Source organism: Nitrospinota bacterium (assembly GCA_016217735.1).
GTDB lineage: Bacteria > Nitrospinota_A > UBA7883 > JACRGQ01 > JACRGQ01 > JACRGQ01.
Genome location: JACRGQ010000033.1, coordinates 1 through 57671, shown reverse-complemented (window position 1 = coordinate 57671; position 57671 = coordinate 1). Strand labels below are relative to the sequence as shown.

The following is a 57671-nucleotide window of genomic DNA, read 5'->3' as shown; positions in this document are numbered from 1 at the left end:
AGCAACGACATCACGAAAAAGACCTGGGCCGCGTTCGAGCCGTCCATCGACTACTGCGTCACCAAAATCCCGCGCTTCGACTTTGAAAAATTCCCGCAGGCCGAGGCGCTGCTCAGCTCGCAGATGAAATCGGTGGGCGAGGCGATGGCGGTCGGCCGCACCTTCAAGGAGTCGCTGCAAAAGGCGCTCCGCTCCATGGAGACCGGCATCGACGGGCTGGACGAAACGGCCATCGCCCCCGATGAACTGCGCGCGAAACTGAAGACCTCCTACCCGTTCCGCATCCTGGGGGCGGCGCAGGCGTTCCGCTTCGGCTGGAGCATCGAAGAGGTGCATCGCCTCACCTTCATCGACCCGTGGTTTCTGGACAACATCAAGGAGATCGTCGAGGCCGAGGCGGCGCTGAAAGCCGGCGGCCTCCCCGCGACCGCCGATGCAATGCGGGCATGCAAGCAAATGGGCTTCGGCGACCGGCGGATCGCCAAGCTCTGCGGCGTGAAGGAATCCGCCGTGCGGGAAAAGCGGCTGGCGCTCGGCGTCCGCCCCGTCTTCAAGCGGATCGACACCTGCGCCGCCGAATTCGAGGCGCTCACCCCGTATCTCTACTCCACCTACGAGGAGGAGTGCGAGGCGGAACCAACCAACCGGAAAAAAATCATGATCCTCGGCGGCGGCCCCAACCGCATCGGCCAGGGGATCGAATTCGACTACTGCTGCGTGCATGGCGTGTTCGCGCTCAAGGAAGCCGGGTACGAAACCATCATGGTGAACTGCAACCCCGAAACCGTCTCCACCGACTTCGATACGGCCGACCGGCTCTACTTCGAGCCGCTCACGCTTGAGGACGTGATGGAGATCGTGGACAAGGAAAAGCCGGCGGGCGTCATCGTGCAATTCGGCGGTCAAACGCCGCTGAAGCTCGCCATGTCGCTGGAAAAGGCCGGCGTGCCGATCATCGGCACGTCGCCCGACGCCATCGACCGCGCCGAGGACCGCAAACGCTTCCAGGAGGTGGTGACGAAGCTGGGGCTTAAGCAGCCCGAAAACGGCACGGCCACCAACAAGCAGGAAGCGGCCGCCATATGCAACCGGATCGGCTATCCGGTGGTGGTGCGCCCCTCGTATGTGCTGGGCGGCCGCGCGATGGAGATCGTGTACGACGAGGCGTCGCTCACGCGGTACATGGAAAACGCCGTGAAAGTGTCGCACGAGCGGCCGGTGCTCATCGACAAGTTTTTGAACGACAGCACCGAGGTGGATGTGGACGCCGTGCGCGACGGCAAGCTGACCGTGGTGGGGGGCGTGATGCAGCACATCGAAGAGGCGGGCGTCCACAGCGGCGACAGCGCCTGCTCGCTGCCGCCGCGCGACCTGCCGCAACGGATCATCGATGAAATCCGCATCCAGACCAAAAAGCTGGCCGACGAACTGAACGTGATCGGCCTGCTGAACATCCAGTTCGCCGTGAAAGGGGACGATGTCTACGTCCTCGAAGTAAACCCGCGCGCCTCGCGCACCGTGCCGTTCGTCGCCAAGGCGACGGGGGTGCCGCTGGCCAAGATCGCCGCGCGCGTGATGGCCGGCGAAACGCTGGCCGATCTCGGCTTCATCAGCCAGAAAATGCCCCGGCATATCAGCGTGAAGGAAGCGGTGTTCCCGTTCATCAAGTTCCCCAAAGTCGACGTGCTTCTGGGGCCGGAAATGAAATCGACCGGCGAGGTGATGGGGATAGACCGGACCTTCGGTTCGGCGTTCGCCCGCGCCACCCTCGGCTCCGGCGCCAAAATCCCGCGCGGCGGGAAGGCGTTCCTCTCGGTCGCCGAGTACGACCGGAAGGCGGCCGTGGATGTCGCCCGCGGCCTGACCGCGCTCGGCTTCACGCTGGTGGCCACCGCGGGAACCGGCGCGGCGCTCACGGAGGCCGGTTTGGCGGCTGAAATCGTGCATAAGGTGAAGGACGGCTCGCCGCACATCGTGGATATGATGGAGGCGGCGCAAATCGCGCTGGTGGTGAATACCACCTTCGGCAAACAGGCGATCCTCGACAGCCAATCGATCCGGCGCACGGCGCTGAACCTCAACATTCCCTACACCACCACCATCGCCGGGGCGCATTCCTACATCGCCGCCATCAAGGCCATGGGCGAGGGGGAAATAGAGGTCCGCTCGCTGCAGGAGTATCATGCGCCGTAATGCGGCGTTTCCCGCGGCCGTTTTTCTTCTGCTGTTTTCCCTGTCCGCTTTCGCGGAGACCATCGCCGACGAGTGGATGGAGCTTCAGATGAACGGCAAAAAAATCGGTTTCTCCCACCAGAAAGTCACGAAAGACGGCGCCGGCTACCGCATCGAAAGCAAAGCGGTGATAAAGATGGAAATGGGGGGCGTGGAACAGGACCTCAGCACCAGCAGCGCCTATTTCCTCGACGCGGATTTCCGCCCCCTCCGGTTCACCTATATGCAGAAGATGCTCAACCACCGCCAGTTTTTCGAGGGGGTGGTGCATGGGAACGAAATGGCCGTCACCGTGGAATCGGCCGGCGCGGTCAGCCGCAAAACGGTGCCGCTGGAAGACCAGGTCTATGTGGCCGACACGATGGCGCTGCTGCTGGGGAAAAAGAAGCTGCGGGGCGGCGAAAAGTTTTCGTTCCGCGTGTTTCTGGAGCCGCTGCTCGCCTCCGAAACGATGGGCGTGGAAGTCGGCGCGCTGACGGATCTCGATATTGACGGAAAAAAGGCGAAGGTGTTTCCGGTCACGATGAAGCTCAAGGGTTTCGTCACCGTCTCCTACATCACCCCGGAGGGGCGCGTGCTGCGCGAGATATCGCCGATGGGCTTTGTTTCGCGGGCCGTGGGCGAAAAGCAGGCGCTCGATTTTCCGCTGGAGCGGGTCAGCTTCACCGGCCTTCTGGCCTACAGCCTCATCCCGGTGGCGGCGCCGGTTGAGAATGCGGGCGCCGTCACGCTGCTCCGCGCGCGCATCACCGGCATCGGCGCGCCCGATCTGCTGCCGGAGGACGACCGGCAGAAAACCGTTTCCGCTGAAAAGGCGGCGGGAAAAAACGGCGCGGCATGGGCCGTCACGCTGGAGGTGCGCAAAAACCGCGCGAAGAACATCGCCCGGGTGAACCGCCCCGCCCCGGCCGCGCGGTTTGGCGAATTCATGAAGCCGACGTTTGAGGCGCAATCGGACGACCCCGCCATCATCGCGAAGGCGGCGGAGATCACGGGGGCGGAAACCGACATGTACCGCGCCGCCGTCAAGATCAACCGGTGGGTCTTTACCAATGTGAAGAAAAAATACATCGACACGTTCTCGGGCGTGGCGACGCTGAAATCGCTTGAGGGGGAATGCCAGTCGCACACCAACCTTTTCGCGGCGCTGGCGAAAGCGGCGGGCATACCGGTGAAAACCGTTTCCGGCATCGTGTACGCCCCGGACTACAAAGGGTTTCTCTACCATGCGTGGCCCGAGGTGTGGGCCGGCGAGTGGGTGGCGATGGACCCGACCTTCGGACAGGATATCGCCGATGCCACGCACATCAAGCTGACGGACGGCGATTTGAGCGTGCAGCTCCAGCTCTTTGAATTTATCGGCAAGATCGGCCTGGAGCCGTTGGAGACCGGGCGTTGACGAAAAAAAGCTATGTTATGAGGGTGTATGCGTCAGCAACCGCTTGTCATCCTGAGCCATAGGCGAAGGATCTCTTTCCGGAAAGGAGGCGCGGAATGGTAAAGAAGCCGCATGCCATGCAGAGCATGGCGTCGGCGGCGTACTATCCGCGCCGGGAGTCCCCTTCAAGGGGAAAGGGATTCTTCGCTGCGCTCAGAATGACATGCATAAATGGTTATTCAACACCCCGTTAGAGGTAAGATAAGATGCGGTTGGACCAAATAAAACCATGAAATCAAAAATCATCTCCAACCGGGAAGTGACGCGGGGATATTTCCAAATGGAGTTTGAATTTCCCGCCGCCGCCTCGCCGGGGCAGTTCATCATGCTGAAGGTGGCCGAGCATAATGACCCGCTGCTGCGCCGCCCCATGAGCATCGCGGGCCTCGACGGCGGCGTGATGAGCGTGATCTTCAAGGTGGTGGGGCGCGGCACCGCGTTGCTGGCGGAAAAACAGGCCGGGGAGCATATCGACGCCATCGGGCCGTTCGGCTCGGTCTTCGCCCCGCCGCAAGCGGATACCGTGCTTTTGGTTGGCGGCGGCATCGGCATCGCGCCGTTGCTGTTCTGGGCGAAGCGCAACCCCGCGCGCACGGCGGCCGCATTCATCGGCGGCGCCACTGAAAGCGATATTTTGTGCGCCGAAGAGTTTTCAGAAGTACACATCGCCACGGAAAACGGATCGCGCGGCCGCAAAGGGCTTGTCACCGCGCCGCTCGTGGAACACGCCGCATACAAAAACAAAACCGGCTACATCCTCGCCTGCGGCCCCACGGGGATGCTGAAAGCGGTGGACGCGCTATGCGCCCAACACGGCATGAAAGGCGAGCTTTCGCTGGAGGAGCGGATGGGCTGCGGCTTCGGGGTCTGCCTCGGCTGCGTGTGCGATACAACCGCCGGGCGGAAACGGATGTGCGTCGAGGGACCCGTCTTCAAAACCGGGGAGGTGCTATGGCGGACCTGAGAGTGCGCATCGGCGCGCTGGAGCTGAAAAACCCGGTCATCTCCGCCAGCGGCACGTTCGGCTACGGCCTGGAATTCGCCGATATGATGGATATAAAGAAGATGGGGGCCTTTTGCACAAAAGGGCTTTCGTTGAAGCCGCGCGCGGGGAACCAGATGCCGCGCATCTGCGAAACCCCTTGCGGCATGATTAACTCCATCGGCCTCGAAAACGTGGGGATCGACGCGTTTGAGGCGGAAAAACTGCCGAAAATACGCCAGACCGGCGCGACGGTCATCGCCAACTTTTTCGGCGACACCGAGGCCGATTACGTGGAGGCGGCGCGGCGGCTGGCGGCGATGGAGGGGGTACACGCGCTTGAAATGAACGTCTCCTGCCCCAATGTGGACAAGGGGGGGATCGAGTTCGGCGGCGACCCCGCATTTTTGGAAAAGCTCACCGGCGCGGTGAAGAAGGTCTGTGATAAAAAGCCGCTCATCGTGAAGCTTTCGCCGAACGTGGCGGACATCCGCCCGTTCGCCTTGGCGGTGGAAAACGGCGGCGGCGACGCCATCAGCGCCATCAACACGCTGAAGGGGATGGGCATCGACGTGAAAACGCGGCGGCCGAAGATCAAGCGGGTGTTCGGCGGGCTTTCCGGTCCCGCCATCAAGCCGGTGGCGCTGAAGATGGTGTACGAGTGCGTGAAGACGGTGAAGATACCGGTCATCGGCATCGGCGGCATCGCATCGCTGGACGACGCGCTGGAGTTCCTCATCGCCGGCGCGTCCGCCGTGCAGGTGGGGACGATGAACTTCGTGGAGCCCGCCATATGCCAGCGGCTCGCGGAAGAGCTGAATGCTTACTGCGACAGGGAGAACATCGCGCGCGTGACCGATCTCATCGGCACGCTGCAAACGGACTGACTACCGCCGGTCAGACGACCGGCTGGCCGCCCATGAAGACTTTGTGCTTCGTGGTGTATTCGCTGTCGTGCAGGATGATCTGCTTTGCCAGCAGGCGCGGCTCGTTGATGATGAGCGGCGCCTGGAGGTTGGCGGTCATTTCGCGCGGGTCGTGCGGAATCGTCACGATCACCCGTATCTGAATCTCCTCTTTGCTGGCCACTTGCAGGTCGGCGATATCCTGATCGCCGAGGTCGAACTGGTAATCCGCCTTGAACACGAACGGATTCATCACCACGAACGCCAGGTCCGGCTGGTCCAGCGCCTGAAACAGCTCGAATGGCGATCCTTCGAGGAACGGCAGGAAGATGTAGCGCCGGTAGTTCGGAAAACCGATGATCCCGTCGTTGACGGAGATGATCCGCGCGGGATCGATCTCGATCTCGCCGTAGCGCGCGGTGCCGATCTTCATGGCTTTTTCCCCCCCATGTTCCCCATGAGCGTTTTGAGGGTATCCATGTTCACTCCCTGCCACGACGAGGCGAGGTGATTTTCCTCCTGTATCTTCGCGTACACCTCTTCGCGGTGGATGGACATGTTCTTCGGCGCCTCGATGCCGATCCGCACGGAGCGTCCCTTCACGTCCATGATCTGAATCTTGATGTTGTCGCCTATGTTGATCGATTCGCCGACTTTGCGCGTCAATACCAGCATGTTCCGTCTCCTTTGCCGTCCCTGGCCTTTGTTTCCGGTATTCTACCGCAAACCGGTCTTTCAATGTCCGAAGGTTCCCCACTTAGTCCCCCTTTACTTCAGGAAATTCAGCAGCGAGGGCTGAATGATTTGGGCCGTCGCGCGCGCCGTCGCCTGGTAGGCGGTTTGCAACAGCGAGAAATCCGATATGGCCTTCGCCATGTCGGCGTCCTGCGCGTTGGAAAGCATGATGGTGACGTCCGCCTTCGAGCTTTCAAGCTGCGAGGTGTTCACGTCCAGCCGGTTGATGCGGGCGCCGATTTCGCCGCGTATCGCGGCGGTGGTGTCTATCGAGGTGGAAAGGTTGTCCAAAAGGCCCGATATCGCCTTGACATCGTTTTTCTTCATCGCGGCCGAAAGCCGCTGGAGGTTCAGAATGAGGTTGCGCCCGCCGCCGATCCCCAGTTGATCGGCCATTTTGCCGGCGTTGATGTCTTTGGCGTACGCCACGGTGGCCGGGTTGTTCGAGGTCAGCGTCAGCGCGGTGCCGTTGGCGTTCAGCGCCGCCGTCACGTTCGCGCCGGAGGCGTTGATGGCGTTGATGACATCGCCCACCGTTGAAGCCCCGGCGAACGAAACCGTCGCGGAGGCCGAGCCGTTTATCACGGAGATGTCGGCAAGGGGAAGCCCGATGCCGCCGTACAGGTCGGCAAGCGCGGTGCCGGTGGTGACCGAGGGGCGGAGGCTGTCGCTTCTCATGGTCTGCACGGGGCGGCTCCCCGCGATGCCCAGCGTGGAAGCAACCGTGCCGGCGGTGTCGGTGATGCGCACCGGGCCGGTGACGGTCGTCGTATTGTTATCCACTATCTGGAAGGAATAAGTGCCGGAGGCCGGGAGCGACGCGGTGACGTTCGCCCCCGACGCATTGATGGCGTTGATCAGGTTGCCAACGGTCATGCCGGCGGTTACGTTTACCGTGCCAGTGCCGCCGGCGCGGTCGACAATGGTAAAGGTGCCGGCGCCGGTTCCCTGTCCGAGTTTCGTCGAGGCAAGGGGCGTGTTGAGGGTCAAGCGCGGCGACATGTCGGCCATAAGGAAATCCGACGCCTTGACCGTCATGGCGATAGAGGAGTTTTCATTGAGGGCGGCATCCAGCGCCACGGTGTCTCCCTGATATTGGCCGGTTTGTGAAACCGGGGGGACGTTGGTCGTGCGTCCGCTGAACAGGAAATCCGATCCAAATTTGCCGTTGCCGGTCTGGATGGTGTGCTGGATAAGGTTGTCTATTTCCAGCGACGTGGTGAGGCGGGTTTGGGGCGTTGAGGTGCCGCTGGCCTGCCCTATCGCCAATTCGCGGGCGCGGGTCGCCACATCGGTGGTGCCGGCGATAAGCGATTCGCTGCTGCTCAACACGCCCTTGGCCTTTTGGGTAAAGGTGGCGTACCGGTCGTTGCGGTCCAGCCGCGCCTGGAAGTTCATGATCTCGCCGATGGCCAGCGGGTCGTCCGAGGGGCGGTTTACCCGTTTGCCGGATGACAGTTGTTCCGACGACTTGTACAGCCCTTCGTTTTGCGCATACATGTTAACGAGGGAGTTGTTGTACATCATCTGGTTGGTGATTCGAAACATATGGTACCTCTTACTTTTCCGTGCCGCCGGGCGGCCATTCCGTTACTTGATGTTCAACAGCGTTTGCAGCATTTCATCAATGGTGGTGATGGTCTTGGCGGCGGCGCCGTAGGCCTGCTGGTACTTCACCAGGTTTATCATTTCTTCGTCCAGCGCCACGCCGGAAGACTGTTGGCGCAGATTGTTCAGCTGGTTCGTCACCGCCTCGGCCAGTTTCCTCCCTGAAGCCGCGGCCTGCGTGGTGGAACCGACGCCGCCCACGGTGGCGCCGTAAAAATCGGTGTAGGTATATACGCCGGAAGTGGCTCCCGCCACGCTCCACGCGCCGCCTATGGTCTTGGCATATTGCAGCGAACCAATCGCCTCCGCGGAGATGCCATCGCCCCAGCGGGTGGTGCTGCCGGCCGCCACCTTGTTCAGGTCGTTCTGCACCGTCGGGTTAACGGCCAGCGTGAAGGCGGCATTGAACGCGCCGCTGATATCAAAGCTGTCGCCCGCGTTGGGCGCGCCCGCGATGGCGATGGAAATGCCCCGCTGCTGGAAAAACGTCAGCGGCGAGCCGGCGGTGAAGGTGAACGTGCCGGAGGCGGTTCCCTTGTCGATATTGTTCACGGTGTAGGAGCCGCCCGCGCCAAAAGTTATCCGGTAATGATCCAGATTAATGTTATCCGGGTTGAGCACGGAGCCGGGCTGCAGGGTGCCGGTGCCGGTGTTCAGGTTGCTGGCGCGGCCGCCCGGAGTGAGGCCGTTAAAAAAATTGATGCCGGTGCTGCCGTCAAGGCCGAACGAAGCGGCATGAATCCGGTTAACGTCCCGGACAATCGATGCGGACAGGGAGTCGAGCTGGTTCTGCACCTTTATCAGGTCCTGGTCGCGCAGGGTGGTCCATGCCCCCATCTGCCCCGCGGAAATATCGCTGGTGATGTTCACATTGTTCCCGGCGGAGTCCGCCCAAAAGACGGAACTGGTCGCGGGATCCGAGGGGTTCTGCTTGGTGCTCAGCGTGAAGTTGTTTTCACCGGTCACCAGCGGGCGGCCCGTCTTCATGTACACGGACACTTCGCCGTTGTTGGCCTCGGCGTAGCCGATGTCCATGAAGCTGGCGACCTGCTTGATAAGCCCTTCGCGGCGGTCGCGGTAATCGTTCGCCACCGCGCCGTTCGATTCGGTCTCGTGTATCACCTTGTTGAGCGCGGCGATCTGCGAGGTGATGTTGTTGATGATCGGCACCGCGCCGGTGATTTTAAGGTCGGTATCGCGCCGGGTCTGTTGCACCTGGCCGGCGACGAACGAAACCTTGGCCGAGAGGGACTTCGCCTTTTCCACCACGTCGGTGCGCTCGGTGGCGCCGGACGGGTTGATGGCGAGGTTGTAATAACTCTGGAAGAAATTGCTCATGGCGTTGTTGATGCCGCTGCCGCTGGTTTCGTTCATGATCGTATCCACGCGGTTCATGATGGTCTCGCGGGCCTGGTAGTTGTTCTGGTTGAAATCCGCCGATAACTGCTGGTTGTAGAGGAACTGGTCGAAATTCCGCTTCACGGCGGCAACGGTCACGCCGGTGCCGATAAAGTGGTTTCCCTGGTTGACCGGGTACTGGGCTTGCAGAATCGCGGTCTGCCGGTTGAAATCCGGGTTGTTCACGTTGGCGACGTTCTGGCCGGTCACTTCGATGGCGGTCTGCGCCGACAGCAGCGCCCACTTGGCCGTGTTCATCGCGCCGTAGATGTTCATGTCAGTACGACCTCGTCACCATCACGCCGGAGCGCATTTTGCCCCCCATCGTTTTCGCGTTCGAGTAGGTGGCCGTTTCGCCCCCCGCCAGCGCATTGGCGTAACGTATGGTTTCCACGACGGTATCCAGCGCGCGGCCGATCAGGCGGCGGCTGAAATCGCTTTTTTCCCGCGCGGTGTCCATGGCTTTTTTCAGGCGCCCGCCGGCGGCCAGCAGCTTTTCTTTCAGCGCGCGCCCTTCCGGCGCGGCGGCGATTTCCGCCAAGGTGATGTCGGCGGCGTTCCGCCTCATGGCGGCGGCGATCATTTCCAGCAACGCGCCGCGGGCCTCTTCGGCCATCTTCAGCTTGAGCGCCAACTGTTCTTTTTCCTTCATCAGGGTGTCCAGGCGGGAGAGATCGCACGCCTGCACGGCCTGATACTCCAGGTCGCAGTTGCGCGCCAGCTCTTCGTACGCGTGCGCGTTGCGATCCAGCAGTTCCAGCAGCCGGGCCGGGGCTTTCATTTCACCCCTCCCGCGTTCTTTTCCGCCTTCAGCGAGGCGAGGTACGCTTTTGAGAAGGTGTTGTACAGGTTTTCGGCGATGCCGCTGCCGCCGTTTTTAGCCATCTGTTCGGAAAGCTTGTCGTCCATCATTCCTTTGTATATCTCTTCGGCATTGCCGCCGTTAAGATAACCGTCCTTCGGCACGGTTTTCCGCATGGCGTCCACCACCTGCTTCATGAAAAAACCCTCGTATTCCCGCGAGAGTCCCTTCAGCTTGTTCATATCCTTTTTTTGCTGTTCGCTAAGTCCTTCGGGCGCCGGGGCGAACTGGGGCCGCCGGACGGCGTGGAGGTTGGCCGTAATCCCGCTCATAACACTTCCATCTCCGCGTTCAACGCCCCCGACGCGTGCAGCGACCGGAAGATCGCCACGAGATCCTGCGGCGACACCCCCAAGGCGTTCAGCGCCGCGACAAGGTCGGTGATGCTGGTGTTTTTCTTGAGCATGGTGATTTTTTCCTTTGGCGCCTGCGCCGGGGCATTGGCTCCGTTCCGCACCTGCAGGGTGATATCCGCGAATGAAATGGCGACGTCATGTATCTCCACGTTGTCGCCGATAACCACCGTGCCGCTTTTTTCATCCAGCACCACGCGGGCCGGCATATCGCTGGTCACGTTCAACACCTCAACCTCGCTCATGAAGCCGAAAGGATTGGCCGCGAACTTGGCGGGAACCTGCACTTCCACGGTGCCGGCGTCGAGGCCGCGGGCGGTATCCTTGCCGTACTTGCCGTTGACCGCCGCAACCATGGAAGAGGCCGTTGCGAAATCCGGCTTGCTCAGCAGGATATTGAACTGCGATTTTTGCGCGAAGTCGTTCGGCACTTCCTTTTCCACGATCGCGCCGTCCGGGATGGTGCCGGTTGTCGGCACCACTTCCACGTTGCTCCCTTTTTTGCCGTTTTTGCGGGTGACGGCCAGCGCCCCCTGCGCCACGGCGTATACTTCGCCGTTGGGGGCTTTCAGCGGGGTCATGAGCAGCGTGCCTCCTTCGAGGCTTTTGGCGTCTCCCAGCGAGGAGACGGACACGTCCAGCTTGGTGCCCGGCTTCGAGAAGGGGGAAAGCGTGGCGGTCACCATGACGGCGGCCACGTTCTCCACTTTCACGTCGCGCAGGAAGCGCGTCTGCGAAACGCCGATCTGCGGGCCGGTCAGCTGGCGGATGTCGACGGTTGTCCCCAGCCGCTTGAGCATCGCGACGAGCGTCTGCGCGGTGAAGGGGGTTTTCGACGTGCGGTCGCCGCTGTTTTTCAGGCCGACCATCAGGCCGTAGCCGATGAGCTGGTTCTGGCGCATTCCCTGGATGTTGGAAATGTCCTTGATCCGCGAGGCACCGGCCGCCGCGGGGAAGGCCAGCAGGACTACCGCCATCACGCCGATGAATTTCATGATGTTCATGTCAGCCTTCCTTTAAAAGGGCCAGATTTTCTTGAACAGCCGGGTTGCCCAGCCGCCGGTGTTGCTGTCGTTGAGATCCCCCACGCCGTCATACTGGATTTCCGCGTTGGCGATCTTGGTGGACATGATCGAGTTGTCGAAGTTGATGTCTTCCTGCCGCACGATGCCGGTAACGTGGATGAATTGATCCTCGTTGTTAATCTTCATTTTGCGGCGCCCTTCGATCTTCATGTTGCCGTTGATGGATACCTCCATCACCATCGCCGAGACGGTGGCGGTGAGCGCGTCGTTGCGGCCGCTGCTTCCCGTTCCGCGGTAATCTTCGCCGCCGCCCATGCTGATATTGGTTCCGGGCTTGGTGTTGTCGGTGGAAATGCCGATGGTGTTCTGCGTCTGGCTGCTGGTGCGGTTGGTGGTGGTGTTAAGCGCTTTCACGTTTTCCACCAGATACACGGTGACGATGTCCCCCACGCGCAGCGCCTTGTTGTCGGCGAAGAGCATGTTCGGGCCGTTCTGGCCGGGCCAGAGCGAGCCTTCGGTGGAAGTAGCCTTCACCGGTTCCGGGTCGGGCACGATCATGGCGGGGGGTATCTGCTTGCCCGCGCAGGCGGCGGAACCAAAGAGCAGCGCGGCCGCCACCAGCGCCGTTTTCAAATTTCCGTTCATTGCCATCTCCTTGTTCCGTTAAAAATTCACCTGTACCGTGCCCGCGTCCACCACCCTGCCGAACAGCCTTTTGTTCGACCGGAGGTTAAGCACCGGTATCAGTTCGCCTATACTGCCGTCCTTTTTCGCGACCCCGCGGGTGGTCAGCTTCACCTCGCTGTTTTCCGCCACCAGCAGAATCAGGTCGCCGGCCTTTACGTCCACCGCTTTCGCCAGGTTTGCTTTCGCCACCGGGCGGTTCGGCTGGATGTTGCGGTCAGCCACTTGACCCACTACTTGTGCAAAATCCGTGCAAAAATCGTTTACCGGGCCGTGGACTTTAATTTTTTCCATACGGAGCATTCCCTCCGTGATGGTGGTTCCTTTGGGTATCCGCTCGGCGGCCACCGCCACTTCGGCCTGTATCTCAACTTTGGCGGATAGACTTATCCGTTTGATTTCATTTCCGTTACTGTAGAATTCCACCTCGCCGATCACTGTTTCCATCCCCTTGGAAGTGCGTTGCACGTTCAGCCGGTAGTCATCGAAGGCGGCGGGGATTTTTTCGTTGCCGGAAACGCTAATGTCCAAAACCCGGTACTCCGATACGGTATCTGAAAGGGCCGAAGCGAGGTATTCGCCGACGGCCTTTTGGAAAAATGCGGAAGTTTTTGCATCCGGGGCGGCAGAAATTGCCCCCCGCTCAACCGCTCTCCCCGGCCCCGCCGCCAGCATCGCCAGCAGCAGTGTCAGGCAAACCATACGCGGACCGGAGTTTTTAACCATGTCCGTTACCGTTTCGTGTTGTTGGCGGTCTGGAGCATTTCGTCAGAGGTGGTTATCGCCTTCGAGTTGAGCTCGTAGGCGCGCTGGGCGAGGATCATGTTGGTAAGCTCTTCCACCACGTTGACGTTGGAGGATTCGATAAAACCCTGCTGCACCTGTCCCAATTCGTTGGTGCCGGGAGCGGCGGGCGTCGGCGCGCCGGAGGCGGCGGTTTCCTTGTACAGCCCGCGGCCGACGGAAATAAGCCCCGCCGGGTTGATGAAGCTGGCCAGTTCCATTTGTCCAACCACGGTCGCCACGGTCTGGCCCGGCTGTATCACCGATACCTGGCCGGTGGCGGAGATGCTCACATTCAGCGCGTCCTGCGGGATGGTGATCGGCGGCTCTAACGGTTCGCCGTCGCCGGTCACCATCTGGCCGGTGCTATCGAGCCGGAATGCCCCCATGCGGGTGTAACCCACCGTGCCGTCCGGCTGGAGCACCTGGAAAAACCCTTTTCCCTGTATGGCCATGTCCAGCTCGTTGCTGGTCTGCTGAAAATCCCCCTGCGAGAAGAGCTTCGACACGGCGGAAAGTTTTGAGCCCATGCCGACCTGAATGCCGGTCGGCACCTGGTTGCCGGTGGGGGTTTCGGTGCCGGGCATCCGCATTGTCTGGTACAAAAGGTCCTGGAACTCGGCGCGGCTCCGCTTGAAGCCCATCGTGCCGACGTTGGCCAGGTTGTTCGATATCACGTTGATGTTTTCCTGCATCGCGCCCATGCCGGTAGCGGCGGTGTAAAGCGAACGAATCATGGCATTTCTCCTTTAAATAGCCGGTTACGGTCTGGCGACATCGGCGATAAGGCGCGATGTCATGTCGTCATTCGAGTGAATTGTTTTCTGGAATGCTTCGTAGGTGCGCAACGCGGTGATCATCCGGGTCATTTCCGCCACCGGGTTGATGTTGGAGGCCTCCAGATACCCTTGCCTCACGTTCGCCGTTGGCGCCGCCGTGTCCATTTTTTCGTCGGCCACGAAAAGCCCTTGTCCCGCCTTCTTCAGTTGTGACCGGTCGGCGAAATTCACGATTTTAAGCTGCTCGATCCCGCCGCCGGAAACAGTCACGCGGCCGTCTTCCCGCACGGAAAATTCCTCGTTTCCCACATGGATGGGATTGCCGTTTTGGTTCGAAACCTGATAGCCGTCCGCCGTCACCAAGTCGCCCCCGGAGTCGATCTTGAAAGCGCCGCCGCGGATGTAGCGTTCCCCCATCGGCGTCTGCACGGCCATGAAACCGTCGCCGTCGAGCGCGATATCGAAGCTGTTGCCGGTTTTCTGCAACGCCCCCTGTTCGTAATTGGTGTAGCTTTGCGAGCCGACCATATAGGTGATGTCATCCGTCTTGTCCGCTAAAACCCCGGCTTTGATCTCATTAGCGGCAGGTGCGGCCGCGCCGGGCGCGCCGGCTTTCTGGAGGTAGCTTTGGAAAAGCATGCGGTCCGCCTTGTAGCCGGCCGTGTTCATGTTCGCCATGTTGTTGGCGATAATATCCATTGCCCGCTCCTGGGCAAGGCTGCCGCTGGTGGCTACGTATATTCCCTTATTCAATGTATCCTCCTGTCAAAATTTCCAACTCCACTGCTTGATAGTTCAAGAGCTGTGCCATAACGCCCCCCAACAGGGTCATTCGGACGCGCCGATTGTAAACAGGCTGTTTTACAATGCACTAGGCGATTACTGACGGGGCATGGCAAGGATGTATCGGTGTCATCGGACTTCTTGCCAGAAAAAAGGGGGGCGTCAGGCAAGGCATTATTTTCCCCAAAGCGTCAAAGCCCCCCGCAGGGTCATATATAATTGTCACTATCCTATGAATTATTGGCGGAGACTTGGCTTCGAGCGGAGGGCGGCGGCCCTGTTCATCCTTTTCTTCTCCATTGCCGCGCTTTTCCCCGCCGCGGAGAGACGCAATATTTACCAGGTATACGATGTCGGCACACGGGCCGTCATAATTGGAATGAATCCCTACCCCGCCGCCGATTGGCAGGCGGGCGAATCTCCCCCGCCGGCGGAGTTCCCCGGCAGCCCCACCTTCGCCTATTTCTTCTCGCCGTTTTCCACCCACCACGGGCTGGGGCCGGATGCCGGCTCTTATGCCTGGGTGCTGCTGAATTTTGCGGCGTTCATGGCGGGGGTGTGGTCTTTGTTCAGCCTTATCGATGGCGAGCGGAAACTGCTGCGGAAAAAATGGTTCCTCATCGCGCTATTCCTGCTGGCCGGCGAAATGCCGGATTCGATCATGAATGCGCATAACAACGGCCTTGTCACCGGCATGATGCTGCTGGGGACGGGACTCTATTTGCGGGGGCGCAAGGGGTGGGCCGCATTGCTGCTGGCTATGGGGACAAATTTCAAGCTGTTCCCGCTGGCGATGGCGCTGCTCCTCGGCCTCGATCTCGGCTTTGGTTTTATCATCGGCTTCGCCGCGATTACCGGCGCCCTTTTCCTCCTGCCCGCGCCCATCATGGGGTGGGCCGCCTACGGCTCGATGCTGGCAAGCTGGTTCGATATCATCGTCACCGTGCCGCTGCACGCCGTCCACCTCGGTCTGGAGCCGACCCTGCTGCATTACGGTTTCCATATCGCTCCCGCCGAGTTCGTCTTTTTCACCTTGGCCAACGCCGGCGCGCTGGCGCTGGCGTCGTTTCACCTTCTTAAGAGGGATCGCGGCGAGTTTATACGGCTCATCGTGCCGGCGTTGCTCGGCTTCGCCGTTCTATTCAACCGGCGGGCGGAAAGCCAGAGCTTTATCATCATCGCGCCGGTGTTTGTTTTCATGTTGCACACCGCGTTGCGCTTACGCGCAGAGGGGGACGACAGCGGGTTCCGCGCCAATGCCCTGTTCATCGTCATCGGATGGATGCTCATCTGGTGGGGCTATAGCGTTTTCGCCTCCCCCATATTCCGCATAACGGCGGAGGCGTGGCATTTCAAAACGCTGGGGGCCGTCCTCCTGTATCTGTGGGCATGGGCGCAGATTGTCATGCACTTCGCCAATAAGATGCAGGCCGAGGGAACGGCAGTCCCGGTGGCCGGCGCGGCGCAATAATTTGCCGCGTTCCCCGCGGTTATTTGGTATAAAATCATCCCCACTATATATGGACTATTGGTTGAAACTCAGCTTCGAAAAGAAAACGGCGGCTCTATTCATCTTTTTTTTCGCGCTATTGGCCATTTCCCCGGCTATGGGGATACACAACAACTACCTGGGGTACAACGGCGGCGTTATCTCCATCATTCAAAACCATAGCAATCCCTATCCGGCGGACTGGAAGACGGCGGAGCCGCCGTTCGGCAACTGGTTTTTGTGGCCGCCGCTGTTCGCGCTGTTTTTTTACCCGTTTTCCACGCTTGCCCTGGGGCCGCACGCCGGTTCCTACGTATGGTGCGTGCTGAACATGCTTGTGCTTATGGCCGGCATCCACGCCGTATGGCGCGAGATCGACGGGAAACGGAAACTTTTCAGCGGGTGGTGGTATTTTTTCGCCCTGCTTTTGATGGCCAACGAGATGATGGGCAGCCTTACCAACCTTCAGATTAACAGCCTTATCACCGGCGTTATCCTGTTGGGAACGGCCATGTATTTCCGGGGACGGTACGCGATTTCCGGTTTTTTTCTCGCGCTGGGGGTGGGGCTGAAAATCGTACCGCTTCCGATGGCCATGCTGCTGATGCTGGAGTTCAACGCGGTATTCATCGCCTCATTCGTCCTTTTTCTGGCGGGACTCTCCTTGCTGCCGCTTTTGGTTATGCCGCCGTCCCTGCTGATGGAATGTTTCCGCACGCTCGTGGAACTGCATTCCATGGAACGGGTGCATACCATTTATTTGGGCCTGCATCCCACCCTGCGGCATTACGGGATTATCATAAGCAATCCGGCGTTTTCCGGTTTCCTGCTTGCAAACGCGGCGCTTATCGCGGCCGCGGCGTTCATGGTTTTCCGCAAGGATAGGGGGCAATTCGTCCGGCTGCTTGTGCCGCTGGCGCTGGCGTTCATGATTCTTTTCAACAAGCGGGCGGAAAGCCCCACCTACGTCATGCTGGTTCCCATATTCACGTTCATGCTCCACGCGGCCCTTTCCGCCCGGAGCGGGGGGGACGAAGCGGGATTCAAAACCCGGATGGCATTCCTGCTTATAGGGTGGTTCCTTGTCTCCATCGTATTTTCGGATTTGGTGCCGCGCCCGGTGCGCCAGTTCGCCAATCTATGGCACTTAAAAACCATAGGCGCGGTATGGCTGTATATCTGGTCGTGGATGGAGGCGGTCCGGTTTTTTTGGGCGGGCGGCCGGGGCGGTGGCGCGGGCAACGTTCCACCTTCTCAAGCGGGAAATAAAATTTAGCGGCGGGCATTCTGCGCCGGGGATTCGCCCGAATGTTCAGGGTAAATATCTTTTTGCGGATGGAATTAGGAGCTATGACATTTCGACAGGGAATATCGTGTGTGGCGCTTGCATTGCTTCTTTTCCCTGTTTCCGCCGGTGCCGCTGATATTTTGAACATCAACCCGGAAAACAGGGCCTTTTACGACCGTTTAGGCCTTGCCTCGGACAAGATGGCCCCTGGCCGCAACGTGTCCCCCGCCAGTTGTTACCGCCTGGAAAAAGCGGGACTCGATAATGCCGATTCCGGCTGCGCCGCTGGCGAAGCCGGGACGTGGAACTTCAAGCCGCTTTCCGGCATCACCGCGAAATTTCTTGTCGGCAATGAGGAAAAAGCGGTCATCCCGGGTTCGTCCGGGCTTGTCTATTACAAAGGGGCGAACCTTTTCCTGTTCGAGGATGGCTATGCAACCTATGGCGATACATTCGCTTTCTATTACCAATTTAAACAGATTGAGACGGAGCAGTTCAAGCAAAGCCAAATATTCCGCGCCTACGCGAAATACCGTTTGGGCAAATGGTCCATCGAGGCCGGAAAAGATAACGTGGCCTTGGGTCCCGGTGAATATGGCGGTCTCCTTCTCTCCACCAATGCCGAGCCGTACCCGCTGATAAAACTGGCCACTGAAGAGCCGCTCGATTTTTTCGGAAAATGGGATATCACGTTGATGAACGGCTGGCTGCTGTGGAACAAGGAACAAGACCCGTCGAATTCGAATGTCATGGCGGTGCGCGCCGCGTATTCCCCGGCCGGCTGGCTGGAATTGGCGGGCACCAGAATCATCCATTATGGCGGCGCGGGGCGTCCCGCATACGCACCGAACGAGTATCTCACGTTGTTTGGCGGGGGCAGCGAACATATGGGAGGAAGTTTTAACAACGATGGGATTGTTTCATACGACATAACTCTCCGGCTGCCGCTAAACAGGCTTTTCCCATCGGTCAAGTCGTTTACCGTTTATGATGAAGAGGCGTCGGGGGATTTTGGCACATGGTGGCAAAGTTACCCTACCGAGGCAAAAAAAGTGGAATTTATCGAGTGGGGCCAGCCTTCGAACACGACCGGGATGACGCTGGCTTTCGAAGACGACTTTTTCCGATTGGAGTATAACCGGATAGTTAACGGATTTTATCGGCACCCTTCTTATTCTTATGAGGGGTATTCGCACCATGATGTTTCCCTGGGCGCCATCACTGGAACCAACAGCCGCAGCCTGGTTTTCAGCCACTTGCACCGTTTTAGCGGCCAGACACGGCTGAAATACCAAATCGGCCGCTACGAAACTCCGAAGACTCCGCAAAGTTACGAGCCGCAATTGCAAATGTTCCGCGATTTTATCGTGGTGGAGCCGCAAAGCAGCTTCGGTTCCTATGCCGTTTCGCTGTATCTGCGTTATGACCGCACCACGAATTACGACACCAATTTCCTGCCCAACCAATACAGCATCATTGCCGAAGACAAAGATTTTTACACGCTGGGTATTTCGGTAACGATGGAATTATAAGCGTAGCCATTTTGGCATCCCCTGAAACGGAGGGTATAATGCGGTTCTGTGAAAACGCCTGACTTTTCCGCTTTCAAGGACGCGCTGAAAAAGGCGAAGTTGCGCCTTTTGAAAATGCATCACGAAAGCGGCATCGGCCACATCGGCGGGAATCTCTCCTCGCTCGATGCGATGCTTTTCCTCCACACGCAGGCGATGGAAAAGGACGACCTCTTCATCCTCTCCAAGGGACACTCGGCCGGCGCGCTCTACGTCACGCTCTGGGCTGCCGGCCAACTGGCCGACGACGACCTGGCGACATTTCACAAGGACAACACGAATCTCCCCGGCCACCCCGTGGGGGGCTGGCATCCCGGCATCCGTTTCTCCACCGGCAGTTTGGGCCACGGCCTCGGCCTGGCGGCGGGGGCGGGCATGGCGCGCCGCCTGCAAAAGAACAACGCGCCGGTCTACTGCCTCATGTCCGACGGCGAGTGGAACGAAGGCTCCAACTGGGAAGCGGCGCTTTTTATCGCGCACCACAACCTGCACCGCGTCACCATTCTGATAGACCGCAACGATTTGCAGGGGTTTGGCCGCACGGGCGACGTGGCGAACATGGAGCCGTTCGGCGGCAAGTTCAGCGCCTTCGGTTTCGACGTGCTGGAGATCGACGGCCACGACCCGCGCGAACTGCACAAGGCGCTGGCGCAACAGGACGGCCTGCCGAAAACGATCATCATGCGGACGGTGAAGGGGCACGGCGTCTCCTTCATGGAGAACAAAATGGAGTGGCACTACCTGCCGATGACAAAGGAGCAATACCGGCAGGCGGTGGACGAGGTGGAGCGCGCATGAGAAACGCCGTCTGCCAGGCGCTGGTCGCCCTCTCGCAACGCCGCCGGTTCGCCTTCCTCACCGGCGACCTCGGCTTCATGGCGCTGGAACCGCTGCGCGACGCGATGGGGGAACTCTTCATCAACGCGGGCGTGGCCGAACAGAACATGGTTTCGGTGGCGGCGGGGATGGCCAGCGAAGGGCTGCCCGCATGGGTTTACAGCATCGCGCCGTTCGCCTATGCCCGTCCGTTCGAGCAGATACGGAACGATGTCTGCTCCCACAAGCTGAATGTGAAGATCGTCGGCAACGGCGGGGGCTACGCCTACGGCTCGATGGGGGCGACGCATCACGCGCTGGAGGATTACGGCGCGATGCTCTGCCTGCCGCACATGCGGGCCTATGTGCCGGCGTTCGGCGATGATGTCGCGCCGGTGGTGGACAAAATGGCCGATACGCCGTCGCCCGGCTACCTCCGGCTCGGCCGCTGCGAAAAACCGGCGGGGTTCGGCCTGCCCCCTTACGCCGGATGGCGGAAAATAGTTTCCGGCGGCGGCCCGGTGATTGCCGCCATCGGCCCCATCGCCGGCGGCTTCATCGGCAAACTTACCGCCATGGATGAACAAAAACGCCCCGCGCTCTGGGTGGTCACCGAACTGCCGCTCGAACACAATCCGCCGCCGCCCGCATTTGCGGCCGACGTGAAAAAAAGCGGCGCGCTCCATGTGGTGGAAGAGCACGTCGCCCACGGCGGGCTGGGAGAGGCGCTGGCCCGCGTGTTGGCTTTGATGGGGAGCGCCCCCGCCGCATTCGGCCACTTCCACGCGAAGGGGTACCTGTCGGGCCGCTTCGGATCGCAGCAGTTCCACCGCAAGGAATGCGGCATTGACGCCGATACGGCGCTTGCCGTCATAATGGCGGAACGATGAACCCGGAACTGAGGGCCAAGATCGAGCGGCTGCAAGGGCCGATCCTCGTGCTGGGGGCCAGCGGCTTCGTGGGGGCTAACCTCTTCCGCATGCTGCTGGCGGCGCGATCCGACGTGTACGGCACCAAAACGCAGCAGTGGGCGTGGCGGCTGGAAGGGCTGCCGGAGCAGAATATTCTCGTCACCGACCTGCTGGTGGACACCAACATAAAAACGCTCGTCGATACCGTGCGCCCCCGCACGGTGTTCGATTGCGTGGCGTACGGCGCGTATTCATTTGAAACCGATTTCGACCTTATTTACCGCACCAACGTCAACTACACCGTGAAACTGCTGGAAGAGCTGCGGAAACAGGGCGCGGTTCGCTACATACACGCGGGGAGTTCGTCGGAATACGGCGATAACGCGTCCGGCCCCGCCGAAGACGCGCGGCTCGCGCCGAACAGCCACTACGCCGTAAGCAAGATGGCGGTGGCCGGGCTGCTGCACTACTACGGCAAAAAACTCCGCTTTCCCTGCGCCAACCTGCGGCTCTACTCCATCTACGGCCCCTACGAAGACGCCGCGCGGCTCATCCCCGCGCTGATCGCCAAGGGGCTGGCGGGAAAATATCCGCCGCTCGTCAACCCCGACATATCGCGCGATTTCGTATATGTCGACGACGCCTGCGAGGCGTTCATCGACGCGGCGCTCAACCTGCGGGAAGAGGACTGGGGCGAATCGTTCAACATCGGCGGCGGCGTGCGGACGAAAATATCCGATATGGCCGCCGTGGCGCGCGGCATATTCGGCATCGCCGAAGAACCGAAATTCGAGATGCAAAGCCGCGCGTGGGACGTTCAGGAATGGTACGCCGATCCCGCCAAGGCCAAGCGGCGGATCGGCTGGGCGGCCCGCGCCACCCTGCGCGACGGCCTGCTGAAAACCGTGGACTGGTACAAGGGTCTCAAGGATCCGGAAAAGTACCACCGCTCGTCCAAGCAGCGGGGGGTGGATACCGTCTACAGCATCTCCGCCATCGTCGCCTGTTACAAGGACGGCCAGGCGATTCCCATCATGCACGAACGGCTGGTGAAGGTTTTCGCCGCCCTCAACATCGATTACGAAATCATCTTCGTCAACGACAACAGCCCCGACAACAGCGAAGAGGTCATCCGCGCCATCAGCGCGCGCGACCGGCATGTCGTCGGCATCACCCATTCACGCAATTTCGGCTCGCAGGCGGCCTTCCGCAGCGGCATGGAGATCGCCACGAAAAACGGCTGCGTGCTGATGGACGGCGACCTGCAGGATCCGCCCGAGATCATCGAACAGTTCATGGAAAAGTGGAAAGAGGGGTACGAGGTGGTATACGGCGTGCGGGTGAAACGCGAAGCGCCGCTCCACATGCAGTTCGCCTACAAGCTTTTCTACCGCGTGTTCGACTGGTTCTCGTACCTGAACATTCCGCATGACGCGGGGGATTTTTCGCTGCTGGACAAAAAGGTGGTCAAGGCGCTTGTCCGGTTTCCCGAACGCGACGCCTTCATGCGCGGACTGCGCGCCTACGCCGGTTTCCGCCAAACCGGCATCCCGTACGTCCGCCCGGAGCGGATGTTCGGCGTATCCACCAACAGCCTGCTCAAGAACATCGACTGGGCCAAAAAGGGGATACTCTCATTCAGCAACACGCCGCTGAACATGTTGAGCTTTGCCGGCTGGGCGCTCTTCGGCGTTTCGGCCCTCCTCACCATCATCGATATAATCCTCAAACTGATTTTCCCCGACATCGCCCCGAAGGGCACCACCACCGTGCTGTTGACGGTGGTGTTCTTCGGCTCCATCAATCTCCTCGCCCTCAGCATTGTGGGGGAATACATCGCCAAAATATTCGAGGAGGTCAAGCAGCGCCCCCGCTTCATCCGGCGGAACATCGTGATGAACGGCGAGGTGCGGCAGGCCTCGGAAACCCAGGCGCGGGGCCGGGAGTAACGAGTGCCCCTGTTTGAAAATAGTTCCTCCCCTTCGCCATGGGCGATAAGGGGAGGACGCGCCGTGGTCATGCACGGCGCGGGTGGGGTTTAACCGTGCAAATGCGCGAACGGCGCTGCCCCGTCTGCGGCGCCGACCGCTCGGCGAACCTTTTCGCCGAAGCCAATTACGACTCCGCCAAGCTTGATGCCTTCGCCTATGCCTCGCGCAAAACGCCGGAACAGATGCACCTGCGGCTGGTCCGCTGCGATGCGTGCGACCTGATCTACGCCACCCCCGTCCCGGCGGCCGACGCGCTTGCCGCCGCCTATGAAGCGGCCGCATTCGACAGCGGCGAGGAATCCGCGCGGGCGGCGCGCACCTGCATCGCCCACGTTCTGCGCGCGGCGCGCAAGCTGCCGGACCGCATCGGCGCGCTTGACATCGGCGCGGGCGACGGCGCGTTTCTGGAGCGGCTCCTCGAAAACGGTTTTACCGGCGTGGCGGGGGTGGAGCCTTCGGATGCGCCGATACGGGCGGCGAAGGAAAACATCCGCCCGCTCATCCGCAAAGGAATTTTTTATGAATCGGCTTTTCAGCCGAAAAGTTTTTCGCTCATCACCTGCTTTCAGACGATGGAGCACCTGTCCGAACCCGCCGCCGTCTGCGCCGCCGCCTTCCGCCTGCTCAAGCCGGGCGGGGCGCTCGCCCTCGTCTGCCACAACCACCGCGCTTTTTCCGCGAAACTGCTCGGCATGAAATCCCCCATTTTCGATATCGAACACCTCCAGCTTTTTTCGCCGCGCGGCGTCACCCGTTTGCTGGAAGGCGCGGGGTTCAAAGAGGTGGATGTGCGGACGGTGATCAACACCTATCCGGCGCACTACTGGATAAAGCTGCTGCCACTGCCGGCCAAGGCGCAACTGATCGCGGTGTTGAAGGCGACGGGCATCGGCCATATCCCGGTGCCGCTCCCGGCGGGGAACCTCTTCGCGGTTGGATTCAAGAAGTAGCCCGATTCCCCGTTGTTGTCATCCTCGCCCCCGCCGGAGTTTATCCCCGCGAAGGCGGGGGTAAACTCCGGCGGGAATCCAGAATGGAAGGAGCGGAATGGCTTTTTTCCATCCGCTCCGGAGATGGCCTATAGGCTGCTGTCTGTCCTGCCCGCCATATTTTTTCAAACTGAGGCACTTGATTATTCGGTGGGGGAGAGGGCGGCAAGGCCCGGCAGGGTTTTTCCTTCCAGCAGTTCGAGGAACGCGCCGCCGCCGGTGCTGATAAAGCTGAACTTGTCGCTCTGGCCGGCCTTGTGGATGGCCACGTCGGTATCGCCGCCGCCGGCGATGGTCAACGCATAGCAGTCCGCCACGGCATGCACCATCGCCATCGTGCCGCGCGAGAAGATGTCCATCTCGAACACCCCCATCGGGCCGTTCCAGATGATGGTCTTGGCGTCGTGCAGCACTTCCTTGAACAGCATCACGCTGGCGGGGCCGATGTCCGGCGCGAACCAGTCGTCCGGAATTTCCTTGGCCGGGACGATCTTGGTGTTCGCCCGCGGATCGATGCGGTCGGCCACCACGAAATCGACGGGGAGATAAAATTTCACCCCTTTTTCGCGCGCCTTGTCCTTGATCTTCTGCACGGCGTCAAGCATATTCTCTTCCACCTTGCATTTGCCGACATTGTAGCCCAGCGCCTTGTAAAAGGTGAAGGCCAACCCGCCGCCGACTATGATCTTGTCCACATGGTCAATGAGGTTTATGAACACCTTGATCTTGGTGCTGGCCTTCGCGCCGCCGACGATGGCGACCACCGGCCGGGCCGGATCGGCCACCGAGCGGTTGAAGTATTCGATTTCCTTTTTCATCAGGTAGCCGGCGGCCGATTTGGCCACCAGCTTGGTGATCCCCTCGGTGCTGGCGTGGGCGCGGTGGGCGGTGCCGAACGCGTCGTTGATGTAGAGGTCGGCCAGCGCCGCCAGCTTTTTGCAAAAGCCGGGGTCGTTCGCCTCCTCTTCTTTATAGAAGCGGAGGTTTTCCAGCAACAGCACGTCGCCGTTTTTCATGGCGGCCACCATCTTTTCCACTTCGGGCCCCACGCAGTCCGGGGCAAACAGCACCTCGCGGTTCAGGAGCCGCGCCAGGCGCGCCTGCACCGGCTTGAGGCTGTATTTCGGGTTGCGCTCGCCGTCCGGCCGCCCCAGGTGCGAGGCGAGGATCACCTTCGCCCCCCGGTCGATCAGGTCGTTGATCGTTTGAAGCGTCCCGCGGATGCGGGTGTCGTCGGTGATTTTCTGGAAATCGTCCAGTGGCACGTTGAAATCGACCCGGACGAAGCAGCGCTTGCCGCCCACGTCCAGCTTGTCCATCGTCAGCTTGTTCAGCATCGGACTAAAGCCCCTTTTTCTCGAGGAACTTGACGAGATCGATCACGCGGTTGCTGTAGCCCCATTCGTTGTCGTACCATGAAAGCACCTTCAGCAGTTTCTTGTCCAGCACCTTGGTGGACATGGCGTCGACGATGCTGGAGTTGGCGTTCCCCTTGAAATCGCTGGAGACGAGCGGCAGGTCGCAGTATTCCAAGATGCCTTTCAGCTTGCCGTTGGCGGCTTCCTTCAGGGCGGCGTTCACCTCTTCGCTGGAGGTCTCTTTTTCGAGGATGCAGACGAGGTCGACCAGCGAAACGTTCGGGGTGGGAACGCGGATGGAAAGGCCGTCCAGCTTCCCTTTCAGTTGCGGCAGCACCAGGCCGACCGCCTTGGCGGCGCCGGTGGTGGTGGGAATCATGGAGAGCGCGGCGGCGCGGGCGCGGCGCAGATCGCTGTGCGGCAGGTCGAGCACCCGCTGGTCGTTGGTGTAGCTGTGGATGGTGGTCATCTGGCCGCTGACGAAGCCGAATTTTTCGATGAGCACTTTCACCACCGGCGCGAGGCAGTTGGTGGTGCAGGATGCGTTCGAGATGATGTTGTGCTTGGCCCGGTCGTACTTGTCCTCGTTGACGCCCAGCACGATGGTGATGTCTTCGTCGGTGGCCGGGGCGCTGATGATCACTTTTTTCGCGCCGGCGGTGAGATGCTTCTGCGCGCCGTCCCGCTTGGTGAAGATGCCGGTCGATTCGATGGCGATGTCGACGCCGAGCGCCTTCCACGGCAACGCGGCCGGGTCTTTCTCTTTCAGCACTTTTACCGCGCGGCCCGCCACCTTGATGGTGTCGCCTTCGACGACGACATCCTCCTCCAGGTTGCCCAGCACCGAGTCGTATTTCAGCAGGTGCCCCAGCGTCTTGGGTTCGGTGATATCGTTCACCGCCACGAATTCGATGCTCTTATCGTGCAAAGCCGCCCGCAGGATGTTGCGTCCGATGCGTCCAAAGCCGTTGATTGCGACCTTAATAGCCATTTGGTTGATTCTCCTCAAAAAGCGGTTGCCGGTGGTATGTTGACATTACATTTATACGCCCGCCCCGGCGGCCAGTCAACAATGGAAAGAGGCCGTTTTTCGCGGTGTTGCGCCATGATCGGATTTTAAAGAAATAAAAACCCGTTGGACGGACTCGAAGTAAAATACACCCATTAATGGGGACCGCTATCCGTCTCTTTCCCGCCGCCGAATTCCTCTTCGGGTTGATGGCCGGGGTGCTTGCCTATCGGTTGTGGGGGTTTTCGGCTTTCGCCCTGCTCCTGCTCACCGCGGCGTCGCTTCTCCTCATCCTCATTTCAAAAATGCCGTTGCGCGGCCGCATTCTTTTGCCGCTGTTCGCCGCCGCCGGGGTTTGGGGGATGTGGCACGCCGCCGCCGCGTTCGACGCGCCGGAACACATCGTCAACAACGTGCCGGTGAACGGCGAATTGACCGGGCGGATAACGGGCGGGTTCGAGTATTATCCCTCCGGCTGTCACTTTATCCTTGAGGCCGAAACGCTGGACGGACGCCCCGTGCGCGGAGGCGTGCAGGTGTCATTGCGGAATGTGGAGGGGGAAGCGCCGCTGCCGGGGGATGCCGTCCGGATCGCCGGCGCGCGGCTGAAGCCGGTCACCGGCATGCGCAACATCGGCGGGTTCGATTACGCGGCGCACATGCGGGACGCCGGTGTCGGCGCGCGGCTTTCGGCGCGGGGGGATGCGGTGACCGTTGTCGAGCGCGGGGCCGGTTGGCGTCCCGCCAACATCGGCGAACGCTTGCGCCGCGCGATGAACGGCTTCATCGCTCACTATTATCCGGCGGAGCGCGCCCCGGCCGCGGCCGCCATGAGCATCGGCATTACCGGCGCCCTTTCGCGGCAGGAAAAGCGCAACTACGCCATGGCCGGCATCGCCCACCTTTTCGCCGTTTCGGGGCTGCATGTCGGCTTTATCAGCGGCATCGCGTTTTTTGCCTTCAACTATTTGCTTTTTAATTTTTGCTGGCTTTTCAACCGCGCGTGGGCGGAGGAAGGTTTTCACCGGCGCGCCGCCGCGCTGGCGGCGCTGTTGGCGGTAGGGCTGTTCGTCTTCACCGCCGGGGCAAAGGTATCCGCCGTGCGCGCCGGCATCATGGCGGCCGCCTTTTTCACCGCCATTGCCGCCCGGCGGGAAAACCAAATGCTCAACGCGCTCGCCATCGCCGCCATGCTGACGCTGCTGTGCGACCCGGCGGCGCTTTTCAGCGTTTCGTTCATCCTTTCATACGGGGCGGTGCTGACTATCATCGTGATGATGGCGCGCGATGAAGGGGAAGAGCCCGATCCGCTGGAAAATCCCGCGCCGGAAAAAAGCTGGCGGCGGAGACGGGCGGACGAACTGTGGCTGACGGTGAAAATCAGCGCGGCCATCACGGTGGCGCTCGCCCCGGTGATGATGGCGGTGTTCAACGAGCTGTACGGGGCGGGGATCGTGGCGAACATTGCCGCCATTCCGCTTGGGGCCGTGGCGGTGCCGTCGGTGTTCGCCGCCGCGTTCGCCGGTTATTTCTTCCCGCCGCTTGCGCCGGCCGCGGCGTGGATTTCATCGCTTCCGTTCGCAATGCTGGACGGCATGGCCGCATTGTTCGCCGCGCATCCGCTGCTCTCGTTCTCCGGCCCCGCCCCCGCGCCGTGGCTCATCGCATTCTTTTACGCGGCGCTCGCCCTTTTGGCGTTTTACCGCGGACGCCTCGCGTATCTGCTTTCAGCCGCCTGTATCGCGGCGGCCGTCCTGTTTTATTGGCCCGCGCCGCGGAGCCACGGCGAGTTCCGCTTTATCGACGTGGGGCAGGGAGACGCAACCCTCATCCTCTTCAAGGAAGGGGCGAGCGTGCTGGTGGACGGAGGCCCGGCCTTCGGGAATTTCGACGCGGGCGATCTGGCGGTGCTCCCCGAATTGCGGCGGCTCGGCATCCGGAAGCTGGATGCGGTGATCGCCACGCACGGCGATATGGATCATGTGGGGGGCCTCTTCGCCCTGATCCGCCGCTTTCCCGTGGCGGCCTATTACGACAACGGCGGCGACGAGAAGATGCTCCCCGCGCTGCGCGCCGCGGCGGCGGAGCGCGGAACGCGCGTGGGGCGGCTCGTGGCGGGGAACCGCCTCGCCTTCGGCGGCGGAAGCATCGACGTGCTCTCCCCCACGCCGGAGTTTTTCGCGGCGGTGACGGAGCGCAAGGACAACAACCGCTCGCTGGTGCTGATGGCGGCGATGGAAGGAAAACGGCTGCTCCTTCCCGGCGACGCCGAAAAGCCGGTGGAGCGCGAGCTGCTTGCGCGCCGCGCGCCGGTGAACGCCGGTCTTTTGCATGTGGCGCACCACGGCAGCCGCAGCTCCACCACGCCGGAATTCACCGCGGCGGTGGCGCCAAAGCTGGCGGTGATCAGCGCGGGGGTGATGAACCACTACCGCTTTCCGGCGCGCGCCACGCTCGAAACGCTGGCGGCCCAAAACGCCGCGGTGTTCCGCACCGATCTTGTGGGGGAGATCGTGCTCCGTCCCGCGCCGGGCGGATTTTTCCTTACAACATGGTCCGACCCGGTGGAACGGTTTTTCCCGGCCGAGTGAGCGCCCACGCGCCCATCCCGCAATTTTCACCGTAGTTCTCCGTTTTGAAGAAACCGGTGCTATAATCCAACACCGCACGGGCGAATAGCTCAGTTGGTAGAGCGCCAGCCTTACAAGCTGGATGTCACAGGTTCGAGCCCTGTTTCGCCCACCATTTTTATTTTGGCTTGACGTAAAATGACGACATTGGCTTGGCAATGCCGCCGTGTGGCTCGAAACGCGCGCCGCGGCGCGAGCAGGGCGGAGCGCATCCGGGCATGGACGCCCGGATAGCGGCGGGCGGGGGCCGATGGAGCGGGAGCGTGATGCGGCCGCGACAGTGGCCGAGCCCTGTTTCGCCCACCATTTTTATTTTGGTTTGACATAAAATGAAGACATGGTGAAAAAGCCAAATCCTTCCCGCCACACCCCTCCCAAAAAAACGTATTCAAAAGAGTTCAATCTTTTGCGGCCCGGCACCGGCATCCGCTTCATGCCGCAAGAAGAGTGGGGGCGGCCCGGAAAGAGCATGGCCGCGCCGCTGCGGCTCGCGCTGCTCATGCTCCTGCTGGGGGGCGCCGCCATGCTGTATCTCAATCTCCCGGAACCCCCTCCCGCGCGGCGCGCCGCGCCGGTTTCCATCGCCCCTCCGCCGCGCATCTTGCGGGAAGAGGCGGTAACGGCAAATGCCGCTCCGGTTATCGATGTGCCAGTGCGGCGGGAAACGCCCGCGGCGGCGCAAACGGCGGATGCCGCCGCGCTCAAGCAGGCGGAATCCCCGCCAGCCGCGCCCCGGTGGCGCATCCGTTTCGGCATTTTTCTCCTGCGCGAAAACGCCGAACGCCATGCGCAATCGCTGGCGAAAAAAGGGGTGATCGCCGCCGCCGAGACGGCGTTGCGCCCGATGTCCGCCTTTACGGTCAAGGCTGGCCCGGCCAATGACGCCGCCGCCTGGAAAGAGCTGAAAACCGCCGGGGAAAAATTAAATGTTGCGCCAATGGCCGAAGTTGACGGAAAATATCTAATTGTAGGCCCCATTTGGTTGAAAGACCGCGCATTGGTGGCGGAAAAACATTTCAGGGCCGCCAGTGTCCGAACGGAGATTGTGGAAGAGCGCAAAGACCGGGAAGTATTTAAGGTTGTCTCCGCCCCGTTTGAAACAGCCGAAGCGGCCAAGCGGGCGATAGGGGAAATGAAAACCAACGGCATTGAGGGTGTGATCGATGAGTGAAGCCGCCGAGGGGAAAAGCCCGCAACTGGCGTTGCCCAACCTGCCCGACAAAATGTTCCACAAGATAAGCGATGTCGCCGCCATCGCCGGCATCGAAACCCATGTGCTGCGCTACTGGGAGACCGAGTTCCCCGAACTGACCCCGCGCAAAAGCCAGAGCGGCCGCCGCCTCTACAGCCGGCAGGACATCGAGCTGGTGCTGGAGATAAAATCGCTGCTGTACGACGAGGGGTTTTCCATCGCCGGGGCGAAGAAGCGGCTGCAGAAAAGAAAGAAGACCGCCAGCGAGCGGGACGCCATCATCGAAGCGGTGCGCCAGACCAAAAAAGGGCTGGCCGACATTTTAAGCATTCTCAACGGCGGCTGACGCGCCGCTCTTTTGAAAATTATCGCATTGGTTTGCATTTTTTGTGGCCGCAAACCTGATTTTTGTCATCTGAGTGCAACGAAGAATCCCTTTCCGGAAAGAGATACTTCGCCCCCGGCTCAGGATGATAGGATCGGCTGAATAAATATGCGGCGGCGAAGCTTGCGGAAGGAGGAGCGGAATTGAATTTCTCAATCCGCTCCGGAAATGGCCTATAGGCCGTTGCCCGTGCCACCGTTGGGAAGGGCAACTCCGAAAAATTCAAACTGAGACACCCCTGAATCGAGGTAAACTTCAGCTTGCGGCGAAACCGGTTCGCTCAATCGTAAGATAATCCCATCAGCAAAACCGCGTGGGCGCGTATGAAAGTACTCCCCGGTCAGGCTTCGCGTTGGGGCGGCGGCGGAAGCGGCTCGTCCCACAGCGCGGCGGAACGCGATGCGGCCAAGCCCTTCACGGCGCCCACGAAACGCTCCACCGGTATCTCGTTCACCGTTTCGCCGCTGCGCAGACGCACCGAGAGGTTTTTCGCGCCAGCTTCCTTTTCGCCGATGATGAGCATGTACGGCACCTTCACCATCTGCGCGTTGCGGATTTTCTTGTTCACCCGCTCGCCGGCGGTGTCCACTTCGGCGCGGATACCGTCGGCGGCCAGCTTTTGGCGCAGCTCTTCGCAGTAACCGTTCTGGTTGTCGGTCACCGGCAGCAGCATCACCTGCACCGGGGCGAGCCAGACGGGGAAATTCCCCGACACGTGCTCGATGTAGATGCCCAAAAACCGTTCCAGCGAGCCGAGGATGGCGCGGTGCAGCAGCACCGGGCGGTGGCGGCCGCCGTCGCTGCCGACGTATTCCAGCCCGAAGCGCTCCGGCATGGAAAAATCGACCTGTATGGTGCCAAGCTGCCAGTTGCGCTTGATGCAGTCTTTCACGTTGAACTCTATCTTGGGGCCGTAGAACGCCCCCTCGCCTTCTTTTATCTTGTACGGGATGCCCTTCTTGTCCAGCGGCACCTTAAGCGCATTGGTGGCGGTCTCCCATATCTCCTCGCTCCCCATGCTGTGCTCCGGCCGGGTGGCGATGTAGATGGTGATGTCGTCGAAGCCGAACACTTTGTAGGTGGACATCACCGCGTCGACGAAGAGCGCGATTTCCTCTTCTATCTGCTCCGGCGCGCAGAAGAGGTGTCCGTCGTCCTGCGTGAAGGCGCGGGCGCGGAAGAGGCCGTGCAACACGCCGGAAAGCTCGAAGCGGTGTACATGCCCCATCTCCATCAGCCGCAACGGCAGATCGCGGAACGAGCGGAGCGCTTCTTTGTAGATGAGTATCGCGCCGGGGCAGTTCATCGGCTTCACCGCGTATTCGCGGTCTTCCGCCGAGGTGAAGTACATGCTGTTCCGGTAGTTTTCGTAGTGGCCCGACTGGTGCCACAGCTCCACGCTGAGCACTTCGGGGGTTTTTATCTCCTGCGCCCCCTGCGTTGCGTAGAGCGAGCGGATGTGGTCGAGCAGCATATTGAAGACCTTCAGCCCCTTGGCGTGCCAGAAGACGAAGCCCGGCCCCTCGTCGTGGAACGAGAAGAGGTCGAGTTTTCTTCCGGTCTCGCGGTGGTCGCGCTTGCGCGCCTCCTCCAGCATGGTTTTGTACTCTTTCAGCTCGTCCCGCGTGGCGAAGCAGAGGCCGTACACCCGCTGGAGCGCTTCGTTCTTGCTGTCGCCCAGCCAGTAGGAACCGGCGATGCGGTCGATGCTGAACGCGCCGATCTGCCCGGTGTTTTCCACGTGCGGGCCGCGGCAGAGGTCGGTGAATCCGTCCTGCGTGTAGGTGCTGACGCTTGCTTCGTTTTTCAGCAGGTCGTTGAGCGCCTTTATCTTGTATTCCTGCGCCTTGAACAGCTCCAGCGCCTGCGCGCGCGAAACCTCGGCCCGCTCGAACGGCTTTTTCGCCTTCTGGATGCGCTGCATCGCTTTTTCGATCTTGCCCAAATCCTCCTGCTTCAGCGCGCCGTCGGGAATTTTCACGTCGTAGTAGAAGCCGTCTTCCGTCTCCGGGCCGAACGCGAACTGCGCGTTGGGGTAGAGTTCCTTTATCGCCTGCGCCATGACGTGCGCGGCGGAGTGTCTCATCGCGTGTAAATCAGTCAATTAAAACCTCGTTTGTTTCCTTGTTAAGAGCGCTCATTATAAAGTAGCACCCCGCCATTAACAAATAACCGGCGGCGATCATCCAGACCATGCGCGGCAAGTCCGCCGAAGGAAGAAAGAGCCGTCCGTCGGCGAACGGCGAGTGTATCAGCCCCACCACGGTAAAGGCGGCGGCCGCCAGCGCGGCGAGCGCGGCGTGGCGCAATTTGCGGTCGATGAGAAAGGCCAGCATCGCGGCCCAAATCATGGCGGTGCAGACGAAGCCGTTGCCCAGCACCATCACCGCGTTGTAGGTCTGCTGAAAGTCGGGCGGCATCTTATCAAGCGAAAGGCCCCCCATCCCCATCACCGTGTTGTACTGGATGAAGACGAGATCGGCCACCACCGGGATGAAGCAGATGGCGACGGCGGGCAGGTGCCGCTTATCGCTTTCGCCAAACGCCTGCGCGGTGACTTCAAGGCCGATGAAGATGAGTATCGGCACCATCACCGATTCCGGCAGCAGCGCGATAAGCCAGCCGATAAGCCCCACCATCGCGCCCAGCCCGATGAACAGCCCGGTGGCAAGCGTGTAGGCGGCGCGCCCCCCCATCCGCTTGTATGCGGGGTGGCCGATGTAGGGGGTGTTCTGTATCACCCCGCCGCAGATGCCGGCGATGAGCGTGGCGAAGCCTTCCACCAGCAGGATGTCGCGCGTGGGGTAGTGGTCGCCCGCCACGGCGGCGCTTTCGGTGTTATCGATGCCGCCGATGACGTTGGTGATGGCGATGGGAATGGCGATGGGGAGATACTTCGCGCCGAGCGCAAGGCCGTCCAGCCAGTGCATGGTGGGGATGGGGAGCGACAGCGCGAACGACGCTTCCATGTGGTTGTGCGGCCCGGCGAAGCCCGCCGCTTTGCTGATGTAGTAGACCAGCGTGCCGAGCGCCACCGCGCCGAGCGCGCCGGGGATTTTGAAGGGGAGTTTCACCCGCGCGGTGAGCGTGAGCAGGATCACGCCCAGCGCCACGAGGCCCGCCACGGGATCGGAAAATATTTTCAGCGCCGGGAGGTAGGCGATGAAGATGGCGGCGATGGCGGCCAGCGAGCCGAGCAGCGCCGCGCGGGGAACATTGCGGCGCACCGCTTCGCCGAAGAACGCGGTGATGGTCTTTACCGCCCCCATCACCACCAGCACCGCCATGCCGGCGGCCCACGCCTTGTCGGCGTCGTGCGTGACGGCGTAGGCGGGGCCGACCACGCCGAGCGTGAGGCCGAACAGCGCGATGGCGTCTATCCCCAGCGGCATGGCGCAAACGTCCTGCCGCCGCTCTTTGTTGGCGAGGCGGAACGCCATCCATGTGTAGGCGATGTCCCCCAGCATCACGCCCAGCGCCGTGCCGGGCACCATCTTTAGCAGCACCACATCGGCGGGCATCTGGAAGATGCCCATGAGGATGGAGGAAAGGACGACGAGGCCGGTCATGTTGTCAAGCATGAGGCCGAAGAAGGCGTTCACGTCGCCGGGGGCGGCCCAGCGGTACTTGAAGCGCGGATTTAGCGGCTGTTCCATCCGCGTAAGAATACCCGATTTTTATCCGGAGCCGCCACCCATACAGCCGTCATCCTGAGCGCAGCGAAGTATCCCTTTCCGGAACGAGATTCTTCGCTGCGCTCAGAATGACAAAACCGCCCCCCGTGCAAAGGCCGCGCTGAAGTTTGGTACCGCAGGATTCATCCTGCGGTTGTCCCCAAAGGGGGCAAGCCCTCTTGGCCCCTCGCGGGCCAACAACAGAATGAATTCTGTTGTACCGGCGCAATACCTTATTAGCCGGGAATTTGGGCCTCCTGCGGTTCCCTTTGCTTACAGCCGCTTTTTGAATGACGCTTGACTATCATCTTGAGCAGATAGAAGTGGAATGCAAAGCCAAAAAGATTCTGACCACCGCCTAAATAGGCTTTCTCTTATTGAATTACGTGTAATTGAAGCCGAATTCAGGGATTTATTGATTTGCGACTATTTTGGAATTTCCCAATTTACAAATTGAGATCGACGGACAGCCGGAATTTGATTCAAACAATCCTTTAGCTTTTTCCCCTTCAGATGCCAAAACTTGACGGTTCCTTTAGGGGGCACTGCCGGAACAGCATTTTTTAGCATAAATGGATTGCTTAAGACGTATCCATAACGCCCTTGGAACCATTTTTTTGTTTTTTTGGTTACTCTATTTCTTTAATCACATCAATGATGTCGATGAAGCCGATGATGTGGCCTTTTTTTACGTCGTCCCATTTTATCTCAACCCCATATTTTTCCTTGCAATACTCAAATCGTGATTCCATCCTGCTTTTTGATGCATAAATTGCAATTGTGCCGCGCTTCCGCAGGTTGGCCGATCGATTTTCAACGTTTTTGCCATGTTCAAAAATACAACTCGCCCATGGTTGGGCGACACAAAGTGCGGACATCTGTTCTGGATATTTGCTCTTCATCAGAATTCTCCCGTATTTTGCCCGGCCACGGCGAAACCGAAAATCTGAAAAATGGCGGCCACCTGCGCTCCGGATAAACGCCGGAGTTTAGGCATGTATCGGCTCAAGCTCCATGCTCACCATGAGGGGGGCATTGGGGGCCAAGCCCATCTCTTCCAGGCTTTCGCCTTCCATATGCAGAGCCAATGCCTCTTGCATGTTTTTTACCGTTTCGTCTATCGTTGCCCCCTGCGTAACCACCGGCAGGTTGACACACTCGGCCACGTAGCCGCGCTCATTGCCCGGATACACGATAATTTGTATTACGTTGCGTCTCATACTTTCACCTCTGGTTATTAGCCGGTCTCTTGTGGCTTGGCACAGGCTTTTATTCTACCACTTTCACTCCAGCGAGTAGTCTTTCACCTTCTTGGTGAGGGTGTTGCGGTTGATGCCGAGCAGGGCGGCGGTCTTTATTTTGTTGCCGCGGCATTTCGCCAGCCCCTGCCGAATCATCTCCGCCTCGATCTGGCCGACGATGCGGCCGTGTATTTCGTCCCCCCCCTGCTGGATGATGCGGCCGATCCAGTCGGCCATCTCTTCGGGGGCCTGCTCCTCCACCTTGCTGAAGTGGTGCGGCATCAGCACCTCGTCGCTCCCCATGACCAGCGCGCGCTTGATGGCGTTTTGCAGTTGCCGCACGTTGCCGGGCCAGTTGCGTTTCGCCAGCTCGGCGCACGCCTCGTCGGCTATCCGCTTGCCGCCGCCGTACCGCTTCACGAAATAGCGGGCCAGCAGCTCGATATCGCCGACCCGCTTGCGCAGCGGCGGCACCGGTATGTGCAGCACGTTGAGGCGGTGAAACAGGTCTTCGCGGAAATGCCCTTCCCGCACCATCGCCTCCAGATCGCGGTTGGTGGCGGCGGCGAAGCGCACATCCACCGGCGTTCCTTTGCGCGCGCCGACCGGGGTGATTTTCCCCTCCTCCAGCATCCGCAGCAGCTTCGCCTGCATCTTGGGGCCGATCTCGCCTATCTCGTCCATGAAGAGCGTGCCGCCGTCGGCTTCTTCCACCAGCCCTTTCTGGTCGCGGTCGGCCCCGGTGAACGCCCCCTTGATGTGGCCGAAGAGTTCGCTCTCCATCAGGTCTTTGGGGATGGCGGAACAGTTCACGGTGACGAACGGCCGTGCCGCGCGGTCGCTGAACTCGTGCAGGTTGCGCGCCACCAGTTCCTTGCCGCTGCCGCTTTCGCCGGTGATGAGCACGGTGAAGTTGGAGGCGGCGGCCTTGCCGATTTTTTTGAACAGCGACTGCATCGGCGCGCTGCGCCCGATGATCTCGTAGCGGCCCGGCGCGGCGGCCTCCGGCGCGGCCTCTTTCGCCGCTCCCGCCAGCGCGGCGCGCTGCTCGATGCGGTCGAGTATCTGCTCGATCTCGTTGAGGTCCAGCGGTTTCACCAGATACTCGAACGCGCCCCGTTTCACCGCCTTGATGGCGTTGTCCATGGTGGCGTCGGCGGTCATCACCACGCAGGGAGTGGCGATGCCGCGCTCTTTTATCCAGCCGAGCAGATCCAGCCCCTGGCCGTCCGGCAGGCGGATGTCGAGGAACGCGGCGAAGAAGCGCCCGGCGTGGAGTTTTTCCTTCGCCTCGGCGATGGTGGCGGCGGTGGCGGCGGCATAGCCTTTGCGCTGCGCCGTTCGGGAAAGCACGAGGCGGAGCGACGCTTCGTCTTCGACGATGAGAACGGTTTTTTCGTGTTTCACGGCGGTGCGGCTGCCGCGTTGCGCAGCCCCGGCATGAAGCGGATGGCGGCCACCGCCTACTTCTCCTTCACGCCGGCGTTGGGCGCCGCCGGCCGCGCTTTGCCGCCGTGCCCCAGCGCCGCATCCCGCTCGCGGTAGGAATGCGCGCGGAGCAAATCGATCTCCCGCGCCGTCCGCTCGATCTCGTCGTCAATACGCAGGAGCGAGTCGAGCTCGGCGGCGGCCCCATCATCCGGCACGTCGGCGATCCGCCCGTCTTTATATGCCTTGTAGTAGCGTTCCCCCAGCCGCCGGTAACACGCATCGCGCGCGCCGGAATAATTCGCCACGATCAGTTTGTAGATGAACAGGTCTTTCTGCTCCCTCAAGTGGCTGGCGATGACGGCCGCGAGGCGTTTGATATCTTCCCACATGGCTTTATTTCGCCGGGGGGGGTGATGGCTGTTTGGCGGCGGGCGCGGGCGGAGCAACGGCCGCTTCGGGCATGGCGGCGGCGGGCGCCTCGGCCGGGGCCGCTGCCTCCTCGGCGGGCGCGGCTTCCGGCGTCTTCTCATCCAGCATGGCGAGGATTTCATTCACCTCGCTGCGGAGCCGTTCGATTTTGGAAAGCGCTTCCGGCTCCACCTGAAATTCCACGGTCATCGCGTCCAGCGTGCGGGTGGTGCGCATCAGTTCTATCTTGAGCGCCGCCGGGGCGGGGCTGCCGGAATGTTTCAGCTCGTCCACGGCGGTGAGCGCCTGCTGCGCGTGTATTTCAGCCGACTTGATGTTCACGTTGGAACGGTAAAAGAAAACAGCGGCCAGCACCAGCGCCACGATGCCGATCACCAGCGAGGTGAGCGAAAGGGCGGTGCCGGACGGGCGCTGCTCCGGAAGTTCGTCCTCCAGCGGCTCCGGCTCCGGGAGCGGGCTGTAGAGGGGGCGTTCGGCGGGGGGGTATTTCCCCTCGGATTTTTCGGCGAGGCGTTTGCGCTCACGCTCGGCGGCGTTGCCGCCGCTGCCGGGCGGAATTTCGCTATAACCCCATGAGCTGTCTTCCATGACACTATCTTACCGGAACATTGCGAAAAGTCTCAACTAATCCGCCGTACGCCGTCCCGCCCGCGCGGGATGTAAAAAACGGCTAGAACCCGGATTCCGAAGCTGGATGCCGCTTTTCGATACGGGTGGCTTGCCGCATAGCGCAATTCACGGAAAACGCCGGAAAATCCGTCATCGGGTTCGTCCCGGATCGAAATTGGAAACACACTCTTTTGTACATCCAAGGAAATGGCATTGGCCGTGGACATATCTGAAAAGCAATGCGGTACATATACGTCTATCATTTTCAATTTCGGAAACGGGGTAGAATGGAGATGGGCAAGTTGCCCGCCGTTCCGCAAGGAGATACCGCATGACCCCGAAAAAAGGGATTTTTCGCGGCTTTGGCCGCAACGTCTATGCCGCCGGGTTCGTCAGCCTGTTCATGGACATCAGCTCGGAGATGGTCTATTCGCTCGTCCCGCTGTTCCTCGCCAACACGCTCGGCGTGAACAAATCCATTATCGGCTTCATCGAGGGGGTGGCCGAAAGCACCGCCAGCGTCCTGCGCGCGTTTTCCGGCTACATCTCCGACCGGATGGGCACCCGCAAGTGGGTGATGGCGGCGGGGTACGGCATCTCGGTGCTCTCGCGCCCGCTCATCGCGATGGGGAACAACTGGGGCGAGGTGATGGTCTACCGCTTCACCGACCGGTTCGGCAAGGGAATCCGATCCGCCCCGCGCGACGCCATCATCGCGGAATCGACGCACCGCGACTCGTTCGCGCGCGCCTTCAATTTCCACCGCGCGATGGACACGGTCGGGGCGGTGCTGGGGCCGCTTATCGCCTTCATGCTCCTCGCGGCGTATCAGGACAACTACCGCCTCGTCTTCTGGCTGTCAATTATCCCCGGCGTTGTCGCCGTGGCGCTCATCATCATATTTATCCAGGACGTGCCCGTGCCGCCCCCTCCGCGCGAGAAAAAGACCGGGCTTTCGGCAAAACACTTCGATTGGAAGTTCCGCCTCTTCCTCATCATCGCAACACTCTTCGCGCTGGGGAACGTCAGCGATTTCTTCCTGATCCTCCGCGCGCAGGATGTCGGCATCCCCGTCACCACCATCCCGGTGGTCTACCTTTTTTTCAACCTGATCTATTCGCTTTTCGCCATCCCCGCCGGCGTCATGGCCGACACCTACGGCAAGAAGCGGTTGATCCTCGTGGGAATGGCGCTCTTCGCCCTCCTCTTCCTCGGCTTTGCGCAGGCCCAAAGCCCCCGCGCCATCTGGTTTCTTTTCGCCCTCTACGGCATCTTCATGGGGCTGACCGAGGGGATACAGAAAGCGTACCTCGCCACCATCATCCCGGCGGAGTACAAGGCGACCGCCTACGGCATATTCAACGCGGCGGTCGGCGCCGCCATGCTGCCCAGCGGCATCATCGCCGGGTGGCTGTGGGACGCCTACTCCCCCGCCGCCACCTTCTATTTCGGCGCGGCCACCGCCACGCTTTCGGCGCTCGCCTTCGCCGTCTACAGCGGCTGGGTGGACCGCGAAAAGGCGCTGCGCCAACGCAGGCCCGGCGCGGTACAATAGCCGAAATATGGAACTGACATTTAGCGGTATTTGGGGGCAGGAGCACGCGCTGGGCGTGCTGGGCCAGAGTTTGCGGCGCGGCGCGGTCGCCAGCGCCTACCTCTTCGCCGGGCCGCGCGGCACCGGCAAAACCACCGCCGCGCTTGCCTTCGCCAAGGGGCTGCTCTGCTCCGGCGCCGAAACCGTGCCGTGCGGCGTCTGCCGCTCCTGCAAGATGGTCGACGCCAAATCCCACCCCGATTTCGTGCATGTGTACGTGAAAGATTCGCTGGTGCATATGCTTCCCGATTTTTCGGAAGAGCTGGAGGAATCCAAGGGGAAGGACCCCGTGAAAATTTTGCGGATGGCGGAGATGAGAAAAATCATCTCGGCCCTCTCCCTGAAATCCTACATGGGGGGACGCAAGGTCTGCATCATGGAAGATACCGACACGATACTGCGCACCACCGCCAACGCGTTCCTCAAAACGCTGGAGGAGCCGCCGGGGAATACCGTCATCATCCTCATTTCGTCCAATCCGGCCGGGCTGCTGCCGACCATCGTCTCGCGCTGCCGCCAGATACGTTTTGTGCCGATGCCCCCCGAAAAGCTCGCCCCGCTGCTGGAAGAAACGCTGGGAACCTTGCCGAACGAGGCGTTGCGCCTGGCCCGGCTTGCCGAGGGGTGCCCCGGCACGGCGCGCGGCGGGGGGATGGAAAAAATGAAGGAGATAGACGCCGCCGCGCGCGAGTTGACGGCGATGCTGCCGGAGCTGGCGCCGGAGGCGATTATCCGCTTCGCCGAAAGCTGGAAGGAACGCCGCGCGGACATCCCGGCCCTGCTGGAACGGATACTCGAAACCCTGCGGATGGCGCAGCGGAGCGCTTTGGGCGTGTCATCGGGCGCAAATGATGATATTGTAAAGACTTATAACGGCATTCCGGATGAACGGGTGATGGACGGCTTCGACGCCATATTGGCGGCGAGGCCGCAACTGGTCTTCAACCCGAATGTACAGCTGTACCTGGAAGCCTTGCTTTTTAACGTGCAATCGATAATTAAATATGGATACCCGCTTGGAAACACAACTGATTGAAAACGACTTCACCGTCGGGGTGACCTTCCGCCACAGCGCGCGCGCCGCGGAGTTCCGCTGCAATCATCTCGACCTGCGGGTGGGGGATGCCTGCGTGGTGGATACCGAACGGGGCCCCTGCATCGGCACGGTGAACCGCTCCCGCATCAGGGCCGAAGGACGCCGCTGCCACAAGCAGCTCCGCAACGTGCTGCGCAAGGCCAGCCCGCGCGACATCGAGGTGGACAAGCGCAACATCGAAAAGGAAAAAGAGATTTACCGCGGCGCCCGCCAGAAAATAAAAGAGCAAAGGATCAGGATGAAGCTCTCCCAGGTGGAGGTGACCTTCGACGAAAAGCGGGCCATCATCTACTTCACCTCCGAAGACCGGGTGGACTTCCGCGAAATGGTGAAACAGCTCGCCGCCGAATGCAACGTCCGGATAGAGATGCGGCAGGTCGGCGTGCGCGACGAGGCCAAGCAGCTTGGCGGCCACGGCATCTGCGGCGTTAAGCTCTGCTGCAGCTCGTTCCTGGCGGATTTCGCGCCGGTCTCCATCAAGATGGCAAAGGATCAGAACCTCTCGCTCAATCCGGTGAAAATCTCCGGCGTCTGCGGCAGGCTGATGTGCTGCCTCACCTACGAGCAGGATTTCTACAAGGAAATGCAGAAGATCGTTCCCCGCACCGGCAAAACGGTCATCACCCCCGAAGGGCGCGGCAAGGTGCTGGTGGCGGATTTCCTCCGCCAGCGCGTCACCGTGATTGTGGAAGGGGAAAAGGGGATCATGGTCTTTGAAGCGGCGCAGGTGCAGCTTGCCTTCCCGCCGCAGCAACAGCAGCAGAAAAGGCCGGGCGGCCCGCCACAGCAGCAGGACGGCAAACGGCGCGACCGCGACAACAGGGACAGGGACAGGGACCGCGGCCCCCGTCCGCCGCGCGAGGAACAGCCGCCGCGTGAAGGACAACCGCCGCGCCCCCCGCAAGCGGAAAAAGACCTCCCCCCCGAACAGCTTATTAAAGAACTGGAAGAGCACGGGGAAAATGGCGGCGAGAACGGTTCCAACGGGGAACCGGCGGCGGAATAGCGCCGCTCCCCACCCTTAACATCTGCGGAAAACTATGAAACGGTTTTACATAACCACCCCCATCTACTACGTCAACGACGTGCCGCACCTCGGCCACGCATACACCACCGTGGCGGCCGACGTGCTGGCCCGCTACCACCGTAAACTCCTCGGCAAAGATAATGTTTTCTTCCTCACCGGCACCGACGAGCACGGCCAAAAGGCCGAGCAGGCCGCGAAAAAAACGGGCGAGCCGATCCAAGAGTACGTGGACAGGCATGCCAAGGTCTTTGAAGACCTCTGGCCCAGGCTGGGCATCACCAACGACGATTTCATCCGCACCACCCAGCCGCGCCACACAACCAAAGTTCAGCTTGCCCTGAAAACGCTAAAGGAAAAAGAACTCATCTACGCCGCCGACTACGAGGGGTGGTACTGCGTGCCGGACGAACGCTTCTGGACGGAGAAAGACCTGAAAGACGGCAACTGCCCCGACTGTGGCCGCAAGGTGGATCAGATACGCGAGAAAAACTATTTCTTCAAGATGGGTTCGTACCAGCAGCGGCTGATTGACCACATTAAGGCCAATGCCGATTTTATCGCGCCCGACTCGCGCCGCAACGAGGTGCTTGGCTTCCTCCAAAAACCGCTGGGCGATCTCTGCATCAGCCGCCCCAAATCGCGCCTGCCGTGGGGGATAGAGCTTCCGTTCGACCGCGACTACGTCGCCTACGTTTGGTTTGACGCGCTGGTCAATTACATTTCCGCGCTGGATTATCCCGGCGGAGAACGATTCAAAAAGTTTTGGCCCGCCGCCGTACATCTAATCGGCAAGGACATCCTCACCACCCACGCCGTTTATTGGAGCACCATGCTGATGGCGCTGGAACTGGACCTGCCGAAAAAAATATTCGCGCACGGCTGGTGGACGGTGGACGGAAAAAAGATGAGCAAGTCGCTCGGCAACGTGGTCGCCCCCGGCGTGGCGGCGGATGCGGTGGGGGCGGATGCGTTCCGCTATTTCCTGATGCGCGAAGTGCCGTTCGGCCTCGACGGCGATTTTTCCGCCGCACAACTTATCGCCACTACCAACGTGGATTTAGCGAATAACCTTGGAAATCTCGTGTCCCGCACTCTTATGATGATAGAAAAATATCGGGGTAGTCTGATACCAACACCGAGTAATACTGGCCCAATCAAACGCTTTATAGGCGGCACAGTCGGTGTAAAGCGGCAAGACTATAAGCTCAACATGGAACGCGAATGTGCTTTTAACCGGGCATTATTTCATATGACCCAATTATGCGACGAGACGAACCGCTTCATCGTGAAAAACGCCCCGTGGACGTTGGCAAAAAACGAAGCGGATAAAGAATTACTTGATGATGTGCTGTACGCATCCGCAGAGGCTGTGCGTATCATAGGTGCGATGATCGAACCATTCATGCCAGAGGCTACTGAACGGCTTGCAAAGAAATTGGGCCTTGCTGATATTGGCACTCTTGAATGGGGCGGCCTGAAGCCCGGCACCAAGATAACCACCGGCGAGGCGCTTTTCCCCCGCATCGAAAAAGACAAAGCAAAGGAGATAATGGCTATGCTCACCCCCAAGAGTGGCGAAACGGCGGCGGCTCCGGCCGCGCCCGCAGTGCCGCTGGCCCCGCAGATAACCATCGACGATTTCATGAAGATAGACCTGCGCACCGCCAAGGTTTTGCACGCCGAGCCGGTGCCGAAAAGCAGCAAGCTGCTCAAGCTCAGCGTTGACCTGGGCTTCGAGCAACGGCAGGTGGTGGCCGGTATCGCGCAGAGCTACAAGCCGGAGGATATTATCGGCAAGAACGTGGTGATGGTGGCGAATCTGAAGCCCGCCACGCTGATGGGGGTGGAATCGCACGGGATGTTGCTCGCGGCCAACGATGGGGGTAGACTGGTGCTCTGTGGAACCTGGGAAACGGTACAGGGAGGTATAAAGGTAAAATGAGAATTGTTCGTTACGCGCTCGCGTTCATGGTGTTCCTCGCATCCGCCGCGCATGCGGAATCGGTGATGGTCAACAACAAGGAATCGAAAATCCGCAGCGGCCCCGCCACCGGCTACACGGTGCTCTGGCGCCCCCGGATGTACACCCCCTTCGAGGTGCTGGCGAAATACGAAACATGGTACGCCGTGCGCGACGTGGAAGGGGACGTGGGCTGGATACACGACTCCGGCATCGGCAAAGACAACGCCGCCATCGTCACCGCCGAGATCGTCAGCGTGTATGAATCGGCCGATACCAACAGCCGCGTGCTCTACCAGGCCCCGAAAAACTACACCTTCAAGATCGCGGAATCGAAGGAAGGGTGGCACAAAGTGACCGACCCGGACGGCGAGACCGGCTGGATAGCCGACAAGGGAATTTGGAAGGGCGAAAAGCAGGCCGAGAAAAAAAGCGAAACCAAGGCCGACGTGAAAGCCGATAAAAAATCGGAGAAAAAAGGCGAGGGGAAATCCAAAAAGAAATCCGCCAAACACGCCAAGTCCGACAAAAAGAAAAGCGATAAATAACAGGGTATCGAAAAATATTTAATGCATGTCATTCTGAGGGAGCGGCGGAATAAGAATGCGGCGGCGAAGCTTGCGGAGCCAGCCGCGTACAAACCGCCGTGGAAGCGCCCTTCAAGGGTGGGCGTAGCGAAGAATCCCTTTCCGGAAAGAGATCCTTCGCCTTCGGCTCAGGATGACAGGCAGAACATCCGTACGCTATCGTCCTCCATCCGGTGAATATCCGCCAAAAAGTTTTCTGGACCATCGCCAGCTTCACCGCGCTCCGCCTCGCCGCGTCCGGCTCGTTCGAACTGGCGCTGGACGAGGGCTACTACTGGGTCTGGAGCCGCCATCTTTCTTTAAGCTACTACGACCACCCGCCGATGGTGGCGGTGACGATCTGGCTCACCACGCTGTTCGGCAACGGCGAATTTTTCGTCCGGCTCGGCAGCGTGCTGGGGGCGGCGGCCAGTTCGTGGCTCCTCTTCCGCCTCACGGTAAAACTTTCCGGCGATGAAAAAGCGGGCCTTGCCGCCGTCTGGATAGCCAACCTCGCGCTCATCTTCTGCGCGGGGGGGCTCATCATCTCTCCCGACACACCGCTGGTGCCGTTCTACCTCCTTGCGCTGCTGCTTTTCCTCGACGCCACGGAGCACGAAGAGCGCGCGCCGCTCCGCTGGTGCGCGGCGGGGGCGGCGGTGGGGCTGGCCATGCTTTCCAAATACACCGCCGTATTTTTTTTCCCCGGCGCATTCCTCTATCTTTTCCTTACGCCGCGGCGGCGGCACTGGCTGCTGAGGCCGCACCCATACCTCGCCGCGCTGGCCGCCTTCATCGTCTTCAGCCCGGTCATCGTCTGGAACGCCCAAAACCATTGGGCCTCGTTCGCTTTTCAGGGGCGGCACGGGCTGGCGGCTTCCGAAGAATCCGGCCTGAAACATTTCCTCGATTTCATCGGGATGCAGGCGGCGGCCTGGTCCATCGGCCTTTTTTTCTTCCTTGTCGCCGGGGCGCTCCGCCTGCTGAAAGACGGCTTCGCCACGCACCTGCCGCCGGAGGACAAGGAGCCGCATCTGTTTCTCTTCGCCTTCGCGCTGCCGACGCTCGGCTTTTTCACCTTGAATTCGTTCCGCGCCACGGTGGAGGGAAACTGGCCGATTCTCGGTTTCCTGCCGCTGCTGGCGCAGGCCGGCATAATGGCGGAAAAATGGGACCGTTCGCGTGCGCAAATACTCTGGCGCGGCTCCATCGCGCTGGCGGCGCTGCTGGTGGCGCTCTTCCATGTGCAGATCGTCGATCCCATCATCCCGCACCCGAAGCGGTTCGAGATCAGCCGCCGCATTTACGGGTGGAAACAGCTCGCCGCCGCCATCGACGATGAGCGGAAAAACTTCGATGCCACATTCGTCATCGGCGACCGCTTTCAGACCGCCACGCTCATGACCTTTTACACCAGCCCGCACCTGACGCCGTATATGTTCGGGCCGGGGAACGCCACCCGCTTCATGTACCAGCCGCCGCCGGATACCCTGACGGGCAAAAACGCCTTTTACCTGGCCGAACTCTCGCGCGACGAGAGCGCGCGGCTGAACGGCGTGTTCGAGCGGGTGGAAAAGGCGCGGGAGATCGAAATCATCCGGCGCGGCGAGCTGATACGCCGTTTTGCCCTTTACCGGTGCTACAATTACCGGAGCGGACTGAACGGATTATGAAGAAGAAATACGACAGGATTGTGCTGGCCGGCTTCAAGGGGAGCGGCAAGAGCAGCGTGGGGAAGCGGCTGGCGAAACAGTGCGGCTTCACCTTCGTCGATGTCGACGCGGTGATAGAGGCCGCCCACGCCAAAGGGGGGCGGAAAAGCGGCGTGCGCGCCATTTTCAAGAAGCACGGGCGGGAGTATTTTCTGAAAATGGAAGGAAACGCGCTGAAAAAAACCGCGCGGATGAAGAAGGTGGTGGTCTCGCTCGGCGGCGCGTCGCCGCTGAACCCCGCGTTCAGCAAGGCGCTGTTCAAGAACGCCCGCTTCGTATACCTGAAAGCGAAGCGGAACGTGCTTTTCGCGCGGATCGTGGAGAAAGGGATACCGCCGTTTTTCGACAGGGAGAATCCGCGCCGCACGTTCAACACGCTTTATAAACAGCGGACGCCGGTGTACGGAAAAATCGCCGATATCACCGTGGAGAACAGCGGCGCGCGGACGCCCGGCGAAGTGGCCGCGCAAATCATGCACAGGATGGAGGGGGAACAATGAACAACAGTTTTGGACGGCTATTGCGCCTGACGAGCTGGGGGGAATCGCACGGCTCCGCCATCGGCGGGGTGTTGGACGGCGTGCCGGCGGGAATCGCGCTGGCCGAAGCCGACCTGCAAAAGGAGCTTGACCGCCGCAAGCCGGGGCAGAGCCGCGTCAGCACGCAGCGGAAGGAGCCGGATGCCGTGAAGATACTCTCCGGGGTCTTTGAAGGGCGCACCACCGGCGCCCCCATCGGCTTCATCATCGAAAACGTGGACAGGAACGCCGGGCACTACGACGCCATCAAAAACATCTGGCGGCCCGGCCACGCCGATTACACCCTCGACGCGAAGTACGATATCCGCGATTACCGCGGCGGCGGGCGGAGCAGCGCGCGTGAAACGGCGGTGCGCGTGGCGGCGGGGGCCATCGCCCGCAAGATCATCCCGGAGATATGGATCACCGGGTACACCGTCCAGATAGGCGGCATCAAAATAGAAAATTTCGATGAGACCGAAATCGAGAACAACATCGTCCGCGCGCCGGACGCGGCGGCCGCCGCGAAGATGATCGCGCTGATAGACGAAGTGCGGAAAGAAGGGGATTCCGTCGGCGGCATCGTGGAGATCATCGCCGAAAACGCGCCGCCGGGGCTGGGCGCGCCGGTGTACGGCAAGCTGAACGCCGATATCGCCGCCGCGATGATGGGCATCAACGCGGTGAAAGGGGTGGAGATCGGCAGCGGCTTCAAATGCGCCTCGATGCGCGGAAGCCTGCATAACGACCCGATTGAGTTGAACGGCGACGGCAAAGTTGTTTTCCGCACCAACAACGCGGGGGGCATCCTCGGCGGCATTTCCAACGGCGATACCATCGTCGTCCGCATCGCGGTCAAGCCGACCCCCTCGATACTCAAGGAGCAGGACGCCGTCGACAAAAACGGGTTCAGCCGCAAAGTGAGCGTGGAGGGGCGTCACGACCCCTGCATCTGCCCCCGCGCGGTGCCGGTGGCGGAAGCGATGATGGCGCTGGTGCTGGCCGACCACGCCCTGCTGAACCGGGCGGCGAAAATCTAATACCAATCGGATGTCATGGATATGATAATGATCCCGATTTCCATTTCCCTCCCCTCCTTCGCAAGGAGGGGATGCAGGGGAGGTTCTTCAACCCCTCCCGCGCCTCCCCTTGAAAAGGGGAGGAATCCTTTTTTCCCGGATTACTCCATGTTTGACAGCCAATCGGTATGACTCCCGCATGAAACCGGTCGCGGTGGTGCTCGGCTCTTCCTCTCCCCGCCGCAAGGAAATCCTTGGCGACATGGGGATACGCTTTACCGTGGCGCACGCCGACATCGACGAATCGGCGCTGCCGGGGGAAGCGGTGGAGCAGACCGCGCTCCGGCTGGCGCGGGAAAAGGCCCGGAAGATATCCCAACTGCATCCCGATGCGCTGGTCATCGGGGCCGATACGCTGGTGGCGCTGGACGGGGAGATGATGGGGAAGCCGGACGACGTCCCGCACGCCGCGGCGATGCTGGAAAAACTGAGCGGCAAAACGCACGACGTATTCACGGCGGTCGCGTTCGCGCTCCGCGCCGAAGGGCGGGAAGAGACCGCGCTCTGCCGCTCGCAAGTGACGTTCAAAAAACTCGGCGCCGCCGACATCGCCGCCTATGCCGCCACCGGCGAACCGATAGGCAAGGCGGGGGCATACGCCATACAGGGCAAAGGGGCGGCGCTCATCGAAAGCTACGCGGGGTCGCGCGGCAACATCGTCGGCCTGCCGGCGCGCGAAGTGCTGCGCTTTTTCATGGCGTTCGGCCTCGAACGCCTGCCGTGGGACAACTGACCATGCCGGTCATCGGCCTCACCGGCGGCATCGCGTCGGGCAAGTCGACGGCGCTCAAGGTATTCAAACGGCTCGGCGCGGTTGCCATTGACGCCGACAGCCTCGCGCGCAAGGCGGTCGCCCCCGGCACGCCGGGCTGGCGCGCCGTCAAGTCGCGCTGGGGCAACAAGGTCTTCCATAAAAACGGGCGGCTCAACCGCGCGGCGCTCGCCGCCGTCATTTTCAAAAACCCGTTTGAGCGCAAGGCGCTCAACGCCATCGTCCACCCCGAGGTCTTCCGGATGGAAAAGGAGCTGATCGCCGCCCGCCAAAAGCGGAAGAAGAAGGCCGTCATCGTGGTGGACGCGGCGGTGATGCTGGAGAGCGGCTCGCACACGTGGAAAGACGCGGTGGTGGTGGTGGCGGCAAACGAAAAAGAGCAGTTGGCCCGCCTGATGCGCGGGGGGATGAAAAAGCCCGCCGCGCTGGCCCGCATCCGCGCGCAGATGCCGCTGCGCGAAAAACTGAAGTACGCCGATTACGTGGTGGAGAACAACGGCTCGCTGGCGGCGTGCCGCAAAAACGCCGCCGCCGTCTTCGCCCAAATCCTTAGCGATTACCGCCGTTAGTCATAGCATTTGGATGTCAAATATAGAGCCATCCCCTCCTTCGCAAGGAGGGGATAAAGGGGAGGTTCCTTAACCCCTCCTGCGCCTCCCCTTGCAAAGGGGAGGATTTTTTTCTCCGGGATTATTCTATTTTTGCCGACGAATCGGCATCAACCCGGCGGTTGGCATGGTTTAGGCGGAAGAAAAGCGCGAAGCCAAGCCCGAACAATCCCGCGTCAAGCGCGATCAGCAAAAGCGTCATGCCAGGGGGGCGGTACAAAAACGGTTTCTCCATGCCGATGCGCCCCAGAATCAGCGAAGCGGTTTCCCCGGCGGAGGCGCGGCAGAGCGGCATCAGGTAAAGGTGCGCCGCCGCCGGAGCGCCGTTGACGGCCAATTTTTCCGCGCCGTCGTGGCGGTCCCCCGCGAAATCGATCCGCGGTCCGCCGTCTTTCACGGCGATGGTGAGCAGGAATTCCGTTCCGCCGCTTTCGGGAAAAAGGAACCGCCGCACGCCGGAGCCGCGCACGCCGTCAACCTCCCCCAGCGGTTCGCCCAAAGCGGTTGCGAGCCGGACGGAAAAATCGCGCCCGCCGGGATTTTGCACTCCGAGCGCCACTCCCGCAAGTTTTACGCAACCGCTGCCAAATGGCTGCGTCAGCGTAAACGGCGCCCCGTCGCCAAAAGCAATGCCCGCTCCGGCAAACGTATGCGGCCGGTCCGGCAACAGCGGCGCGAATAAACCCGCGAGCGCCAGCAGCGCGGGGAGGAGCGCGAAGAGGAGTCCGCCCCCAACGCCGCGTTTCATAAATAGTACCTCGGCAGCGCCACATGGAACGCCGCGCAGATTGAAAGCAGCGCCATGCAAAGGGCCAGCCCGATCATCGCCGGGCGCGCCAGCCGCCGGGGCAGGAGCGTGTGCAGGGCGTAAAACAGCGCCGCCGCCATCAGCGGCCACACGGCGAAGTAGTAGCGCCCCTGCCCGCCGTCCATCATGCCGCCGTAAAAAAAGAGCGCCAGCATCAGGTCAAACCCCGCCACCAGCGTGACGCAGAGAATGAACAGCCCCTTTCCGCCGCGCAATGAGCGGCGCGCGACGACGGCCGCCGCCGCGATGGCAACCGCCGCGAACGCGGCGATATGCAGATACCACAGCGCGATGGCCGTCCGGTCCGGCAACGGGGTATCGAGCGCGCCGAAATTGCCGAAGAACGAAACGAAGAGCGTGAACGGCCAGCGAAAGAAGAGCGGGGCGGCAATCGCGGCGGCGGAAGGGGCGCCCGCCGCGGCGGCTCCGCCCGATACGCCGAACAGGGAGCCGTACTGATTGAGTGAAAAGGCGAACCACGGCCCCGCTACGATCACCGCCGCGCTGAGGGAATACGCCGCGGCCCGCAACGGCATCCGCCGCGTTACCGCAAAACGCGCCAGCACGAACAGCGGCAGCGCGGCAACGGCGAAAATGCCGTGGCTCTTCGCCGCCGCCGCCGCGCCGGCGAACACGCCCCCCCACACGGCATGCCGGACGCCGCCGCGGGCGAAGTACCGCGCCATGAAGCAGAATGAACCGGCGGCGCAGGTAATCAGCATCGCGTCGTTATTCACTATCGCGAACACATGCGCCACCATCGGCTGCAACGTGACGAACGCGGCGAAGGCAAGCCCTTTCCGGTGGCCCCGCAGCAGCAGCCGCCCGAAACGGTAAACGAACCACGCAAAGGGGACGATGAGCAGGGCGGTGGCGAAGCGTACCGCGTAGGCCCGCGTTTCGACATCGGCGCCGTAACAGAGCGCGTAGGCCGCCGCGCCGTAAAGGTAGTAGAGCGGGCCGTAGGCGAGCGCGTTGTTGTGGTAATCGTCCGCCGCCACGCGGCGTCCGCCGGAAACGGGGGGCGGCGGCGCGCCGTGCAAAAAGCTTTGTATGGTTCCCGGGTGGAACGCCAGCGCGTCCGCTTCCAGCCGCGCGCGGCTTTGGCGGACGTCCTCCGGCAGGTCGGTGCGGTACAGTTCGTACGGCGGGCGGTAGACCGGCATCGCCCGTTCTTCCGCGATGAACTGGATATAGGAAAAGTGCGCCGCCTCGTCCGGCCCCTGCCACAGCGGCACGAGGCCGGCGAACAGCAGCGCGTTGCCCAGCGCCGCCAGCAGCAGCGCGGCGGTTCCCATCCGTTTAATAACAATGCCAGCCATCGGTGATTGGATTATAGTACCCGGCGGCTCCCCCGCGCCAATCGCGCCGGTTAGCAAACGGGGCGTTGCCATGTTAAGGTAATGGCAATGGGGAAAAAGAGGGGGCTGAACGTTCTTTTTGCCGCGTCCGAGGCGCTCCCATACGCCAAAACCGGCGGGCTGGGGGATGTCGCCGGCGCGTTGCCGCGGGCGCTGGCCGAAGCCGGCTGCACCGTCGCCGTGCTGCTGCCGCTCTACGGCGGCATCGATAAAAGCAAACTGCAAAAAACCGCCGCCACGATCACCGTGATGATAAGCGGCCGCCCCTACATCGGCACGCTGTACAAAAAAGAGGTGTCTCCCGGCGTCACCTTCTGGTTCCTGCACCAGCCGGAACTGTATTTCAGCCGCCCCAACATCTACGGCGACCAGAACGGCGACTACCCGGATAACGACGCGCGCTTCATATTCTTCAACCGGGCGCTGTCCGAATTTCCCGCCGCCGCCGGTTTCCGCGCCGAGGTGGTGCATGTGAACGACTGGCACCTCGGGCTGGCGCCGCTTTACCTGAAGCTGCTGCCGGAAGGGCATCCGCTGCGCGGCGTGCCGAGCGTTTTTTCCATCCACAACCTCGCCTACCAGGGGCTGTTCCCCCGCGAGTCATATCCGCTCACCGGCCTGCCGGAAGAATATTTTTCGGCGGACGGGGTGGAGGCGTGGGGGAAAATCAATTTCATGAAGGCCGGCATCCTTTTCGCCAGCGCGGTGACGGCGGTAAGCCCCACATACGCAAAAGAGATTTTGGGCAAGGAACTCGGCTTCGGGCTGGAAAAGGCGCTGAACCAGCGGAAAAAATCGCTCACCGGCATCTTGAACGGCATCGACACCGAAACGTGGAACCCCGCCGCCGACAAGCATCTCCCCGCTTCCTACAGCGCGAAGAAGATGGCGGGGAAGGCGAAATGCCGCGCCGCCCTGCTGGAAAAATTCGGCCTGCCGGACGCGCCGGGGCGGGCGGTGATCGGCATCGTCTCGCGCATGGTGGAGCAGAAAGGGTTCGACCTCATCACCGCCGCCGAGAAGGATATGATGAAGCTCGGCATCACGCTGATCGTGCTCGGCGCGGGCCAGCCGAAATACGAGGACAACCTGCGGGCGCTGGCCGGCAAATATCCGGACCGCGTGGGCCTCATGATCGGCTACGACGAGGATATGGCCCACCTGATCGAGGCGGGAAGCGACATCTTCCTGATGCCGTCGCATTTCGAGCCGTGCGGGCTGAACCAGATGTATTCGCTGCGCTACGGCACGGTGCCGGTGGCGCGGGCCACCGGCGGCCTGGCCGACACGGTGGTGAACTGGCAGCCGGCGAAAAAGAAGGGCAACGGCTTCTCGTTCAAGCCCGCCACGCCGCAGGCGCTCCTCGGCGCGGTGAAGAAAGCGGTCAAGACCTTCGCCGGCAAAAAAGAATGGGATCGCATCGTCCAAAACGGCATGGCGGAAGACCACTCCTGGCGCACAAGCGCCGAACAGTATCTCGCGCTCTACCGCACGCTCGTCTGACCGGCTCTTCCCTTTTTGTCATCCTGGGGGAGCGAAAAATCTTTTTAAACGCGAACCGCGAATGGGCTACGCGATAAAAACAGTATCCGGTTTATATCCCTGTTTCCAACCTTACCTGTTTATTTGTGCTATTCGTGTCATTCGTGGTTGAACTCCCCTCCGGAAAGGGATGCTTCGCGGAGTTTACACTGAGCGTAGCGAACGTGCTCAGTATGACAACAAGCGTCAAGTTGGCAAAAAAGCCGTTTCTTTGCGACAATGGCCTTCTATGAAACATGGCACCATCATCATCCAGGGCGCGCGCGAGCACAACCTGAAAAACATCGACCTGGAGCTGCCCCGCGACAAGCTGATCGTTTTCACCGGGCTATCCGGGTCGGGCAAGTCGTCGCTCGCCTTCGACACCATTTACGCAGAGGGGCAGCGGCGCTATGTGGAATCGCTTTCCGCCTACGCCCGGCAGTTCCTCGAGCAGATGGAAAAACCCGACATCGACCTCATCGAGGGGCTTTCACCCGCGATCTCCATCGAGCAAAAGACCACCAGCAAGAATCCCCGCTCCACCGTCGGCACGGTGACGGAGATATACGATTACCTCCGCATCCTCTTCGCCCGCGTCGGCACGGTTCACTGCTACAGCTGCGGCAAGGCGATAGAATCGCAGACCGTATCGCAGATCGTGGACCAGCTCATGCTCCTGAAAGAGGGGACGCGCATACACGTGATGGCCCCGGTGGTGAAAGACCGCAAGGGGGAATACAAAAAAGAGCTGGCCGCCCTCAAATCGAAGGGGTTCGTCCGCGCCCGGATAGACGGAAAGATGCACTCGCTGGACGAGGAGATAACCCTCGAAAAGACCTACAAGCACTCCATCGACGTGGTGATAGACCGGCTGGTGATAAAACCCGGCCTTGAGCGGCGGCTGGCCGACAGCGCGGAACTGGCGCTGAACATGGGCGAAGGCTTCATGGCCGTGAGCGACGAGGACAACAAAAAGGAATTCACCTTCTCGCAAAAATTCGCCTGCGTGAAATGCGGCATCTCCTACCCGGCGGTGGAGCCGCGGATGTTCAGCTTCAACAACCCGCACGGCGCGTGCCAAACATGCACCGGGCTGGGCGTGAAACAGGTGGTCACCGAAGACCTCGTCGTCCCCGATAAAAAATTGACGCTCGCCGAAGGGGCCATCAAACCGTGGGGGGACAAAACCCAGCACTACCACCGCGCCATGCTCGAATCGCTGGCCGAGCACTACGGCTTCAGTTGGGAAGAAACCCGCTGGATGGACATCCCGAAAGAGACGCGCAAAAAAATACTCAACGGCGCGGGGGCGGAAGAGATCCGCTTCAAGTACCTCAAGGACGGGCGGAAAGCCTATTACATCGGCGAATACGAAGGGGTGATCCCCAACCTGGAACGCCGCCACAAAGAAAGCGAAAGCGCCTGGGTGCGCGAGGACATCGAACAGTACATGCGGACCGACCCCTGCCACGCCTGCAACGGCGCGCGGCTGCGGCCCGAACCGCTCTCGGTGAAAATCGGCGGCAAGAACATTGTCGAGACGACGCAGCTCTCCATCAAAAACGCGGTGGAGTACTTCGACACGCTCAACCTGACGCCGCAGCAAAAGATCATCGCCGCGCGCCTCATCAAAGAAATAAAAGAACGCCTCGGCTTCATGCAGAACGTCGGCCTCGAATACCTCACGCTCGACCGCGGCAGCAGCACCCTCTCCGGCGGCGAGGGGCAGCGGATACGGCTGGCAACCCAGATCGGCTCGGCCCTCGTCGGCGTGCTTTACATCCTGGACGAGCCGAGCATCGGCCTGCACCAGCGCGATAACGACCGGCTGCTCGCCACCCTCGTCCGCCTGCGCGACATCGGCAACACCGTCATCGTGGTGGAGCACGACAAAGAGACCATCAACGCCGCCGATCACGTTGTCGACCTCGGCCCCGGCGCGGGGGTTCACGGCGGCTATGTGGTGGCGCAGGGCACCCCCGCCGAGATACGGGCAAACCCCAAATCGATCACGGGAAAGTATCTTTCACGCAAGCTGGAAATCGAGACGCCCGTCAAACGCCGCAAAGGGAACGGCCTTTCCCTCTCCATCAAAGGGGCGGAGCAGAACAACCTCAAAAACATCAACGTCGATATTCCGCTCGGCGCGTTCACCTGCGTCACCGGCGTATCCGGCTCCGGCAAGAGCACGCTCATCATCGACATCCTTTACAAGCAACTGGCGAAGGAAATAAATCAGGCCAGCGAATATCCGGGCAAGCACAAGGAGATACGGGGCATCGAGTTCATCGACAAGGTGATCGACATCGACCAAAGCCCCATCGGCCGCACACCGCGCAGCAATCCGGCCACCTACACCGGCCTCTTCACCCCCATCCGCGATCTCTATACGCAGGTACCCGAAAGCAAAAAGAGGGGATACAAGGCGGGGCGCTTTTCCTTCAACGTGGCGGGGGGCCGCTGCGAGGCGTGCGAGGGGGACGGCATCATCCGCATCGAGATGCACTTTTTGCCCGACGTGTATGTGACCTGCGAGGTCTGCCACGGGCGGCGGTTCAACCGGGAAACGCTGGACATCCATTACAAGGGAAAGACCATCGCCGAGGTGCTGGAAATGCCCATCGAAGAGGCGCTCGATTTCTTCGGTCCGATACCGGCGGCCAAGAACAAGCTGCAAACGCTCTATGATGTCGGCCTCGGCTACATCAAGCTGGGGCAGAGCGCCACCACCCTGTCGGGCGGCGAGGCGCAGCGGGTGAAGCTGGCGCGCGAACTGGCGAAGCGGAGCACCGGCCGCACCATCTACATTCTGGACGAACCGACAACCGGCCTCCACTTTGACGACATAAAGAAGCTGCTGGAGGTGCTCAACCGGCTGGTCGAAACCGGCAACACCGTGTTGGTCATCGAGCACAACCTCGACGTGATAAAGACCGCCGACTGGGTGATCGACCTCGGCCCGGAAGGGGGCGACCGGGGCGGCACGATTGTAACCACCGGCACTCCCGAACAGGTGGCCAAAGTGAAGGAATCGTGGACCGGCAAATACCTGAAAGAGGAGCTGCGCCCCCGAGGATGAAAAAAGAGAGGAAGAGCCATCCCTTCCGCACGGTGCTGCTGACGCTGGAATACGACGGCACCCGGTACGCCGGGTGGCAGAGCCAGAACAAAGGGGAGCACACCATTCAGGACGCGCTGGAAAAAGCGGTATCCGTCATTTTGGGCAAGCGGGTGCCGGCGGTGGCATCGGGCCGGACGGATGCGGGGGTACACGCGCTGGCGCAGCCGGTGAGCATCAAGGGGCATTTCCCGATGAATGACGAGGCCCTTGCCCGCGCGCTGAATTCGCTGCTGCCATACGACATCGCCGTGAAAAACGCCAAGACGGTAGACGACTCGTTCCACGCCATCAAGGACGCGAAACGGAAAACCTACCGCTACGTCATCCACAACGGGCGCGAGCGGAATCCCCTCGGCCTCCGCTATAGCTGGCATGTGATACAAAAGCTGAATACCGCCGAGATGCGGCGGGGGGCCGGGGCGCTGCTGGGCCAGCACGATTTTGCCTCGTTCATGGCGGCAAATTCTTCGGTAAAATCATCGGTACGGCATATAATTGCGATTGATATACACCGCAAGGATGAAACGATAACGATAGAAATAACCGCCAACGGGTTTCTGCGCCAGATGGTGCGCAACATCGTCGGCACGCTGGCGGAGATAGGGCGGGGCAGGATGGAACCGGACGATATGAAAAAGATACTGATGGCAAAAGACCGCCGCAAGGCCGGCCCCACCGCCCCCGCGCAGGGCCTCACCCTCATTGATGTGGTCTACCAATGATAAAGCCCGATAAAGCGGCGTTCGTGAAGCTGGCCAAACAGGGGAACATCGTCCCCGTATATTGCGACGTGTTCGGCGATTTCCAAACGCCGGTCGGCGCGTTCAGCAAAATCTCCAAGGGGGCGAAATACGCTTATCTTCTGGAGAGCGTGTCAGGCGGCGAAAAGTGGGCGCGCTACACCTTTATGGGGGCCGACCCGGAGCTGGTGATAAAAACCTCCGGCAAAGAGGGGGTGCGCATCACCAAAACGAAGAAGCAGAAATTCGCCGTGGCGGGCGACCCGCTGGACGAGATCAAAAAGGTGATGGCCGGGTTCAAGGCGGTGAAGGTGGAAGGGCTGCCGCCGTTCAATGGCGGCGTGGTGGGAACCATCGGCTACGACTGCGTCCGCTTCTTTGAAAAACTCCCCGCAAAGGCGCACAAGGATACCGATTTCCCCGATACCGTTTTCATGGTCACCGATGCGCTGGTGGTGTTCGACAACGTGAAGCAGACGATCAAAATCATCGTCAACGCCCATGTGGAAGGCAATGCCGAAAAGGCCTACGCCAAGGCGGTGGCAAAGATAAAATCGCTGCTGCGGAAGCTGGAAGCAACCGCCAAACCCCCGGCGATAAAGAGGCGGACGGGAGCCAAAAAGTTCAAATCAAACACCAGCGAAGCGGCATATGCAAAAGCGGTCGAGCGGTGCAAACACTACATCAAGGAAGGGGACATCTTCCAGGTGGTGCTGGCCCAGCGGTTCACCATCGACCTCGACGTGAGCGCGTTCGATGTCTACCGCGCCCTGCGGGTGGTGAACCCGTCCCCGTATATGTACTACCTCAAGCTGGACGACTGGGAAGTGGTGGGGGCATCCCCCGAGATATTGAGCCGCCTGCAGAACGGGCGGGTGACCGTGCGCCCCATCGCCGGCACCCGCAAACGCGGAGCCACGGAGGTGGAAGACAAGGCGCTGGAAGCCGAGCTTTTGGCCGACAAAAAAGAACTGGCCGAGCACATCATGCTGGTCGATCTCGGCCGCAACGACGTGGGGCGAATAAGCACGGGCGGCACCGTGCGGGTAACGCACCTCAAAGAGATCGAGCGCTACTCGCATGTGATGCATATCGTCAGCAATGTGGAAGGGGAGCTGCGGCCGGGGGCCGACGCCTTCGACGTGATCCGCGCCACCTTCCCGGCGGGAACGCTGAGCGGCGCGCCGAAGATACGCGCGATGCAGATCATTGAGGAGCTGGAACCGCACCGGCGCGGCCTTTACGGCGGCGCGGTGGGGTATATCGCCTTCGATGGCACGATGGATACCGCCATCGCCATCCGCACGCTGGCCGTGAAAGGAAAAAAAGCCTACCTGGGAACGGGGGCGGGGATAGTGGCCGATTCCGATCCGGCCTCCGAATATCAGGAGTGCCTGAACAAGGGGAGGGCGCTCGAAAAAGCCGTCGCCATCGCCCGCACCGGTTTGTAATTTTCCGTTTTCCCGGTAGATACGGTCTTGCACGTCAAGCGGTTTTCATGTGCAATTTCGGGTTAAAGGCGGTTTTGTTTTTAAGTATGCCGTAGGCGATGTGCAGCAGTTTCCGCATGACGGCGATAAGGGCCACTTTTTTCGGTTTTCCCGC

51 protein-coding genes and 1 tRNA gene (1 of these 52 running past the window's edge) are annotated in these 57671 nt (G+C 61.0%); 29 read left to right on the top strand and 23 right to left on the bottom strand.

Annotated features, from left to right (window positions below; all coding sequences use genetic code 11):
• The 4 genes from carB to HZA03_05450 form a co-directional block, all read left to right on the top strand.
• Nucleotides 1–2193, top strand: the 3' portion of a protein-coding gene (carB, locus tag HZA03_05465; protein ID MBI5637401.1) for a carbamoyl-phosphate synthase large subunit. 1005 nt of this gene lie to the left of the window's left edge; only the last 2193 of its 3198 coding nucleotides appear in the window; the start codon falls outside the window, past its left edge; the stop codon is at nucleotides 2191–2193.
• Nucleotides 2183–3631 carry a transglutaminase domain-containing protein gene (locus tag HZA03_05460; protein MBI5637400.1) on the top strand — a complete coding sequence of 483 codons (1449 nt, stop codon included), beginning with the start codon at nucleotides 2183–2185 and terminating at the stop codon, nucleotides 3629–3631. The genes carB and HZA03_05460 overlap by 11 nt, the downstream gene beginning before the upstream one ends.
• Before the next feature lie 268 nt (nucleotides 3632–3899).
• On the top strand, nucleotides 3900–4634 hold the full coding sequence (locus HZA03_05455) for a dihydroorotate dehydrogenase electron transfer subunit (GenBank protein MBI5637399.1): 735 nt from the start codon (nucleotides 3900–3902) through the stop codon (nucleotides 4632–4634).
• A complete protein-coding gene (locus HZA03_05450; protein ID MBI5637398.1) occupies nucleotides 4622–5539 on the top strand; it encodes a dihydroorotate dehydrogenase in 918 nt (305 codons plus the stop codon). Before HZA03_05455 ends, HZA03_05450 begins: the two co-directional genes overlap by 13 nt.
• Nucleotides 5540–5549: 10 nt before the next feature.
• On the opposite strand, the gene HZA03_05445 is transcribed toward HZA03_05450, so the two are convergent.
• The 11 genes from HZA03_05445 to flgF all read right to left on the bottom strand — a co-directional run bounded on the left by HZA03_05445 (nucleotide 5550) and on the right by flgF (nucleotide 14537).
• Nucleotides 5550–5990 (bottom strand): flagellar assembly protein FliW, encoded by a 441-nt coding sequence (locus tag HZA03_05445; GenBank protein MBI5637397.1) that lies wholly within the window; start codon nucleotides 5988–5990, stop codon nucleotides 5550–5552.
• Entirely contained in the window at nucleotides 5987–6232 is a 246-nt protein-coding gene (gene csrA / locus HZA03_05440; GenBank protein MBI5637396.1) for a carbon storage regulator CsrA, read from the bottom strand. The genes HZA03_05445 and csrA overlap by 4 nt, the downstream gene beginning before the upstream one ends.
• 93 nt (nucleotides 6233–6325) lie before the next feature.
• On the bottom strand, nucleotides 6326–7840 hold the full coding sequence (gene flgL / locus HZA03_05435) for a flagellar hook-associated protein FlgL (GenBank protein MBI5637395.1): 1515 nt from the start codon (nucleotides 7838–7840) through the stop codon (nucleotides 6326–6328).
• A gap of 42 nt (nucleotides 7841–7882) precedes the next feature.
• Nucleotides 7883–9574 (bottom strand): flagellar hook-associated protein FlgK, encoded by a 1692-nt coding sequence (gene flgK / locus HZA03_05430; protein MBI5637394.1) that lies wholly within the window; start codon nucleotides 9572–9574, stop codon nucleotides 7883–7885.
• A gap of 1 nt (nucleotide 9575) precedes the next feature.
• A complete protein-coding gene (locus tag HZA03_05425; protein ID MBI5637393.1) occupies nucleotides 9576–10079 on the bottom strand; it encodes a flagellar protein FlgN in 504 nt (167 codons plus the stop codon).
• Nucleotides 10076–10432: a rod-binding protein gene (locus tag HZA03_05420; protein MBI5637392.1), complete on the bottom strand. Its 357-nt coding sequence runs from the start codon at nucleotides 10430–10432 to the stop codon at nucleotides 10076–10078. The genes HZA03_05425 and HZA03_05420 overlap by 4 nt, the downstream gene beginning before the upstream one ends.
• Nucleotides 10429–11508 (bottom strand): flagellar basal body P-ring protein FlgI, encoded by a 1080-nt coding sequence (locus HZA03_05415; protein MBI5637391.1) that lies wholly within the window; start codon nucleotides 11506–11508, stop codon nucleotides 10429–10431. The genes HZA03_05420 and HZA03_05415 overlap by 4 nt, the downstream gene beginning before the upstream one ends.
• 21 nt (nucleotides 11509–11529) lie before the next feature.
• On the bottom strand, nucleotides 11530–12183 hold the full coding sequence (locus tag HZA03_05410; GenBank protein MBI5637390.1) for a flagellar basal body L-ring protein FlgH: 654 nt from the start codon (nucleotides 12181–12183) through the stop codon (nucleotides 11530–11532).
• Nucleotides 12184–12201: 18 nt separating this feature from the next.
• Complete coding sequence (gene flgA / locus HZA03_05405) at nucleotides 12202–12924, bottom strand: flagellar basal body P-ring formation protein FlgA (GenBank protein ID MBI5637389.1); 723 nt, start codon at nucleotides 12922–12924, stop codon at nucleotides 12202–12204.
• A 29-nt stretch (nucleotides 12925–12953) separates the two neighbouring features.
• Nucleotides 12954–13742: a flagellar basal-body rod protein FlgG gene (gene flgG, locus HZA03_05400; protein MBI5637388.1), complete on the bottom strand. Its 789-nt coding sequence runs from the start codon at nucleotides 13740–13742 to the stop codon at nucleotides 12954–12956.
• Nucleotides 13743–13766: 24 nt separating this feature from the next.
• Nucleotides 13767–14537 carry a flagellar basal-body rod protein FlgF gene (flgF, locus tag HZA03_05395; protein ID MBI5637387.1) on the bottom strand — a complete coding sequence of 257 codons (771 nt, stop codon included), beginning with the start codon at nucleotides 14535–14537 and terminating at the stop codon, nucleotides 13767–13769.
• 262 nt (nucleotides 14538–14799) lie between these two features.
• On the opposite strand from flgF, the gene HZA03_05390 reads away from it, so the two are divergent.
• The 7 genes from HZA03_05390 (at nucleotide 14800) to HZA03_05360 (ending at nucleotide 23583) form a co-directional block, all read left to right on the top strand.
• A complete protein-coding gene (locus tag HZA03_05390; GenBank protein MBI5637386.1) occupies nucleotides 14800–16038 on the top strand; it encodes a DUF2029 domain-containing protein in 1239 nt (412 codons plus the stop codon).
• A gap of 49 nt (nucleotides 16039–16087) precedes the next feature.
• Nucleotides 16088–17332, top strand: coding sequence for a DUF2029 domain-containing protein (locus tag HZA03_05385; protein MBI5637385.1), 1245 nt, complete (start codon nucleotides 16088–16090; stop codon nucleotides 17330–17332).
• A 101-nt stretch (nucleotides 17333–17433) separates the two neighbouring features.
• Nucleotides 17434–18876: a hypothetical protein gene (locus tag HZA03_05380; protein MBI5637384.1), complete on the top strand. Its 1443-nt coding sequence runs from the start codon at nucleotides 17434–17436 to the stop codon at nucleotides 18874–18876.
• 114 nt (nucleotides 18877–18990) lie between these two features.
• Nucleotides 18991–19713 carry a transketolase gene (locus HZA03_05375; protein MBI5637383.1) on the top strand — a complete coding sequence of 241 codons (723 nt, stop codon included), beginning with the start codon at nucleotides 18991–18993 and terminating at the stop codon, nucleotides 19711–19713.
• A complete protein-coding gene (locus HZA03_05370; protein ID MBI5637382.1) occupies nucleotides 19710–20621 on the top strand; it encodes a transketolase in 912 nt (303 codons plus the stop codon). The genes HZA03_05375 and HZA03_05370 overlap by 4 nt, the downstream gene beginning before the upstream one ends.
• Nucleotides 20618–22591: an NAD-dependent epimerase/dehydratase family protein gene (locus HZA03_05365; GenBank protein ID MBI5637381.1), complete on the top strand. Its 1974-nt coding sequence runs from the start codon at nucleotides 20618–20620 to the stop codon at nucleotides 22589–22591. Before HZA03_05370 ends, HZA03_05365 begins: the two co-directional genes overlap by 4 nt.
• 101 nt (nucleotides 22592–22692) lie before the next feature.
• A complete protein-coding gene (locus HZA03_05360) occupies nucleotides 22693–23583 on the top strand; it encodes a class I SAM-dependent methyltransferase (protein ID MBI5637380.1) in 891 nt (296 codons plus the stop codon).
• A 182-nt stretch (nucleotides 23584–23765) separates the two neighbouring features.
• Here the strand turns inward: HZA03_05360 and HZA03_05355 are convergent, their stop codons facing one another.
• Together HZA03_05355 and gap are read right to left on the bottom strand one after the other, a co-directional pair.
• Nucleotides 23766–24956 (bottom strand): phosphoglycerate kinase, encoded by a 1191-nt coding sequence (locus HZA03_05355; GenBank protein ID MBI5637379.1) that lies wholly within the window; start codon nucleotides 24954–24956, stop codon nucleotides 23766–23768.
• Between the two features lie 7 nt (nucleotides 24957–24963).
• Nucleotides 24964–25971, bottom strand: coding sequence for a type I glyceraldehyde-3-phosphate dehydrogenase (gap, locus tag HZA03_05350; protein ID MBI5637378.1), 1008 nt, complete (start codon nucleotides 25969–25971; stop codon nucleotides 24964–24966).
• A gap of 176 nt (nucleotides 25972–26147) precedes the next feature.
• On the opposite strand from gap, the gene HZA03_05345 reads away from it, so the two are divergent.
• From HZA03_05345 to HZA03_05330, 4 genes are all read left to right on the top strand, one after another.
• Nucleotides 26148–28580, top strand: a complete 2433-nt coding sequence (locus HZA03_05345; protein ID MBI5637377.1) for a DNA internalization-related competence protein ComEC/Rec2 — start codon at nucleotides 26148–26150, stop codon at nucleotides 28578–28580.
• A 78-nt stretch (nucleotides 28581–28658) separates the two neighbouring features.
• A tRNA-Val gene (locus tag HZA03_05340) sits at nucleotides 28659–28734 on the top strand.
• 222 nt (nucleotides 28735–28956) lie between these two features.
• Nucleotides 28957–29790 carry a hypothetical protein gene (locus tag HZA03_05335; GenBank protein ID MBI5637376.1) on the top strand — a complete coding sequence of 278 codons (834 nt, stop codon included), beginning with the start codon at nucleotides 28957–28959 and terminating at the stop codon, nucleotides 29788–29790.
• Entirely contained in the window at nucleotides 29783–30157 is a 375-nt protein-coding gene (locus tag HZA03_05330; GenBank protein MBI5637375.1) for a MerR family transcriptional regulator, read from the top strand. Before HZA03_05335 ends, HZA03_05330 begins: the two co-directional genes overlap by 8 nt.
• A gap of 379 nt (nucleotides 30158–30536) precedes the next feature.
• On the opposite strand, the gene thrS is transcribed toward HZA03_05330, so the two are convergent.
• The 7 genes from thrS to HZA03_05295 all read right to left on the bottom strand — a co-directional run bounded on the left by thrS (nucleotide 30537) and on the right by HZA03_05295 (nucleotide 37559).
• Nucleotides 30537–32300, bottom strand: a complete 1764-nt coding sequence (gene thrS, locus HZA03_05325; GenBank protein ID MBI5637374.1) for a threonine--tRNA ligase — start codon at nucleotides 32298–32300, stop codon at nucleotides 30537–30539.
• Entirely contained in the window at nucleotides 32293–33852 is a 1560-nt protein-coding gene (locus HZA03_05320) for an MFS transporter (GenBank protein ID MBI5637373.1), read from the bottom strand. The genes thrS and HZA03_05320 overlap by 8 nt, the downstream gene beginning before the upstream one ends.
• A 647-nt stretch (nucleotides 33853–34499) precedes the next feature.
• Nucleotides 34500–34772 (bottom strand): hypothetical protein, encoded by a 273-nt coding sequence (locus HZA03_05315; GenBank protein MBI5637372.1) that lies wholly within the window; start codon nucleotides 34770–34772, stop codon nucleotides 34500–34502.
• 87 nt (nucleotides 34773–34859) lie between these two features.
• Nucleotides 34860–35090, bottom strand: coding sequence for a type II toxin-antitoxin system HicB family antitoxin (locus HZA03_05310; protein ID MBI5637371.1), 231 nt, complete (start codon nucleotides 35088–35090; stop codon nucleotides 34860–34862).
• Between the two features lie 63 nt (nucleotides 35091–35153).
• Nucleotides 35154–36518 (bottom strand): sigma-54-dependent Fis family transcriptional regulator, encoded by a 1365-nt coding sequence (locus HZA03_05305; protein ID MBI5637370.1) that lies wholly within the window; start codon nucleotides 36516–36518, stop codon nucleotides 35154–35156.
• 56 nt (nucleotides 36519–36574) lie between these two features.
• A complete protein-coding gene (locus tag HZA03_05300; GenBank protein ID MBI5637369.1) occupies nucleotides 36575–36931 on the bottom strand; it encodes a hypothetical protein in 357 nt (118 codons plus the stop codon).
• A 4-nt stretch (nucleotides 36932–36935) separates the two neighbouring features.
• Nucleotides 36936–37559 (bottom strand): hypothetical protein, encoded by a 624-nt coding sequence (locus tag HZA03_05295; protein ID MBI5637368.1) that lies wholly within the window; start codon nucleotides 37557–37559, stop codon nucleotides 36936–36938.
• A gap of 352 nt (nucleotides 37560–37911) precedes the next feature.
• On the opposite strand from HZA03_05295, the gene HZA03_05290 reads away from it, so the two are divergent.
• The 10 genes from HZA03_05290 (at nucleotide 37912) to HZA03_05245 (ending at nucleotide 48473) form a co-directional block, all read left to right on the top strand.
• On the top strand, nucleotides 37912–39135 hold the full coding sequence (locus HZA03_05290) for an MFS transporter (GenBank protein ID MBI5637367.1): 1224 nt from the start codon (nucleotides 37912–37914) through the stop codon (nucleotides 39133–39135).
• Between the two features lie 7 nt (nucleotides 39136–39142).
• Nucleotides 39143–40210: a DNA polymerase III subunit gene (locus HZA03_05285; GenBank protein MBI5637366.1), complete on the top strand. Its 1068-nt coding sequence runs from the start codon at nucleotides 39143–39145 to the stop codon at nucleotides 40208–40210.
• Nucleotides 40191–41276: a hypothetical protein gene (locus tag HZA03_05280; GenBank protein MBI5637365.1), complete on the top strand. Its 1086-nt coding sequence runs from the start codon at nucleotides 40191–40193 to the stop codon at nucleotides 41274–41276. The genes HZA03_05285 and HZA03_05280 overlap by 20 nt, the downstream gene beginning before the upstream one ends.
• A gap of 34 nt (nucleotides 41277–41310) precedes the next feature.
• On the top strand, nucleotides 41311–43239 hold the full coding sequence (gene metG / locus HZA03_05275; GenBank protein ID MBI5637364.1) for a methionine--tRNA ligase: 1929 nt from the start codon (nucleotides 41311–41313) through the stop codon (nucleotides 43237–43239).
• On the top strand, nucleotides 43236–43805 hold the full coding sequence (locus HZA03_05270; GenBank protein ID MBI5637363.1) for an SH3 domain-containing protein: 570 nt from the start codon (nucleotides 43236–43238) through the stop codon (nucleotides 43803–43805). Before metG ends, HZA03_05270 begins: the two co-directional genes overlap by 4 nt.
• Before the next feature lie 212 nt (nucleotides 43806–44017).
• A complete protein-coding gene (locus HZA03_05265) occupies nucleotides 44018–45496 on the top strand; it encodes a glycosyltransferase family 39 protein (protein MBI5637362.1) in 1479 nt (492 codons plus the stop codon).
• Nucleotides 45493–46035 (top strand): dephospho-CoA kinase, encoded by a 543-nt coding sequence (locus tag HZA03_05260; protein ID MBI5637361.1) that lies wholly within the window; start codon nucleotides 45493–45495, stop codon nucleotides 46033–46035. Before HZA03_05265 ends, HZA03_05260 begins: the two co-directional genes overlap by 4 nt.
• Entirely contained in the window at nucleotides 46032–47093 is a 1062-nt protein-coding gene (gene aroC, locus HZA03_05255; GenBank protein ID MBI5637360.1) for a chorismate synthase, read from the top strand. The genes HZA03_05260 and aroC overlap by 4 nt, the downstream gene beginning before the upstream one ends.
• 178 nt (nucleotides 47094–47271) lie before the next feature.
• Nucleotides 47272–47865, top strand: a complete 594-nt coding sequence (gene maf, locus HZA03_05250; GenBank protein MBI5637359.1) for a septum formation protein Maf — start codon at nucleotides 47272–47274, stop codon at nucleotides 47863–47865.
• Nucleotides 47853–48473: a dephospho-CoA kinase gene (locus HZA03_05245; protein ID MBI5637358.1), complete on the top strand. Its 621-nt coding sequence runs from the start codon at nucleotides 47853–47855 to the stop codon at nucleotides 48471–48473. The genes maf and HZA03_05245 overlap by 13 nt, the downstream gene beginning before the upstream one ends.
• A 121-nt stretch (nucleotides 48474–48594) precedes the next feature.
• Here the strand turns inward: HZA03_05245 and HZA03_05240 are convergent, their stop codons facing one another.
• Complete coding sequence (locus tag HZA03_05240; protein MBI5637357.1) at nucleotides 48595–49260, bottom strand: hypothetical protein; 666 nt, start codon at nucleotides 49258–49260, stop codon at nucleotides 48595–48597.
• Entirely contained in the window at nucleotides 49257–50642 is a 1386-nt protein-coding gene (locus HZA03_05235; protein ID MBI5637356.1) for a DUF2142 domain-containing protein, read from the bottom strand. The genes HZA03_05240 and HZA03_05235 overlap by 4 nt, the downstream gene beginning before the upstream one ends.
• A gap of 87 nt (nucleotides 50643–50729) precedes the next feature.
• On the opposite strand from HZA03_05235, the gene glgA reads away from it, so the two are divergent.
• The 4 genes from glgA to trpE all read left to right on the top strand — a co-directional run bounded on the left by glgA (nucleotide 50730) and on the right by trpE (nucleotide 57517).
• Nucleotides 50730–52184 carry a glycogen synthase GlgA gene (glgA, locus tag HZA03_05230; GenBank protein ID MBI5637355.1) on the top strand — a complete coding sequence of 485 codons (1455 nt, stop codon included), beginning with the start codon at nucleotides 50730–50732 and terminating at the stop codon, nucleotides 52182–52184.
• A gap of 268 nt (nucleotides 52185–52452) precedes the next feature.
• Nucleotides 52453–55284 carry an excinuclease ABC subunit UvrA gene (gene uvrA, locus HZA03_05225; protein ID MBI5637354.1) on the top strand — a complete coding sequence of 944 codons (2832 nt, stop codon included), beginning with the start codon at nucleotides 52453–52455 and terminating at the stop codon, nucleotides 55282–55284.
• A complete protein-coding gene (gene truA / locus HZA03_05220) occupies nucleotides 55281–56048 on the top strand; it encodes a tRNA pseudouridine(38-40) synthase TruA (GenBank protein ID MBI5637353.1) in 768 nt (255 codons plus the stop codon). The genes uvrA and truA overlap by 4 nt, the downstream gene beginning before the upstream one ends.
• The gene (trpE, locus tag HZA03_05215; protein MBI5637352.1) at nucleotides 56045–57517 is read left to right on the top strand and encodes an anthranilate synthase component I; all 1473 of its coding nucleotides are present in this window, start codon (nucleotides 56045–56047) and stop codon (nucleotides 57515–57517) included. The genes truA and trpE overlap by 4 nt, the downstream gene beginning before the upstream one ends.
• Before the next feature lie 34 nt (nucleotides 57518–57551).
• Here trpE and HZA03_05210 read toward each other — a convergent pair.
• Nucleotides 57552–57671 (bottom strand): IS110 family transposase (locus HZA03_05210; GenBank protein MBI5637351.1); only part of this gene is annotated, 120 nt, incomplete at its 5' end.

Excerpts from the sequence above, each read along its gene's own strand:
- HZA03_05460 (MBI5637400.1), top strand. The coding sequence starts at position 2,183 with ATGCGCCGTAATGCGGCGTTTCCCGCGGCCGTTTTTCTTCTGCTGTTT.
- HZA03_05455 (MBI5637399.1), top strand. The coding sequence starts at position 3,900 with ATGAAATCAAAAATCATCTCCAACCGGGAAGTGACGCGGGGATATTTC.
- HZA03_05450 (MBI5637398.1), top strand. The coding sequence starts at position 4,622 with ATGGCGGACCTGAGAGTGCGCATCGGCGCGCTGGAGCTGAAAAACCCG.
- HZA03_05445 (MBI5637397.1), bottom strand. The coding sequence starts at position 5,990 with ATGAAGATCGGCACCGCGCGCTACGGCGAGATCGAGATCGATCCCGCG.
- csrA (MBI5637396.1), bottom strand. The coding sequence starts at position 6,232 with ATGCTGGTATTGACGCGCAAAGTCGGCGAATCGATCAACATAGGCGAC.
- flgL (MBI5637395.1), bottom strand. The coding sequence starts at position 7,840 with ATGTTTCGAATCACCAACCAGATGATGTACAACAACTCCCTCGTTAAC.
- flgK (MBI5637394.1), bottom strand. The coding sequence starts at position 9,574 with ATGAACATCTACGGCGCGATGAACACGGCCAAGTGGGCGCTGCTGTCG.
- HZA03_05425 (MBI5637393.1), bottom strand. The coding sequence starts at position 10,079 with ATGAAAGCCCCGGCCCGGCTGCTGGAACTGCTGGATCGCAACGCGCAC.
- HZA03_05420 (MBI5637392.1), bottom strand. The coding sequence starts at position 10,432 with ATGAGCGGGATTACGGCCAACCTCCACGCCGTCCGGCGGCCCCAGTTC.
- HZA03_05415 (MBI5637391.1), bottom strand. The coding sequence starts at position 11,508 with ATGAAATTCATCGGCGTGATGGCGGTAGTCCTGCTGGCCTTCCCCGCG.
- HZA03_05410 (MBI5637390.1), bottom strand. The coding sequence starts at position 12,183 with ATGAACGGAAATTTGAAAACGGCGCTGGTGGCGGCCGCGCTGCTCTTT.
- flgA (MBI5637389.1), bottom strand. The coding sequence starts at position 12,924 with ATGGTTTGCCTGACACTGCTGCTGGCGATGCTGGCGGCGGGGCCGGGG.
- flgG (MBI5637388.1), bottom strand. The coding sequence starts at position 13,742 with ATGATTCGTTCGCTTTACACCGCCGCTACCGGCATGGGCGCGATGCAG.
- HZA03_05390 (MBI5637386.1), top strand. The coding sequence starts at position 14,800 with ATGAATTATTGGCGGAGACTTGGCTTCGAGCGGAGGGCGGCGGCCCTG.
- HZA03_05385 (MBI5637385.1), top strand. The coding sequence starts at position 16,088 with ATGGACTATTGGTTGAAACTCAGCTTCGAAAAGAAAACGGCGGCTCTA.
- HZA03_05375 (MBI5637383.1), top strand. The coding sequence starts at position 18,991 with ATGCATCACGAAAGCGGCATCGGCCACATCGGCGGGAATCTCTCCTCG.
- HZA03_05370 (MBI5637382.1), top strand. The coding sequence starts at position 19,710 with ATGAGAAACGCCGTCTGCCAGGCGCTGGTCGCCCTCTCGCAACGCCGC.
- HZA03_05365 (MBI5637381.1), top strand. The coding sequence starts at position 20,618 with ATGAACCCGGAACTGAGGGCCAAGATCGAGCGGCTGCAAGGGCCGATC.
- HZA03_05360 (MBI5637380.1), top strand. The coding sequence starts at position 22,693 with ATGCGCGAACGGCGCTGCCCCGTCTGCGGCGCCGACCGCTCGGCGAAC.
- gap (MBI5637378.1), bottom strand. The coding sequence starts at position 25,971 with ATGGCTATTAAGGTCGCAATCAACGGCTTTGGACGCATCGGACGCAAC.
- HZA03_05345 (MBI5637377.1), top strand. The coding sequence starts at position 26,148 with ATGGGGACCGCTATCCGTCTCTTTCCCGCCGCCGAATTCCTCTTCGGG.
- HZA03_05335 (MBI5637376.1), top strand. The coding sequence starts at position 28,957 with ATGGTGAAAAAGCCAAATCCTTCCCGCCACACCCCTCCCAAAAAAACG.
- HZA03_05330 (MBI5637375.1), top strand. The coding sequence starts at position 29,783 with ATGAGTGAAGCCGCCGAGGGGAAAAGCCCGCAACTGGCGTTGCCCAAC.
- HZA03_05320 (MBI5637373.1), bottom strand. The coding sequence starts at position 33,852 with ATGGAACAGCCGCTAAATCCGCGCTTCAAGTACCGCTGGGCCGCCCCC.
- HZA03_05315 (MBI5637372.1), bottom strand. The coding sequence starts at position 34,772 with ATGAAGAGCAAATATCCAGAACAGATGTCCGCACTTTGTGTCGCCCAA.
- HZA03_05310 (MBI5637371.1), bottom strand. The coding sequence starts at position 35,090 with ATGAGACGCAACGTAATACAAATTATCGTGTATCCGGGCAATGAGCGC.
- HZA03_05300 (MBI5637369.1), bottom strand. The coding sequence starts at position 36,931 with ATGTGGGAAGATATCAAACGCCTCGCGGCCGTCATCGCCAGCCACTTG.
- HZA03_05295 (MBI5637368.1), bottom strand. The coding sequence starts at position 37,559 with ATGGAAGACAGCTCATGGGGTTATAGCGAAATTCCGCCCGGCAGCGGC.
- HZA03_05290 (MBI5637367.1), top strand. The coding sequence starts at position 37,912 with ATGACCCCGAAAAAAGGGATTTTTCGCGGCTTTGGCCGCAACGTCTAT.
- HZA03_05285 (MBI5637366.1), top strand. The coding sequence starts at position 39,143 with ATGGAACTGACATTTAGCGGTATTTGGGGGCAGGAGCACGCGCTGGGC.
- metG (MBI5637364.1), top strand. The coding sequence starts at position 41,311 with ATGAAACGGTTTTACATAACCACCCCCATCTACTACGTCAACGACGTG.
- HZA03_05270 (MBI5637363.1), top strand. The coding sequence starts at position 43,236 with ATGAGAATTGTTCGTTACGCGCTCGCGTTCATGGTGTTCCTCGCATCC.
- HZA03_05260 (MBI5637361.1), top strand. The coding sequence starts at position 45,493 with ATGAAGAAGAAATACGACAGGATTGTGCTGGCCGGCTTCAAGGGGAGC.
- aroC (MBI5637360.1), top strand. The coding sequence starts at position 46,032 with ATGAACAACAGTTTTGGACGGCTATTGCGCCTGACGAGCTGGGGGGAA.
- maf (MBI5637359.1), top strand. The coding sequence starts at position 47,272 with ATGAAACCGGTCGCGGTGGTGCTCGGCTCTTCCTCTCCCCGCCGCAAG.
- HZA03_05240 (MBI5637357.1), bottom strand. The coding sequence starts at position 49,260 with ATGAAACGCGGCGTTGGGGGCGGACTCCTCTTCGCGCTCCTCCCCGCG.
- HZA03_05235 (MBI5637356.1), bottom strand. The coding sequence starts at position 50,642 with ATGGCTGGCATTGTTATTAAACGGATGGGAACCGCCGCGCTGCTGCTG.
- glgA (MBI5637355.1), top strand. The coding sequence starts at position 50,730 with ATGGGGAAAAAGAGGGGGCTGAACGTTCTTTTTGCCGCGTCCGAGGCG.
- uvrA (MBI5637354.1), top strand. The coding sequence starts at position 52,453 with ATGAAACATGGCACCATCATCATCCAGGGCGCGCGCGAGCACAACCTG.
- truA (MBI5637353.1), top strand. The coding sequence starts at position 55,281 with ATGAAAAAAGAGAGGAAGAGCCATCCCTTCCGCACGGTGCTGCTGACG.
- trpE (MBI5637352.1), top strand. The coding sequence starts at position 56,045 with ATGATAAAGCCCGATAAAGCGGCGTTCGTGAAGCTGGCCAAACAGGGG.